Below are 57671 nucleotides of genomic sequence, written 5' to 3' on the forward strand. Positions count from 1 at the left end.
CAGATACGAAGAATAAAATCCCGCCAATGAAATACACATAATTAGCATAAATGCAATGATTAATATGGAGACTTTTCTTTCCATATTGTTATATTTTAAGTACTTATTTAAGGTTTGAATAAAGTTAAGTTAAATTAATTTAACTATCGGTAAAAATTTGATAAATTTATCGATTCATTAATTGTGGAAAAAACAGGAAGTAGAAATAATACTCTTATATTGTTAATGGTCTAATAACAAAAAACGAGGCATCTATATTTTCTATATATAGATGCCTCGCTTTAAGAATAATATATGTTTTATTTTACCAACGTCAATAAATCTTCGTCGGTGATTTCTTTTTTAGCGTCAGCTAAAACTAAGAATCGTTCGTATGTATTAGCCAAAGTATCTTTATCCAAATGATGGCCAAGGCGTTCTAAGTGATGTTTTAATGCATGACGTCCCGAACGTGCAGTCAAGATTATATCCGCTTCTGCTAAACCAACATCTTCTGGACGCATAATTTCGTAAGTCTCACGGTGTTTCAAAAAGCCATCTTGATGAATACCAGATGAGTGCGCAAATGCATTACGTCCCACGATAGCTTTATTTGGCTGTACAGGCATATTCATCATCTCACTTACTTTACGTGATAAATAAGTGAACATTTTGCTGTCGATATTTGAAGTCAAATTGCCAAATTCCTTATTATGCACTTTTAAGATCATAGCAACTTCTTCTAGTGAAGTGTTACCAGCACGTTCGCCGATACCATTTATTGTACATTCTACTTGACGAGCTCCACTTTGTACAGCAGCAATAGAGTTAGCTGTTGCTAGTCCTAGATCATTGTGGCAATGGGCAGAAATGATCGCTTGGTCAATGTTGCTTACATTTTCCTTCAAATATTTGATAATATTACCATATTGATGTGGCAAGCAATAGCCATTTGTATCCGGGATATTGACAACTGTAGCCCCAGCAGCAATAACACCTTCGATCATACGTGCTAAGTATTCTGGATTTGAACGACCAGCGTCTTCTGCATAAAACTCTATATCTTCAACGAATTGTTTTGCATATTTTACAGCTGCAATACCACGCTCTAAAATTGCATCGTGTGTACTATTAAACTTGTATTGAATATGTACGTCAGATACACCTATACCAGTATGAATACGCGGTCTTTTTGCATATTTAAGTGCTTCAGCAGCAACTTTGATGTCATTTTCATTTGCACGTGTCAATGCACAAATGATTACATCGTTTACGGCTTTTGATAATTCAACTACAGATTGAAAATCACCAGGGCTTGACACAGGAAAACCTGCTTCGATGATATCCACGCCTAGACGTTCAAGATCTTTTGCAATTTCAACTTTTTCAATTGTTGTCAATTGACATCCTGGTACTTGTTCACCATCACGTAATGTCGTGTCGAAAATGTATAAGTGATTCGGATCGTGTAACATAGTCTTTTCCTTTATATGATTATTCCTTGGTTATTTCTACTTAATAAATTCTAAAACTTTAGCGCCCATTTCATTTGTGCCCAAAATTTTATCTGCAGGTGTTTCTGCATTTGCAATATCACCAGTTCTCCAGCCCGCTTTCAACGTATCGGCTACAGCAGTTGTAACAGTTTTGGCTTCTTCTTGAAGACCAAATGCAATATCCAACAATAAGGCTGCCGATAGGATAGAAGCTAATGGGTTCGCTTTGTTCTGTCCGGCGATATCGTGTGCAGAACCGTGTATAGGCTCGAAGAATCCCGTGCTGTCGCCGATAGATGCAGAAGCCAACATACCCATCGAACCTGCGATTTGTGACGCTTCATCCGTCAAGATATCACCAAATAAATTAGCAGTCAATACGACATCAAATTTTTTCGGATTTTTCACCAATTGCATTGCTGCATTATCGATAAACATGTGTTCTGTTTCTACATCCGAATATTCTTTTGCTAATTCTTGAACCACTTCTCTCCAAAGACGTGAAGTTTCCAATACGTTGGCTTTATCTACCGAACATAATTTCTTACCACGTGTACGCGCTGCTTCGTAAGCTTTGCGTGCAATACGCTCTACTTCGTAACGGTGGTAGTTCATCAGATCCGAGGCAAATGTGTTGTCTTCGTTGCGTTTTTTCTCACCAAAATAAACATCACCTGTCAATTCGCGGAAGAATAAAATATCTGTTCCACGTAACACTTCAGGTTTTAAACTTGAGGCATCTAATAATTCATCAAATAATAAAATAGGACGTAAGTTTGCATATAAACCCAACTCTTTGCGGATTTTCAATAAACCTTGCTCAGGACGAACCTTTGCAGAAGGGTCATTGTCGTATTTGGCGTGACCTATTGCACCAAATAAAATTGCATCCGAAGCTTTGGCTTTTTCTAAAGTTTCATCTGGTAATGGGTTACCTGTAGCCTCGATTGCCGTATGTCCCATTATCGCTTCATCGAATATAAATTCATGGTTATACTTTGCTGCAATAGCCTCCAATACTTGTTTACCCCAAGTTGTTACTTCTTGTCCGATTCCATCACCTGGAATGATTAGAATATTTTTTTTCATTTTCTTTTCAAAGTAAAAAGTAAAAAATGAAAAGTCAAAAAGCAGTTGGCTTATCGATTTTCAAATCTTACAAAATAACGCTTTCTAAATGTTTATCTTTTACAGTTATATTTTCTATGGCTTTTACTTCGCCCTTCTCTAATACAATTCTATGTTCGATGCAGGATGGCAATTGCGACTCATAATGCCCCACATAAATTAATGTTTTGCCGTATTGCGCTAACTCATCTACTACATCGTTAAAATATTTAGCTTGGTCATTATCCAAACCCTGGCAAGGTTCATCCAATACCAGTAATGGCGGATTTTTGATGATTGTTCTTGCCAATAATGCTAGTCTTTGTTTACCTAGCGGTAATGTGTGGAGATTTTGATTTTTGACATCCGTCAAATCAAAAAACTCCAATAATTCTTCTATTTGTTTTTTCTCTTGAAATTTTACATCAATAAACCATCCGATACTGTCGTAAAATCCAGAGGCAATGGTATGCCAAACCGTAGCGTTTTGGTCAAAATACCAATGCATTTCGGGAGAAATAATCCCTATTTTTTGTTTTATATCCCAAATACTTTCGCCCGAACCTCTTATATTTCCAAATAATGAAAGGTCATGTCCGTAGGCTTGGGGATGATCGCCATTGATAAGACTCAATAAGGTAGATTTTCCTGAACCATTTGGACCTTGCAACAACCATTTCTCACCTACATTTACTTTCCATGACACATTTTTCAACACGACTTTCTCGCCATAACGAATATTAATGTTCTTTAATTCGGCAACTGTATCGTAGTATGTTTCTGGTATTTCACGTAAAAAAGTTGGTAATTCCTTTTTCTGACGTTTTTTGTCTTTAGCAAAGTCATCAGGAGAATCCACAATTTCTATTTTGCCATTCACAATATGTGCAAAACGATTAATAGATTTTGGTAAAAAGGTATCGTTGGTAATCAAAATAAGTTGGACACCTTCTTGTACCAATTCATCCAACCAAGTATTCAATACGGCTCTTGAGTTCTTATCCAAACCTGTATAGGGTTCGTCAATAATCAAAAGTTGCGGTTTCGCCCACAATCCGCGAACCAATTGTAATTTCTTGTGTTCGCCACTTGACAATTCAATCAGTTGAGAAGATTGTACATCTTCAAATCCAAAATCCTGAATGCGTTGTTGGATAAACGAAAAGTCTAAATTTTCTTTCTTAGCGAAGTGTTCTAACTCGGCTTTCACCGTCAAAGTATCGTGACCTTGATGGTGATTATAGCGTTGTTGGTAGTAAAAATTGCGGTCACCTTCCAGATTGGTAAATTGATACCAATTGGATATATAGACAACTTTAGCAGGCAGTGATTTCGATGAATCGAAGTTCAATTTTATGGAATTATCTGCAGGAATTAAACCTGCGATAGCTTTTGCTAAAGTAGTTTTACCAGAACCAGACGTGCCTCCAATAACATAATTTTCCCCTTGCTGGATAGCCCAAGATAGGGAACTCAATACCACATTATTTGGGTATTGAATCGTTAAATTAGCAATATGGACGACTGGTTCTGTCATTTATATTTTATCTATAATAAGAATACGGTCTTGTTTGCTCAAAACTTTTGATTTCATCAGTGTGACTCAATATGAAGTCAATGTCATCGTATCCATTAATCAAGCAAGATTTTTTGTACGGATTGATTTCAAATTGGAACGATTCACCTGTAGCAGCAATTGTCAATGTTTCAGCTTCCAAATCCACCACTAGTTGTGCATTTGCATCAATGAAAACCTGAGCAAATATTTTTTCCAAGAATTCTTCAGATACTGTAATTGGTAACACGCCATTGTTCAACGCATTTCCTTTGAATATATCTGCGAAGAATGAACTTACTACCACTTTGAAGCCATAATCGTCAATCGCCCAGGCAGCATGCTCACGAGATGAGCCACAGCCGAAGTTCTTGCCAGCAACCAACACTTGACCCGAATATTGAGGATTGTTCAATACGAAGTCAGCTTTTGGCTGATTATTGTTATCAAAACGCCAATCGCGGAATAAGTTTTCACCAAAACCTTCACGAGTCGTCGCTTTTAAGAAACGAGCTGGAATGATTTGATCTGTATCGATATTTTCAATCGGTAGTGGAACTACTGTTGAAGTTAGTTTTTCAAATTTTTTCATCTTTCAAAGTGAAAATTTAAAATTAAAAGGTCAAAACCTATCTAATTTGTGTTTAATTGAATTGTTAATCCTGTGTTTTTTAAATTCTAATTTTTACTTTTTAATTCACACGCGCCCTTACTTCTCTCAGCTTCATGGTCATACTTGTGGCTTCTTTATCAGCCCAATTGTTGTAATCTGCAATAGCTTGCAAACGGTCTTCGTCGGAAATATAACCTTCTTCAACCATTTGTTTAGAACTCGCTACTTTTGACCAAACTTTGATCTTTTCTACGTGGCCAGGAAACATACGTTCGTAATGTTCGTCCGAATTGAAAATCTCAATTTGATCAAATCCATGTTCTTCAAAGATATCAATCAAGTCAAAACCAATACGGTTATTCATGCCGGCATCTTTGCGCCACATCAAAAACATATTGTAAAAATTCTGCATGCTTGCAGGAATTTTTGGTGTCCAATTGATGGCTTCGTGGTTATAATCCAAAATCGAAACTTGACCATTTGGCTTCAACAATGATTTTACTTTATCAATAGCTTTGTCCAAAGTCGAAATCCATTGAAACGTCCGAGCAGAAATAATCAAGTCAAACTTTTCTTCCGATTCGAAATCTAAAATATCCATGTGGATAAGTTCAAGATTCTCTACATCAGCAAAAAGCTTTTTGCCCTCAGCAACGAAAGATTCGGTATTGTCTACTCCAATGACATAACCCGTTGGTCCAACCAACTTCGCTATATCTTTGGTAATCGAACCTGTACCACAGCCAATATCCAAAACTCTCAAACCAGGCTTCAATGCTGATTTAAGTGTTCTGTAATCCTGTTCCAATGTACGTTGGTTGAAGATAGATGAGGCATTTTGACCTGTTCTATCAATCACCTTGTTTTCGGTAACAGTGACTGCTTGACAAATTTGACACATTTTGTTAAAGTAAAAAGTTAAAATTCAAAAGGAATTAAATGTAATGTTCAACTGTTGGGAAAGGATCGTAAAAATGGTGCAGTAACTCTTTCCATTCTTGATATTCCTTGGACTCACGGAATCCAATTGTATGATCTTCTAAAGTTTCCCAGTTGACCAATAAAATATATTTATTTGGTGTTTCTAAACACTTTTTTAATTCATGTGATATGTAGCCTTTCATATTACTAATGATTTTCTGTGCTTTTGAAAACGATTTCTCGAATTCATCAGTAAGATCACTTTTAACATTAAGAATAGCTACTTCTAATATCATATGCTTTGAATCAATGCTATTAAATTAATTCTCTTACATCTGTAACTTTACCTTTGATAGCTGCTGCTGCTGCTGTCAAAGGGCTTACCAACATTGTACGTGCGTTAGGACCTTGACGACCTTCGAAGTTACGGTTTGATGTAGATACACAGTATTTACCAGCTGGGATTTTATCTTCGTTCATACCCAAACAAGCCGAACATCCTGGTTCTCGCAATTGGAAACCTGCTGCTTCGAAAACTTTGTCGATGCCTTCCGCTATTGCCTGTGCTTCTACTTGTTTTGAACCCGGTACAATCCAAACTTCTACACCTTCAGCTTTTTGTTTACCAGAAACAAATTCAGCTACTTGACGTAAATCTTCGATACGAGAATTTGTACATGAGCCGATAAAAACGTAATCAACCGGTTTACCCAACACTTGTTCACCATCTGCAAAACCCATGTAGTCTAATGCCTTTTGGTAAGAAGGTTGTTCACTTTCTGGTTGTGCTGCTGTAGTTGGAATAGATTGTTTTACACCGATACCCATTCCTGGATTCGTACCGTAAGTAATCATTGGTTGAATATCAGCTGCATCGAAAGTTAATACCGCATCAAACTCCGCATCTTCATCCGTGTACAATGTTTTCCAGTACGCTAGTGCCTCATCCCATTTCTCACCTTTAGGTGCAAACTCTCTGCCTTTGATGTAATCAAAAGTCGTTTCGTCAGGAGCAATAAGTCCACCACGCGCGCCCATTTCGATACTCATGTTACATACTGTCATACGACCTTCCATGCTCAATGAGCGGATTGCCGAACCAGCGAACTCTACGAAATATCCTGTACCACCTGCTGCGGTAGTTTTAGAGATCACGTAAAGGATAATATCTTTTGCGCCGACACCTTTTTGCAATTCACCATTCACTTCGATTTTCATCGTTTTTGGTTTTGATTGCAATAGACATTGAGTCGCGAAAACTTGTTCTACTTGAGATGTACCGATACCGAAAGCAATAGCACCAAAAGCACCATGTGTCGATGTATGGCTATCACCACAAACCATAGTTTTACCTGGTAATGTGATACCCAATTCTGGGCCGATAACGTGTACTATACCTTGATAAGGATGACCTAAACCATATAACTCGATGCCAAATTCAGAAGTGTTTTTTGTCAACATATCCACTTGGTAGCGTGATAATTCTTCTTTAATCGGAAGGTGTTGGTCTAAAGTAGGAACGTTGTGATCGGCTGTCGCAACAGTTTGGTTAGGACGGAATACAGGAAGACCTCTTTTGCGCAATCCATCAAATGCTTGAGGAGAAGTCACCTCATGAATCAAATGCGTATCGATATACAATATATCTGGAAAACCTTCCGCACGCTTGACGACGTGAGCATCCCAAATTTTTTCTACTAATGTTTTTCCCATTTCTCTTATGATAGTATAAGTAATTTCGAAAGGGATAAAGGCCTTTTATGCGCTTTATCCCTTTGTTGTAATTATCAAAATTACGAAATATTAAACTGTTTTAATCGTCTTCATTGCAGTCATCGCTTTACGTAATTTACGTCCTACGATCTCTACTGGATGATTGCGCAATACTTCATTGATTTGAACCAATTTCGTATTATCTACAGAACCATCTTTACCTTCATTGAAGTTTTTTCCAACGATATCTGTATCAACTGTTTTCATGAAATCAGCTAATAATGGCTTACAAGCTTGGTCGAATAAGTAACATCCGTACTCAGCAGTATCCGAAATAACACGGTTCATTTCAAACAATTTTTTACGCGCGATTGTATTCGCAATAAGTGGAGTTTCGTGTAATGACTCGTAGTACGCAGACTCAGGTTTGATACCTGCCTCAACCATAGTTTCGAAAGCCAATTCCACACCAGCTCTTACAAAAGCAACCATTAATAAGTAGTTGTCAAAGTACTCTTGCTCATTAATTTTAACATCGCCAGCAGGTGTTTTTTCGAAAGCAGTTTCACCAGTTTCAGCTCTCCATTTCAATAAGTTTGCATCACCATTAGCCCAGTCTTCCATCATTGTTTTAGAGAATTCACCAGACATGATATCGTCTTGGTGTTTTTGAAACAATGGACGCATGATATCTTTCAATTCTTCTGACAATTCAAAAGCTTTGATTTTAGCAGGGTTACTCAAACGGTCAAGCATACCTGATACACCACCGTGTTTTAAGGCTTCAGTGATAACCTCAACACCGTATTGAACAAGTTTAGAAGCGTAACCAGCATCGATACCATTTTCAACCATTTTGTCGAAAGAAAGGATAGATCCAGTTTGTAACAAACCACAAAGGATAGTTTGCTCACCCATTAAGTCAGATTTAACCTCTGCTACGAATGACGATTTCAATACACCTGCACGGTGACCACCTGTACCTACACAGTATGCTTTTGCTTCAGCCCATCCTTTACCTTGAGGGTCATTTTCTGGGTGAACAGCGATTAATGTAGGAACACCAAAGCCTCTCAAGTACTCCGCGCGTACTTCAGAACCTGGACATTTAGGTGCAACCATGATAACAGTGATGTCTTTACGGATTTGCATACCTTCTTCTACGATGTTGAACCCGTGCGAATAAGATAATGTAGCACCTTGTTTCATCAATGGCATTACGGCATTGATTACTGCTGTATGTTGTTTATCTGGAGTCAAGTTGATAACTAGATCAGCTGTAGGAATTAACTCATCGTATGTACCTACTGTGAAATTGTTGTCAGTTGCATTTTTCCATGAATCTCTTTTTTGCTCAATAGCTTCTTTACGTAACGCGTAAGAAACGTCCAAACCAGAATCTCTTAAATTTAAACCTTGGTTCAAACCTTGTGCACCCGCACCCACGATTACGATTTTTTTACCTTTTAAAGCATTTACGCCATCAGCGAATTCTGATGAGTCCATAAATTCAGCTACACCTAATTGGTTTAATTGCTCTCTAAGAGGTAATGTGTTAAAATAATTTGCCATTGTCGTACTATTTTAATTAGTCTTTTCTTAAGTTTTATTTATTGTTGTTGATTATTCTTTTTTGTGCAGTCACGTAACCCAAATGCGTATTGTCGTGGCCAGCAGTGGTAATGATAACATCTTCAATACTTTCCAGAAGTGCACCATATGTGCTTGTTTCGAAAGGAACAATATTGTTTAGTTTACCTTCATTGTAGTCCTTTTCAAGCGTTTCAATAGTTGAAATAGCTAAAGCCTTCAACTCATCTACCTCTTCTTGTGTTACAAAGTAAGTCGGCTTTGTGCCTTTAGCGTATGCAGAAACATACTTCACACTCGAAGCATCAGCCAAAATTCCTGTACGTACATAACACAATACGGGCGTAGTGACCACAATATGCCCAAAATTCCAAATAATGTTATTGTTGAATCCTGCCGGAATTTCGTTTAGCTCCTCTAATGAAAGACTTTCTATATCCTTAATGAAAGCTTTGCGCGCATCTATAATAAATTTGAATATTTCTTTCATCTTATTACATCGTAAAGACTTGGTCTTGTTGGTCTAAGAATTCGTTTTCTACGATTTCTGGTGAAGGTTCTTCTCTTTCGAATTGTTTTAATTTTGAGTGGAAACCCGCACTTGCTTTAATGATGGCAATACGCGCACCACGTACGAATTCGATTAAGCCGTATTTAGTCAATTCTGCAGTCAATCGGTCTATTTCTTCGCGGTGACCTGCTGTTTCGAATACGATGTAATCTGGACGAATCACAACGACTGTAGCACCGTATTCACGCAATAAGCGCTCTACGTAAACTTTTTCGTTCACGACTTCCGTTGGTACTTTGTACAAGGCTTGTTCTTGCCAAATCAATTCATCATTTGTGTTGAAATATGCTTTCAAAACTTCAACTTGTTTTTCAATTTGACGACACAGTTTACGAACCACATCTTCTGATTCGGTAATCAAAATCGTGAAACGGTGAATACCATCAACCTCAGAAGGAGAGGTATTCAAACTTTCGATGTTGATTTTACGTCTTGAAAAAATATTAGAAATACGACCTATCATACCGATAGCGTTTTCTGTATATAGTGTAATGGTAAATTCTTGCTTTTCCATTTTTATTTTAATCTTATCTCTGATACTGAAGTGCCTTGCGCTACCATTGGGAATACGTTGTTTTCTTTACCAACCATTACTTCCAATAAATAACCTCCATCGTGATCCAACATTGTTTTCAATGCTGACTCTAAGTCTTTACGGTCTGAAATCTTGTTTCCGTCTAAATAGTATGACTTCGCTAAAGCTACAAAATCAGGACTTGTGATGTTTACGAAAGAATAGCGTCTGTCGTGGAACAATTGTTGCCATTGACGTACCATCCCTAAGAACTCATTATTCAAAATCAAGATTTTTACTTTAGCACCAAATTGCATAATAGTACCCAATTCTTGTAAGGTCATTTGGAAACCACCATCACCGATGATTGCCACGACGTCACGATGAGGTGCTCCATACCAAGCCCCAATAGCAGCTGGTAAGCCAAATCCCATAGTACCAAGACCACCAGAAGTAACATTTGATTTTGAAGAATTGAACTTCGCATAGCGACAAGCTACCATTTGGTGCTGACCTACGTCAGTCACGATTACAGCGTCACCATTAGTCAATTCATTCAATACGCGAATTACTTCACCCATCGTCATGATGTCACTAGTAGGATTCAATTCGTTGTATATAACTTCTTTGATTTCTTCTTTTTCTAAATCTCTAAATTGTTGTAACCAAGCGGAATGATCATTTCCCGAAAGCAAAGCCGTCAATAATGGCAATGTTTCTTTACAATCACCCCAAACAGGAACTGTTGCTTTTACATTTTTATCAATTTCAGCAGGATCAATATCTAAGTGAATAACTTTGGCTTGCTTGGCGTATTTGTCCAAACGACCTGTTACACGGTCATCAAAACGCATACCTACAGCAATAAGGACATCACATTCGTTGGTCATTACGTTCGGTGCATAGTTACCGTGCATACCCAACATACCTACGTGTTGCGGATGGTCAGTTTCTAAAGCGCTCAATCCCATTACAGTTGTAGCAGCAGGAAAACCGCCTTTTTCGATGAATTCTTTGAATTCTTGTTCTGCTTTACCTAAGATTACACCTTGACCAAAGATTACAAATGGTTTTTTTGCGGAGTTAATTAATGCAGCTGCCTCTTCTACGTATTCCTGACGAACGATTGGTTTTGGACGATAACTACGTATGTGATTACAAACTTCATAACCCAAATAATCGAACAACTGCATTTGCGCATTCTTCGTTATATCAATCAATACAGGTCCAGGACGGCCAGTACGCGCGATATAAAATGCTTTAGCTAAAACCGAAGGAATTTCTGTCGCATCAGTAACCTGATAATTCCACTTTGTCACTGGACTAGTAATATTAATTACATCAGTTTCTTGGAATGCATCAGTACCTAATAAGGACGCAAATACTTGACCTGTAATACAGACTATGGGATTGCTATCAATCATAGCATCTGCTAGACCTGTTACCAAGTTTGTTGCGCCAGGACCAGATGTTGCGAAAGCGACACCAACACGGCCTGAAGTACGTGCAAACCCTTGAGCAGCGTGAATACCGCCTTGCTCGTGACGGACTAGAATATGCTTTAATTTATCATTATAATCATATAATGCGTCATAAATTGGCATAATCGCACCGCCAGGATAGCCGAATACCGTATCTACTCCTTCATGAATCAAAGCTTCCAATACCGCTTGCGAACCAGATATCTGTGTGTTGGCTGCAATGGTTTGGGTTGTCTTTGTTTCTGTTTTCTCCAGTGTACTCATTTTGTTGTTAGTATTAAGATATTAGTATTGAGTATTTAGACTGATTTGTCTAATAATCCTAATTATTTTTTCATGTTATATAAATTTAGTAAAGAATATATCGTGGTCTAAAATCTAACTACTAAATACTCTTTACTAAATACTTTTTATAAATCCGTCACACAACCTTGTGAAGCATCAGCTACTGTTTTCGCATATTTGTACAATACGCCTTTCGTAACTTTCAATGCTGGTTGTGTCCATTTAGCACGACGTTCAGCGATTACGCTATCTTTCACTTTAAGTGTTATTGTATTGTTCACGGCGTCGATTTCGATAATATCGTTATCTTCTACCAAACCAATCAATCCACCTTTGTACGCTTCTGGTGTAATGTGACCTACTACAAAGCCGTGTGTACCACCTGAGAAACGGCCATCAGTAATTAAAGCTACCGATTTACCTAGACCTGCACCAATTATTAGTGACGTAGGCTTCAACATTTCAGGCATACCAGGAGCACCGATTGGACCTTCATTTTTAATTACTACAACATCACCTTTTTGAATGCGTCCAGAAGCAATACCTGCTACCAAATCATGCTCACCATCGAATACACGAGCAGGGCCAACAAATTTCTCACCTTCTTTACCTGAAATCTTTGCTACAGAACCTTTTTCTGCTAAGTTTCCATAAAGAATTTGCAAGTGACCTGTTGCTTTTATAGGTTCACTCAATGGTTTGATGATAGGTTGGTTGTAATCAATAATAGATTTTACATCAGCCAAGTTTTCTGCAACAGTTTTACCTGTAACTGTGATACAATCACCATGCAACAAACCGTTATCTAATAAATAACGCAATACAGCTGGTGTACCACCATATTGTTGTAAGTCTTGCATCAAGTATTTTCCTGATGGTTTGAAATCTGCCAATACTGGCGTTTCATCCGACATGCGTTGGAAATCATCCTGTGTAATTTCTACACCAATAGCTTTACCTATTGCAATAAAGTGCAATACGGCATTAGTACTTCCTCCTAAAATGATGATTGAACGAATAGCATTTTCAAATGCTTTGCGTGTCATTATATCCGAAGGCTTAATATCTTTTTCTAATAATATACGGATGTATTTACCTGCATCTAGACATTCAGCTTGTTTCTCTGCCGAAATGGCTGGATTTGAAGAAGAATAAGGTAAACTCATGCCCAAAGATTCAATAGCTGAAGCCATAGTGTTAGCTGTATACATACCACCACAAGCACCCGCACCTGGACACGTATGTTTGATGACACCTTGGAAATCTTCTTCCGACATGTTACCACAAATCTTTTGTCCTAACGCTTCGAATGCAGAAACAATATTTAATTCTTCACCTTTATAATGACCCGGAGCAATAGTTCCACCATAGACCATAATTGCAGGACGGTCTAAGCGTGCCATCGCCATAATAGCACCCGGCATATTTTTGTCACAACCTGGGATAGCGATTAATCCGTCATAGTATTGACCACCACAAATAGTTTCGATACTGTCCGCGATGACATCACGAGAAACCAATGAATAACGCATACCATCTGTACCATTACTCATACCATCACTCACACCAATAGTTCCAAAAGTAAGTCCAACCAGTCCATTATCCCATGTGCCTTTTTTGACGACTTGAGCTAAGTCATTCAGGTGCATGTTACATGTATTACCATCGTAACCCATACTGGCAATTCCGACTTGTGCTTTGTCCATATCCGCATCTGTCAAACCAATACCATAAAGCATAGCTTTGGCAGCTGGTTGTGTCTCGTCTTGCGTGAATATGCGGCTGTACTTATTTAATCCCTTTTCGTTATCAGATGATGACTTCATAATTCTCTTGCTCTAATACTAAGTTTTTATATTTTCGTTGGATAGTAGCACCAATGCTATGTTCCCATTCTTCTTTGTAAATAATATGATCTACTTGTTTTATCCCGATAATTTCAGCTGCAGTGCCACTTAAGAAGGCACTGTCTGCTGTGTATATATCTTGGATGGTTAGTTTCTTTTCGATAATATCGAACCCCAACTCTTTACAAATCCCAATTACCGTTTGTCTCGTGATCCCTGGGAATACATTGTCTAAAGGCGGCGTATATATCTTATAATCTTTTTCTATAAATAAATTCTCACTTGAAGCTTGTGCGACATATCCATCTTGATCTAATAATAAGGCCTCATCATACCCTTGGCGAATAGCATCGGTAGAGGCTAAGATAGAATTGATATATTGTCCAGAAATCTTTGCGTCAATATGAAAAGATTTTGGATTTGGACGCTCGTAGCTTGAAATGTTGACGCGTAATAAATGTTGTCCCAAATATGGCCCCCATTCCCAAGCTGCCAACATAATATTTGCATCTTCTGAAGATGTTAAATGCATATTAGAGCCTGTGAATACTAAAGGTCTTATGTAGGCAGAGCGCAGATTATTGATCTCCAACAATTCATAACACTTTTCAATTAACGTTCTATTATTCCACTTATAGGGTAATCCTATTGCTTCGCAAGATTTACGCAATCTTTCTAAGTGTGCTTCAGCTTTAAAAATACGCGTGCCATTATGCGTACTGTAAGCTCTAAGACCTTCAAAAGCAGCATAACCATAATGCAATGACTGTCCAAATAAATCTATACCTGCAGAATTTGCAAGTACGAATTGACCATTTAGAAATATTTTAGTGTTTTGATTATAGTATTGCATAATGTTAATTATAAAGTGTCCTTACCCTCCCCAAGCAATGGTGCACTTTCTCGAATAAGATGCTTCGTCAAGTTAAGACGAAATAAAATTCTTTACAATAGCCAAATATATTATTTTGAAAAAGTTTTTTATTTCGATTTTTGGTATATTTGTTATATATATTCTACTAATTTAATTTTGAACAAAATAAAATTTTCCAATAGGTGAACCCAAATTAAAATTGGTTCATTATGTGCTTTGGTGAGAACTTTAGAATTTCTTCAAAATTCTTCCTGAAATTGGTTTTTGTGCATAAAAAGTATAAAAAAAATAGCCCTTAAAACTTGAAGTCTTAAGGGCTATTTAAGCAATATTGTAAATCGTTATCCTTGCACAATTCCTTCTGCCAAAACGATGATATTGTTGTCCTTTACTTCGACTACACCGCCTTTAATAATAATGACTTCTTCGCCAGCATTACCTTTGATAATGACTTTGCCATCTTCTAACGTAGAGACAATAGCAGCGTGATCTTTCAAAATTTGGAAAGAACCAGCAGACCCAGGTACTGTAACTGCCGTTACATCACCTTCGTAAGCTATTTTGTCTGGAGTTATTACTTGTAATTTCATTTTGCTATATAGTATTGAGTATGGAGTATTGAGTATGGAGTAGAGAAAATCTCATTACCCTATACTCAGTACTCAATACTTATAATTAAACTGCTTCTGCTAATAATTTCTTACCTTTTTCGATAGCTTCTTCGATAGAACCTACTAAGTTGAAAGCTGCTTCTGGGTATTCGTCAGTCTCACCGTCGATAATCATGTTAAAACCTTTGATTGTATCTTTGATGTCTACTAATACACCTTTCAAACCTGTAAATTGCTCCGCTACGTGGAATGGTTGAGATAAGAAACGTTGTACACGACGTGCGCGGTGTACTGTCAATTTATCTTCTTCGGATAACTCATCCATACCTAAGATAGCGATGATATCCTGAAGTTCTTTGTAGCGTTGTAAAATTTCTTTCACACGTTGAGCTGTATCGTAATGCTCAGCTCCTAATACTGCTGGAGATAAGATGCGTGAAGTAGAATCCAAAGGATCCACCGCAGGGTAAATACCTAACTCAGCAATTTTACGTGACAATACTGTAGTTGCGTCCAAGTGAGCGAAAGTCGTCGCAGGAGCAGGGTCAGTTAAGTCATCGGCAGGTACATATACCGCTTGTACTGAAGTGATCGATCCGTTTTTAGTTGAAGTAATACGCTCTTGCATCAAACCCATCTCTGTAGCTAATGTAGGTTGGTAACCTACCGCTGATGGCATACGACCTAATAACGCTGATACTTCAGAACCTGCTTGTGTGAAACGGAAGATGTTATCAATAAAGAATAATACATCTTTACCTTGTCCATCACCTTCACCATCGCGGAAATATTCGGCAACAGTCAAACCTGATAAGGCTACACGTGCACGTGCACCTGGAGGCTCATTCATTTGACCGAATACGAAAGTACATTTAGAATCTTTCATCAATTCTTCATCTACAGTATCCAAAGGCCATTCGCCTTTTTCCATGCCTTCCATGAAGTGCTCACCGTATTTGATAATGCCTGATTCCAACATCTCACGTAATAAGTCATTACCTTCACGTGTACGCTCACCTACACCAGCAAATACGGAAAGACCACCGTGACCTTTAGCGATATTGTTGATTAACTCTTGAATTAATACAGTTTTACCTACACCAGCACCACCGAATAATCCAATTTTACCACCTTTAGAATAAGGCTCTAATAAGTCAATTACTTTGATACCTGTGAAAAGTACTTCAGATTCAGTAGATAAATCTTCGAATTTTGGAGGTGTGTTGTGGATAGAACGTCCGTTAGTTTTGTCCAATGCACGAATACCATCAATAGGATCTCCAACTACGTTGAATACACGTCCTTTGATCTCTTCGCCTACAGGCATTTTGATAGGAGCGCCAGTGTCAACCACTTTCATACCACGAACTAAACCTTCTGTTGCATCCATCGCAATCGTACGAACACGTTCTTCACCTAAGTGTTGTTGAACTTCTAAAACGATACGTTGTCCATTTTCTTTTTCAATGTACAATGCATCGTAAATCTTAGGAAGATTTTCATTGTCGGCAAAGTTGACGTCAACCACTGGGCCGATAATCTGCGCTATTTTACCAATATTGGGCATATTATAGGGACTAAAAATTTATTAATCAATTTATTAACAATCTGATTTGTCAGACTGTATTTTGGAATGCAAAAATAATGTATATCTTATTAAAAGCAAAGGGATTGTTAAGAATAATTTAAAATTTATAAATACGTTTGATATATTTAAAATTTGGTGGCTCAATTAAATAATATTTTGCCGCTATTTTATAGCAAACAAGTTACTTAATAATGTGTAATATGTTGCTTCAAACATCTAAATTAGTTTGTTAAATTATTCATCTACAACATTAGCCTTTATTTATGAAGAGAACCATCTTTGGATTCCTTTTGCTCTGTCCGATTATTGGATTCAGTCAATTGAAATATCCTTCTTACACTGACATTCAGTCTACAGTTAAGTCGTTTCAAACCAAAGGTTTGGTTTCGCAAACTGTGATTGGGAGAAGTTATGGGAATGAAAACATCGCGGTCATCAAGTTACAGTTGGATGAAAAGCCCCGTCCTACTTTATTAATTGTGGCAGGAATAGATGGTAAGCATCCTGCAGGAACGGTAGGAGCTTTGCAATTATCTAAAAGTCTTTTGGCTTTGCCAAAAGATTCCCTACAAACCTTATTGAAGGACAAATCTGTCTGGATTGTACCATTAGTAAATCCAGATGCGTACAAGCGAAATTCTGAATCATCCAATTGGTATTCGGGGAACAGTCGTAAAGTGGATAACGATAGAGATGGTCGTATTGATGAAGACCCAGCTAAGGATTTGAATGGCGATGGTGTAATTGCGCAGATGCGCGTGGAATCTCCAATCGGGAATTTTGTAGTTCATAAAGAATATTCTAATGTTCTCGCAGCTGCAGATAAATCCAAAGCGGAGAAAGGAAAATATAATTTATTTCCAGAAGGTGCAGATCAAGACTTTGATGGTCGATATGGCGAAGATGGAGAAGGCGGCGTGAATATAGATCGCAATTTCACGTTCAATTATCAAGCATTTTTACCTGAAGGTGGTGATTATGCTGCATCAGAGCCAGAGACGAGGGCTTTAGTGGATTTTATATTTGCAAACCCACAAATAGCAAGTGTGCTACATATAGGTTTGTCAAATAATTTATCTGAACCTGAAAAATTTGATTCACGCCAAGCGTATGAACGTATTGTGAAATCTTGGAGTTCAAATGATGTTGAAGTTTCTAAATACATTTCATCTATATATAAGGAAGAAACAAAGTCATTGGGCGAAGCGACTAAATTTGCGAATAGCCCAGGTAATTTTTCCAACACGGCATATTATCATTTGGGAAAATTTAGTTTTGCAACACCGATGTGGTGGCCATCTGTTACAGATTCTGCGAAAAATGTAATCAAATCTACAGATGCCAACGAAACCTTTTATAAATGGGTAAATCAAAATAATGTACAAGGCGCTATACTTCCGTGGACAAAAGTTAATCATCCAGATTTCCCGAATCAGCAAGTGGAAGTTGGAGGTGTGGTCGATATTTTTCGGAACAATCCTCCTGTAGAGCTTCTGGAGTCATCCGTTAAAGCACATACAAATTTTGTCGTGAAGCTTTTGGAGAATATGGCTAAGTTAACATTCGATGCTCCAAAGGTCACTTCTTTAGGAAATGATGTTTTCAGAGTTGAATTGTCTGTGATGAATGTAGGTAATATGCCTACCTATCCAGAAATAGGAGATCGTATTCGTTTTGTGTCTAGATTTAAGACTGTTTGTGATTTGCAAAATGGTCAACAATTTTTGAGTGGAAAGCGACTACAACTATACCCTTCACTACCTGCTGGAGGTGCTCAAACATTTACATGGTTGATAAAAGGTAAAGGTACGGTGAAAATACAAGCAGGATGTCCAACTTCTGGTGAAGAATTAATCGAAGTAAAACTTTAACGTGTAGCCTAATGAAAATTAAATATATTATTCTATCTCTGTGTTTTAGCCTAGTAGGTCATTATGGTTCGGCACAGAATAAATCTCCAGAAATAGATGTGCCAGGACTTCGCGCGGTTGGTTCGCCTGCAAATCCTAAAGTGCCGATGAATTGGAATCGTTATCACGACAATAAGCAAATCGAGCAATTCTGTAAAGATTTGCAAAAGGCGTATCCTGATTTGGTGAAATACGAATCTATTGGTAAATCGTTTGAAGGTCGTGATATATATGTATTAACGATTTCTGCTTTAAAAGAAGGGGTAACAGATCGTAAGCCGGGACTTTGGATTGATGGGAATATTCATGCAAATGAATTGCAGGGCTCTGAAATAGCGATGTATACGGCTTGGTATCTTGCAGAAAACTACCATCAAGTTCCTTTTATAAAAGAAGTGCTTCGTGATAAAGTGTTTTATATCGCACCTACAATAAATCCAGATTCGCGCGATTATTTCATTTATGAACCGAATACGATGCATTCCTCACGTACCGGTCGTCGTCCTTTTGATAATGATGGAGATGGTCTTATTGCGGAAGATTTGTACGATGATTTGGATGGTGATGGTCACATCGTCATGATGCGTCGCAAATCAAAAACGGGACGTTATAAAGTAGATCACGATAATCCAAATCGCATGGTATTGGCAAAAGCAGGAGAAGTGGGGGAGTATGAAATGTTGGGTTTTGAAGGTATAGATAATGATGGAGATGGGTTAGTAAATGAAGATATTACAGGTACATATGATCCAAATAGAGATTGGGGGTGGAATTGGCAACCGAACTACGTGCAGAGTGGAGCTTTATATTACCCAGGCACATTGCCAGAAACGATGGCAGTGAAGGATTTCTTTTTCAAGCATACTAATATTGCGGGAGCGCAATCGTATCACAACTACGGTGGAATGATCTTACGCGGTCCAGGTGCAGCAGAGGACGAACGATTCTACTCACGTAAGGATGTGCAGGTCTATGACGCTTTGGGAAAAACAGGTGAGAAAATGCTGCCTGGTTACAATTATATTGTGATTCACAAAGATTTGTATACTGTTTTTGGTGGGGAAATAGACTTTTTTGCTTTAGGTAGAGGTATTTATACATTCTCAAATGAGTTGATGACAACATTCAAATTGTTTAATAACAAGGATGAGGTTTCTAACCGTCAAAATTCAGAATATTTTGAATTCGATAAATTGCTTCTGTTTGGTGATGCTTATGTGCCTTGGAAGGAATTTGATCACCCACAATTTGGCAAAATAGAAATTGGCGGTGCGAAGAAAAATTACACCCGTAATCATCCAGGTTTCTTATTGCTAGAAGATGCGCATCGCAATGCTGCATTTACCATTTATCATGGATATCATACACCTAAGTTGGAATTTAATGATATAGAAGTGAAATCTTTGGGGAATAATCTTTTTGAAGTCAAAGCCTCTGTGTGGAATAGTCGTATTATTCCGACCCATTCAGATCATGATGTGCGCAATAAAATCAATAGACCTAACTATATCAGTATAAGTGGTGTAGAGGTAATTGCTGGCATGCGTATTATCAACAATGATTTTAATGTTACAGAAGACCAAAAATTCAAACCCGAACGAATAGAAATCCCTGCTATTGATGGGATGTCCGAAGTCAAAGTCAAATGGATTGTAAAAGGAAATCCGAATAAAGCTAAAATCACTGTAGATAGTGAAAAAGGAGGTGTGATAGAAAAAGAGGTGAAAAGCTAACAAAAAATCGGGCTGCATCTGCAGCCCGATTTTTTGTTATTCTTCATACCATCCTGGTAAGAAATTTAGGAAGGTAATAATCTTTTCTTTATACACAGATTTATCAACCTTATAATAGTACGCTCCTTTCTTAGAATTCTCTTTGTCCTTCTCATCTAATTTTATTAGTAGTTTTGATCCCAATAGTTTCCTTGTAAAGTTTCTTTTATCTAATTGATTTTGATAGACCGCTTCGTACAATAATGTAATTTGTGGAATAGTGAATTTGTCTGATAGAAGTTCGAAAAGAATCGGATATAAAGCAGCTTTTTTCTTCAGTTTATTGTGTGCTTCGTGCACCATTTCATTGTGATCAAAAATTAATGGCGGGCATTTGTCCAATTTAAACCATCTTGCTTTGTAATCCGTACTAAGGATTTCTGTATTTATTAAAGCAAAATAACACAAACTCACGACATGCTCCATCGGTTCGCGATTGGGATTGCCAAACACTGCAAATTGTTCCATATAAATATGGTCTAGTCCTGTAAGCGATTTTAAGACACGTTGGGCTGCATCACCAGGCGACTCGTTTTCTTCAACAAATCCGCCCATCAAGCTCCATTTTCCTTTTTCAGGTTCAAAATCACGCTGGATAAGTAATATTTCTAATTCCTCTTTATTGAATCCGAAAATAATACAATCGACGGCTAGAAGTATTTTTTTATTCTTTTTGTAGAAGTCTAAAGTCATGTGTTTAAGATAAATATTTCTATAAAAATTAAAAAAAAAATTTTAAACTTCAAAAATAAGTGTTAATTTGACACTAATTATTAAGACATCTGTCTTATTGATGACAATTATAAACTGAAAAATCAAGTTAAAAATGAGTAATCCTTGTGTTATAGGAGTAGATTTCGGGAGTGATTCCGTTCGTGCAATTTTAGTAGATGCGACTAATGGCAAAGAGTTGGCGTCTAGAGTTAGTTATTATCCCAGATGGAAAAAAGGACTATACAGTAATCCGTCCACCAATCAGTTTAGACAACACCCTCTCGATTATTTAGAAACTTTAACAGAAGTTATTACAGGCTGTGTGGCTGCTGTAGGTGAAGAGATTGCAAGTCGTGTAGTAGGAATTTCAGTGGACACGACAGGTTCTACACCTGTTGCTGTGAATAGAGAAGGTACACCATTAGCCTTGACGGAAGAGTTTGCGGACAATCCAAATGCAATGTTTGTACTTTGGAAAGATCATACTGCTATACGGGAGGCAAGTGAAATAAATCAACACGCTAAAAATTATAAAACAGATTACCTTAAATATGTAGGTGGAGTATATTCCTCAGAATGGTTTTGGGCGAAAATATTACATGTGCTGCGTGAAGACCAAAAGGTGCAACGTGCAGCTTATACTTGGGTGGAACATTGCGATTGGATTCCATTTGAGTTGGTAGGTGGTAAAGATGTTACATTGCTGAAAAGAGGCGTTTGTGCTGCAGGCCATAAAGGATTATGGGCAGAAGAGTTTAATGGCTATCCGCCAAATGAATTTTTTACTGCATTGGATCCATTATTAAAAGATCAGGTGCAACGATTGGGTGCGCAAACTTATACTTCGGATCAAGCAGTAGGTAATCTTTCTGCTGAATGGGCAGAAAAATTAGGGTTAAGTACAAATGTGGTAATTGGTGTTGGTGCATTTGACTGTCATATGGGCGCAGTAGGAGGAGAAATTGAACCTTATTATTTGAGTAAAATAGTAGGGACTTCGACTTGCGATATCTTAGTGACACCAGAAAAATTAGACTTTACTTTAAAAGGAATTTGTGGACAAGTAAATGGTTCCGTAATACCTAATATGGTAGGATTAGAAGCTGGGCAATCTGCATTTGGGGATGCATATGCTTGGTTTAAAAACATCTTAATGTGGCCCTTACAAAACATCTATGAAATAGAAGAGTCGAAACTGCAAGAGATAGAATCGACTCTTCTTTCAAAATTGAGTGAGCAAGCTGCTGTAATCAAACCGGATGTAAAACATCCTTTGTCTGTTGATTGGCTCAATGGTCGTCGTACGCCATTTGCTAACCAAAATTTGAAAGCTTCTCTATTGGATCTTAATCTTGCTTCGGATACAGTTTTAGTATTTCGTGCCATTGTAGAGTCTACATGTTTTGGAGCACGCAAAATAGCGGAATGTTTTATCGAACAGGGAGTGCCTGTAAAAGGTATCATTGCGATGGGAGGTATACCAAAAAAATCTCCTTTTATTATGCAGATGATGGCTGATATTTTGAAAATGCCGATTAAAGTACATAAGTCAGATCAAACTTGTGCTTTAGGCGCGGCAATGTTTGCTGCAGTTGTAGGCAATGTGTATTCAAATGTAGAAGAAGCTATGCAAAACATGGGACATGGATTTGAAAAAACATATGTACCAAACGAAGAAGTGGTAACAATTTACCAAGAGCGATATGAAAGGTATTTAGCGGCAGGAAATGTTTTAGAAAATAATTTATACGATGTACAATAATATTAAAGAGGAAGCATACGAAGCGAACATGAACTTAACCAAATTAGGTTTGGTGAAGTTTACGTTTGGGAATGTAAGTGTTTTTGATCGTGAGAAAGGTGTATTTGCGATCAAACCCAGTGGTGTTCCTTATGAAATTTTAAAAGCAGAAGATATAGTCATTGTGGACTTAGATGCACAAGTAGTGGAGGGTAAATTACGCCCATCATCCGATACGAAGACCCATGCAGTATTGTATAAAGAATGGCCAGAATTGGGTGCCGTTGTTCACACACATTCTGTATATGGTACAGCTTGGGCACAAGCAAATAGAAGTATCCCAATTTATGGTACTACTCATGCTGATCATTTAACAAAGGATATTCCATGTGCTCCACCAATGGCAGACGAAATGATCGAAGGCAATTACGAATACCAAACAGGGTATCAGATCGTCAATCATTTTAGAGAAGCTGGACTAAACCACGAAGAAATACAAATGATTTTAGTGGGTAACCATGCGCCATTTACATGGGGAAAAGACGGACAACAAGCTGTTTATAATGCTGCTGTATTAGAATATGCTGCTGAATTGGCCTATTTGTCTGAGGGAATCAATCCGCAAATTGAGCGTCTGAAAGCTTCGCTGATTAAGAAACATTACGAACGTAAGCATGGAAATAACGCTTACTACGGACAATAATAAACTATCAAAAACCTAAATATAAACATGATATCATTAAAAACTTTAGAAGTTTGGTTCATCACAGGGAGTCAAGATCTATACGGGGAGGAAACATTACGTCAAGCTGCAGATCATTCCAAAGAAATAGCAACATATTTCGATCAGCACGAAGGAATTCCTGTAAGTATCGTATTTAAACCTATCGTAAGAAATACAGAAGAAATTTATAAAACAATATTAGAAGCAAATAATACACAAAATTGTATTGGTTTGATTACTTGGATGCATACGTTTTCACCTGCGAAAATGTGGATTCGTGGTTTGCAAATTTTGAATAAACCGTTATTGCATTTACATACTCAATATAATCGTGATATTCCTTGGGATTCAATTGATATGGATTTTATGAATCTGAATCAAAGTGCACATGGAGATCGTGAATTTGGTTTTATTGTTTCTAGAATGCGTCTTGCGCGTAAAGTTGTGACAGGACATTGGCAAGATCCAGAAGTCATAGATCGTATTAACGTATGGGCGCGTGCTGCGGCCGCTTGGGCGGATTGGCAAGGTGCTAAGTTTGTACGATTTGGTGATAATATGCGCTATGTTGCAGTGACAGAGGGTGATAAAGTAGAAGCAGAATTAAAATTTGGATTTTCGGTAAATACACATGGAATTGGGGATTTAGTAAAAGAAATTGATACTATTTCTGATGATGCGGTTCAAGCTTTATTGAAGGAGTATGAGCAGCAATACATTATGTCGGAAGATGTGCTCGAGGGCGGTAAATTTCGATCCAATGTATATGATGCCGCAAAAATTGAATTGGGATTGCGTTCTTTCTTAGAGAAAGGAAATTATAAAGGTTTTACCGATACTTTCGAGGATTTATATGGCTTGCCGCAATTACCAGGATTGGCAGTACAACGCTTAATGGCTGATGGCTATGCTTTTGCTGGGGAAGGTGACTGGAAAACTCCAGCTATGGTACGTGCATGTAAGGTAATGGCAACTGGATACGAAGGTGCGAATGCATTCATGGAAGATTATACATATCATTTTGATCCTGCAAATGCGATGGTATTGGGGTCGCATATGTTAGAAGTAGATGCTTCATTAGCGGCTAGTAAACCAAAATTAGAGGTTCATCCATTGGGTATTGGTGGTAAAGCAGATCCAGCACGTTTGGTATTTGATGCTAAAGGAGGACCAGCATTCAATGCTTCATTGGTCGACATGGGCGATCGTTTCCGTTTGGTCGTAAATACTGTTCAGGGTGTAGACGTGACTAATGAATTACCAAAATTGCCTGTTGCACGTGTACTTTGGAAACCTGAGCCAGATATGAAGACAGGATGTTCGGCTTGGATATATGCAGGAGGTGCTCACCATACGGTTTATAGCCAAAATCTTACAAAAGAGTATATGGAAGATTTCGCGCGAATCGCTAAATTAGAATTAATCGTTATTGACCAATCTACCCAACTCGACCAATTTGAGAAAGAGCTGAGAAATAGCGAATTGTATTATAAACTAACCAACTAAATCTGCAATAATAAACCTATGGAAAAGTTTGCAACAATTGACTACGTCATTTTTTTAATTTATTTCATCGTAGTCGCCGGATATGGCTTTTGGGTATACGTGAAGCAAAAGAAAGAATCGGCAAGTAGTAAAGATTATTTTTTGGCTGAAGGCTCATTAACGTGGTGGGCTATTGGAGCCAGTCTTATCGCATCGAATATTTCTGCTGAGCAGTTTATCGGGATGAGTGGTAATGGATTCGAAGTAGGTATCGCAGTAGCTGCCTACGAATGGATTGCCGCTATCGCCCTTATTATTGTTGCAGTATGGTTTATTCCTGTGTATTTAAAGAATAAGATATTTACGATGCCTCAATTTCTGAAGCAACGTTATAATGAAACAACCAGTCTTATCATGGCGATATTTTGGTTGTTTTTATACGTTTTCGTAAACCTAACTTCAATCCTTTATTTAGGTGCATTAGCTATTAGCAATTTGGGTGGTGGTGATTATTTTCACATTATCATGCTTGCACTCGCTGTATTCTCTATCATCATTACACTGGGTGGAATGAAAGTAATTGGATACACGGACGTGATTCAAGTAGTAGTGTTGATAGTAGGTGGATTTGCTACAACCTATGTTGCCCTTATCTTGGTATCTGAGCATTTTGGTATGGGTAAAGATTTCATTGCTGGATTCAAGCAATTGATGGTCGATTCTCCGAAGCATTTTAATCTGATAGTCGATAAACCTACCGCAGACAGCACACAAGAAGAGGTTAATAAATATTTGATGCTTCCGGGTATTGGAATGTATTTAGCCGGTATTTGGATTGTAAACTTAAACTATTGGGGATGTAATCAATATATCACACAGCGCGCTTTGGGTGCAGATTTAAAAACTGCACGTACAGGTATTTTATTTGCTGGTTTCTTAAAATTATTGATGCCTATTATCGTTATGTTGCCAGGTATTGCAGCATATGTATTATACAAAAACGGCGCTTTGCAGGAAGAAATGGCTCCAGGTGGTAATTTTCAAGCGGATAATGCTTACTCAGCGATTTTAGGTTTCTTACCTAATGGTATGAAAGGTCTTTCGTTAGCAGCTTTAACAGCTGCGATTGTCGCATCTTTAGCGGGTAAAGCAAATAGTATTGCTACCATCTTTACCATGGATATTTACAATAAATATATCAATAAAGAAGCTTCAGAAACAAGACTTATTAATGTTGGAAAAATCACAATTATTGTTTCCATCATTATTTCAGTATTCTTTACTTGGGATGACTTATTAGGAATTGGTGGTGCTGGTGGATTTACATTCATCCAGAAATATACAGGGTTTATATCTCCAGGTGTATTTGCAATGTTCTTGTTGGGTATGTTCTGGAAAAGGACAACAGGTACAGCTGCTATTGTAGGTTTAATTACAGGATTCTTATTATCAATCGTGTTTAACAATTTTGCGCCAGCATGGTTTGGTCCAGAAACATTCCTTTACACAGCTTACATTAATAAGTTTGGTGAATACGAAATTCCATTCCAAATCTGTATGGGACTTGCCTTTATGTTTACAATGATTGCCATGATAATAGTAAGTTTATTTGGACCAAAAGACAATCCAAAAGGATTAGAGTTGGATTCAAAAATGTTTAAAGTTGAGCCTTCTGTAATGATTATGATCGTATTGACAATATTGATTGTTGGTGCATTATATGTGAAATTCTGGTAATTTTAATTATATAAAAAACCAATCTTATGAAATCAAAATATTTAAGTTTCCTATTTGCAGGAATATTATTAGCAAGCTCTTGTCAGAATGGCAAAACTAATCAGACAACATCAGAGCAGGGTGAAATTGATAGTACAGTCTTTTATACGAATTTCGATAATAAGGATGTATTGCAATATGTGATTGGGAATGATAAGGTGAAGGTAAGTGTGACAAATTTTGGCGCACGAATAGTATCACTTATCGTTAACGATAAAGCAGGTAATCCGGTGGATGTGTTGTTGGGATATGATACTGCTGATGAATTTATTAAGAATACTGATAATTTCTATGGTGCAGTCGTTGGTCGTTTTGGTAATCGTATAGGTAATGCGACTTTTACCCTTAATGGTCAGAAATATGAGTTGGAAAAAAATGATGGTGATAACTCGTTACATGGGGGGACAAATGGTGTATACAACAAAGTTTGGGATGTTAAGTCCCATTCAGGTGAATCCATTACTCTAGAGTATCTATCTCCAGATGGCGAAGCTGGTTATCCTGGAAATGTGACTATGCAAGTTACTTATAAAGTAAACGCTAATGGAGGTTTAGAAATAGACTATTCTGGTGTGACGGATAAAGAAACTATTTTGAATTTAACCAGTCATGGTTATTTCAACTTGAATGGCGAAGGTGATACTACTATCTTGGATCATGAGCTTTGGATTGATGCTAATAAAATCACAGAGGTGAATAAATCATTAATTCCAACAGGTAAAAGCATTAATATTTTGGGAACTGCTTTTGATTTCACAAAACCAAAATTAATTGGCAAAGACATCAATAGGTCAACAGATCAACTTAAATACGGCCAAGGATATGATCACAATTTTGAATTAAATAAAAAAGATGGCTTCGCTGAGGTTGCAAGTTTGTATGCGCCAAATACAGGCATTGAAATGAAGATTTTGACTACTGAGCCAGGATTGCAATTTTATAGTGGAAATTTCATGTCAGATGAGGACCCTAAAGGCAAAGGTGGAAAAGCGTATCCATTCCGTGCAGCGTTATGTTTGGAAACACAACATTTTCCTGATGCGCCGAATCATGATAATTTTCCATCTACAACCCTTCGACCTGGCGAAAAGTATACTTCCAAAACGGAGTATAGATTTTCGACAAGGTAACTCCATGCAATTTATAGTTTGATTATGAAATACTTTATTAGCTGTGTTCTTTTATTGTTGATAGTTTCGCAACCAATTTGTGCGCGCGCTAACAGTAAACCTGTTCAGATTTTAAGTCCAAATAAGGATATTGAAGTTTCTGTATGGTCAACTCCTGAAGGCGAGATTAAATACAAAATTATGCGTAAAGGTAAGCTTGTGTTGGAACCTTCTCAATTGGGATTGAGAACGAAACAGCAAGATTTTTCCAAATCGTTGAAATTTAAAAGTGCGTCGGCTAATAAAGTAATTTCTAAATCGTATACTGCCATACAGGGCAAAAGAAAGAATAATACATACAAAGCCAATGAGCAGGTGTTGACTTGGCAAAATCCTGAAAATAAAACAATTCAGATCTGTTTTCAATTATCCGATGACGGATTAGTGTTTAGGTATGTTTTGCCAAATTATTCCAGCCAGACAGATTACATCGTAGAAGAAAAAACAAGTTTTAAATTTTTAGCATCCGCTAAAGGTTGGTTACAGCCTATGGCTATAGCCAAGACAGGTTGGGAACAAACAAATCCATCCTACGAAGAACATTACCAAAAAGAAATTCCTGTTGGTACCCAAGAAAGTACAAAGACGGGTTGGGTATATCCTGCATTATTTGAATCTGAGAATAATTGGGTGTTAATTACCGAATCTGGTTTAGAAAGTAATCATTCTGCCAGCAGATTGCATTTCGAATCGCCTAATGGAGAATATCGCATTGCGATGCCTGATCCTAGAGAGACTATCAAAGACAATAATCTCTACAGCAAAATTGAAAATAATTTTGAATCGCCATGGCGAGTAATCGCTGTGGGTGACCTTAATAATATAGTGGATTCTGACATAGCAAATGCTGTGGTACAGAAACCAAATACGACCATTCCATCTTGGGTAAAGCCAGGTAAATCATCTTGGAGTTGGATAAATACGAAGGATGATTTCATCGTTTACGATGAGCAAAAGAAATATATCGATTTTGCTGCCGACATGAAGTGGCAGTATTGCTTGATTGATGTCAATTGGGATACTAAGATTGGTTATGAAAAAATGACAGAGCTGTGTAAATATGCACAAAGTAAAAATGTAAACTTACTGTTGTGGTATAATTCAGCTGGCGATTGGAATACAGTTGGGTATACCCCCAAAAATCAACTGCTAACAAGAGAATCACGACGTGCAGAGTTCAAAAGACTTCAAGATATGGGTGTCAAAGGCGTAAAAATTGATTTCTTTGGTGGGGATGGACAATCAGTCATTGCATATTATATTGATATATTAGAAGACGCCGCAGACTTTGAGTTGCTGGTAAATTTTCATGGGGCGACATTACCACGTAGTTGGTCCTCGATTTATCCTCATTTGATGACAGTAGAAGCTGTTCGTGGTTTTGAAATGGTTACTTTCATGCAAGAGGATGCAGACAGACAAGCTGAAATTTCGAGCATATTGCCATTTACACGTAATGTGTATGATCCAATGGATTTCACACCTATGAATCTGTCCAAAATTAATAGCCAAGTACTGAGAAGAACAACAGCTTCGTTTGAATTGGCAACTAGCATTTTGTTTTTGTCAGGAATACAGCATTATGCAGAGTCACCTGAAGGAATGAAAGCTGTGCCCGAAGTCGTTAAAAATCTTTTGAGAAATCTACCTGATCAATGGGAAGATAGCAGATTTATTAGCGGCTATCCTGGAAAGGATGTTGTGATTGCACGAAAAAGTAAAGACACATGGTATGTTGCAGGAATCAATGGGGAGAATGCTGCAAAAAATATTCAATTGGATTTGACTCCGTTTTCAGGAAAGAAAATATTGAAAATAGCGGATGGAAAGGAACAGAATTCATTCCTTATAGAGGATAATCTATCAAATAAAAAATTAACAATTCCACTTCAACCTAATGGTGGTTTTGTGCTAATGATACAATAGCCTAATTATAAACATCTATTATGAAAAAGAACTTTTTAAGCAAAGCACTCCAATCGGGTGCAGTGCTCAGCATGCTATTTATGTTACAGACCAGTCAAGCCCAGGTTGCTTCGAATACTGTAAAATTAAATACATCAGACAAAAAGATAACCATTAACAAACACATTTACGGACATTTTGCCGAGCATTTAGGTCGCTGTATTTATGGCGGGTTTTATGTTGGCGAAGAAAACAAAACTATTTCACATACAGCTGGTGTTCGTAACGATATTGTTGAAGCATTAAAGAAATTAAAAATTCCAAATTTACGTTGGCCGGGAGGATGTTTTGCGGATACGTACCACTGGAAAGATGGGATTGGTCCTAAAGATAAGCGACCTACAATCGTCAATACATGGTGGGGAGGAGTAACCGAAAATAACAGTTTTGGCACACATGATTTCTTAAATATGTGTGAGCTGTTGGAAACGGAGCCATATCTAGCAGGCAATGTAGGTAGCGGTGAGGTACAAGAATTGGCCGATTGGGTGCAATATGTCAATCATAATGGTACAAGCCCAATGGCTGATTTACGCCGTAAAAACGGAAGAGAGAATCCTTGGAAAGTAAAATATTGGGGTGTAGGTAACGAAGCATGGGGATGCGGCGGTAATATGACACCTGAATATTATTCGGATATATACCGCAAGTATGCCACATTTATGTCGGACTGGACGAATACAGGCGGATTGTACCGCATCGCTTCGGGCGCAAATGGTGGGGATTACAATTGGACGGAAGTGCTGATGAAAAAAATCCCGCATAATATGGTAGATGGATTGGCTTTGCATCATTATTCGAATGTAGAATGGAATAAAAAAGGTCCTGCAACGGGTTTTACAGACGAGCAATATTTCAAAACAATGAAGTCTGCTTGGCATATGGAAGAGTTGGTAACAAAACACTCAGCTATCATGGACAAGTACGATCCAAGAAAAAGAGTGGCATTAGTTGTTGACGAATGGGGTGGTTGGTATGAAGTAGAACCCGGTACGAATCCAGGCTTCTTGTATCAACAAAATACGATGCGTGATGCGATGATTGCGGGCGTGACATTAAATGTATTTAACAATCATGCTGAGCGTGTTCGTATGGCAAACTTAGCACAAACAGTGAATGTGTTGCAAGCTGTTATTTTGACCGAAGGTGACAAAATGATTTTGACACCTACGTACCACGTAATGGAAATGTACAAAGTTCATCAAGATGCAACTCTAATTCCACTTTCACTGCAAAGCAAAGACTACACTTTTGGAATTGAAAAAATTCCAGCAATTCATGCTTCTGCATCGACTAAAGACGGAGAGACACATATTTCATTAGTAAATATTGATCCAACGACAAAGCATGAAGTTGTCATTGACTTAGATAAAAATTATAAGGATGTGAAAGGAAGAATATTGACTTCCAAATCGTTGACAGACCACAATACATTCCAAGTTCCAGATAAAATTAAACCTACGGTTTTCAATGGTGCTAAAGTGTCAAATAATCAATTAAAAGTCGAATTACCAGCCTATTCTGTATTGGTTCTTAATTTGAAATAATATGTATACAAAAGGAAAAGTTATAAAAAGCTTTTCTACCAATTAGTAAACAAATGAAACTTAAACAATATATAGTATTAGCAGCTCTGGCAATCCAGAGTTTACAATTTAGTAACGCGCAACAGAAATCGTTAGTTGTAGATATCAATAAATCGACAGCTAAAATCAACCCAAATATGTGGGGTGTATTTTTTGAAGATATCAATATGGGCGCCGATGGCGGGATCTATGCTGAATTAATTAAAAATAGATCATTTGAATTCTTCAGACCGATGATGGGTTGGAAAAATTTGGGACCTGTAAAAGAGGGTAACTACCTTATTCTAAACCGCCAAATGAATAGCGAAGCGAATCCACGTTATTTACGCGTAGCTAAAAATAGTTCAAATAATAATCCTATTGGCTTGCGAAATGAAGGTTTTCGCGGAATGGGCGTGAAACAAAATAACACATATGAATTTTCTTTGTGGTATCGTCAACCGGCTCCAGGGATTTCCATTCGAGTAGAATTAGTCGATAGCAATGGGGAAGTAATTGGTAAAACTTCATTGAAGCCTTCTCAAGCAAATAATCAATGGCAATATCAGGAAGTTAGCTTTACGTCTAGTAAAACAGATCCAAAAGCCAACCTTCAAATTTGGTTTGATGGCGAAGGAACAATCGATGTGGATATGATTTCATTGTTCCCAACAGATACGTGGAAAGGTCGTAAAAAAGGTCTTCGTGCAGATATGGTTCAAACATTAGCTGACTTGAAGCCTGGATTTATTCGTTTTCCTGGAGGATGTATTGTAGAAGGGTTTGATCTTTCGCAACGCTTTCAATGGAAAAAAACTGTAGGTCCTATCGAGAGCAGACAACTAATCGTAAATCGTTGGAATACTGAATTTGCACATCGTTTGACACCAGATTATTTCCAAACTTTCGGACTTGGTTTTTATGAGTATTTCTTGTTAGCTGAAGACTTGGGCGCAGAGCCTTTACCAATTTTGAATTGTGGTATGGCTTGTCAATTCAACACGGGTGAGGTAGTTCCTTTGGATCAGTTGGATGAATATGTACAAGATGCATTAGATCTGATAGAATTTGCAAATGGTTCGGTGAATACACAATGGGGTAAGTTACGTGCCGACATGGGACATCCAGCACCATTTAATCTGAAGATGTTAGGTGTAGGTAATGAAAACTGGGGTCCGCAATATGTGGAAAGGTTAAAAGTATTTCAAGATGCATTGAAAAAGTATCATCCAGAAATTGAAATCATAGCGAGCTCAGGTACAGATCCAGAAGGCGAACGTTTTGAATATTTGGACAAAGAATTGCGTGCCATGAAAATCGATATCATCGATGAGCATTTCTACAGAAGTCCAGAGTGGTTCTTGTCGAATGTGACACGATATGATAACTATGACAGCAACGGACCGAAAATTTTCGCTGGCGAATACGCTTCACATAGTAAAAACAATAAAAAACCAGAGTATCGTAATAACTGGGAAGCCGCATTATCCGAAGCCGCATTTTTGACTGGTGTGGAGCGTAATGCAGATGTCGTTCAGTTAGCATCTTATGCACCATTGTTTGCGCATATTGACGGTTGGCAATGGACACCAGATTTAATTTGGGTGGATAATCTTAATGTGTTTGTGACGCCTAGCTACCACGTGCAAAAAATGTATAGTACCAACAAAGGAACTGATGTAGTACCATTTTTACGCGATGGAAATAATATAACTGGTCAGGATAATATATATGGATCGGCTGTGGTCGATAAAAATACAAATGAGTTAGTTCTAAAAATCATAAATGTTGGAGAGTCTACAGAGCAACTAAATATAGATTTGAAAGGGATTAAAAAATCACAAGGTAAAGCGGAAGTTACGGTTTTACAACATGACGATCCTTTAGCGCATAATGAAGTAGGAAAAGCACCTTCTCTATCTCCTGTAACATCAGAAGTGAATTTCAAAGGCAAAAAGTTAGCCTATACTTTGAAAAGTAAATCAATCAACCTAATCAAAATAAAATTATAAGTATGAAAAGATTTGTGTGCAGAAATAAAATCATTGCTGTTGCGATTGCTCTATTGATTTCTTCAAATAGCAAAGCGCAGGATAATAACCAAGGAATTTCTTTGTTTAGCTTATCAGATGTAAGACTCAAGGATGACTTATTTCTGCACGCGCAGAATCTTAATAAGCGTTATGTCCTTGAATTGGATGCGGACCGACTATTGGCTCCGTATTTAAAAGAGGCAGGTCTAACGCCCAAAAAACCTAACTATACAAACTGGGAAAATTCTGGGCTTGATGGTCATATAGGAGGTCATTATGTGTCCGCGTTGGCGTTATTGTATGCGGCTTCAGGCGATCAGGCAGCTTACGACAAATTAGATTATGTACTCAAAGAACTTAAGAGATGTCAAGATAACTTGGGTACGGGATATATAGGTGGTGTGCCAAGAAGTCAAGAATTCTGGACAGATGTGAAGCAAGGGAAAATTAGAGCGGGAGGCTTTGACCTCAATGGTCGTTGGGTTCCTTTATACAATATTCACAAAATATACGCTGGACTCCGAGACGCATACGCACTAGCAGGACGTGAAGACGCCAAGGACATGCTGATTAAGCTTACCAATTGGGGAGTTGATTTAATCAGTGGGCTGACAAACGCGGAGATTCAGGATATGCTACGTAGCGAGCATGGTGGTTTGAATGAGGTTTTTGCAGATGCTGCAGTAATTGCTAATGATCCGCGCTTCATGAAATTAGCGGAGAAATTCACCCATCTTCAGATATTAAATCCACTTATCGCGCAAAAAGATGAATTAACAGGAAAACATGCTAACACCCAAATTCCTAAAATAATTGGTGCTAAACGTATTGCTGATCTTGAAGGCAGAAAAGATTGGGATGAAGGTGCACGATTCTTCTGGGAAACTGTTGTCAACAAACGTTCTGTTGCGATTGGCGGTAATAGTGCTAGTGAACATTTTCACCCCTCAACGGACTTTTCCAACATGATGACCAACATTGAAGGGCCTGAGACCTGCAATACCTACAATATGATGAAGCTGAGTACGCAGTTTTTCCAATCGGATGGCCAAAGTAAGTTTGTAGATTATTACGAACGCGCGATGTATAATCATATTTTATCATCGCAACATCCGGAGCATGGCGGTTTGGTTTATTTCACATCGATGCGTCCTTCACATTATCGTGTGTATTCGCAGCCGCACACAAGTTTTTGGTGTTGTGTAGGCTCAGGTATAGAAAACCATTCCAAATACGGGGAGTTAATTTATGCCCACCGTGATAATGAATTGTTTGTGAATCTTTTTGTTGGTTCAGAATTAGATTGGAAAGAAAAAGGTGTACAATTAATTCAGCAAACTATTTTTCCTCAAGAAGGTAAAACAACTTTGTCTCTTAAAACAAAGAAATCCCAAAAATTAGCTTTAAAAGTACGTTATCCAAGCTGGGTAAAGCAAGATGGATTAGTTGTAAAAGTTAATGGCAAGACATTTAAGTCTACGAAAGATGAGTTTGGGTATATTTCTATCGATCGAAAGTGGAAGAATAACGATAAAATCGAAATCGAATTCCCAATTGAAATAAATGTAGAACAAATTCCTGATCAGTCGCCGTATTATGCTTACCGCTATGGACCAGTTGTGCTAGCCGCAAAAACTAATGTAGAAAATATGACTGGATTATTGGCTGATGATAGCCGTGGAGGTCATATTGCTAAAGGAGATCAGGTTTCCCTAACAGAAATTCCGCATTTGGTGTCTAATTCCGCAGCCTTAGAAGAAAAAGTAGAAATGGTTTCGCCTCGGGATTTACGTTTCAAATTAAATAGTCTGCAAGTAAAGAATACCGAGACACAAATGGAGCTTATGCCATTTTACAAACTGCATGACAGCCGATATATTATTTATTGGCCGAAGGTAAATTCTAGCAATGAACTTGCAGAGAGACTCGTTAAATATGAACGTGATAATTACCAGAGACGTCTGAACGCAATTACCGTTGATCAAATTCAATGTGGACAACAGCAATCTGAATCAGATCACGGTATCCAATACGATCAATCGACTATTGGATCTGATAATGGTGTACAATGGCGTAATGCATCAGGTTGGTTTTCATACCAAATGACAAATAAAAATAATCGTGCAAAATATTTGTGGATTTCGGACTTGGAAGGGAATACTAAAGATTTTGCTGTGCTTTTGGATGGTCAACCTTTAAAAGTTGCTGACAAAAGAGAAAATGGACGATACTATTTACTTCCGCAGACAAACGATAAAATGAAGGTGACACTGCAAGGAAAAGACAATCTTACTGTACCTAAGATTAGAGAAATTAGATTATTAGCTGAAATACTAGAATAACCTAAACACGATACAATTACCAATATGAGACTTAATAAAATAATTATACCACTTTTAATGCTTTGCAGCACATGCTTATTTGGTCAAGACCAGAATAAGGATACGCAATATGCAGGCTATCTTTTTGCGTATTTCGAAGGTAAATCGGATCCCATGAAACGCGAATATTTAAGATTTGCGACTAGCTCCGATGGTATTAAGTGGAAAGCAATGCACAATAATTTCCCTGTTATAGCATCAGATACGATTTCTAGTACTGGAGGTATTCGTGATCCACATTTGCTACGCGGACACGATAAAGGATTTTATATGGTAGCTACAGATATGAAAACATTCAAAGATGGCTGGGATACGAATCCCGGTATCATCATGATGTATTCTGATGACTTAGCAGAATGGAAACATAAAATCATCAACTTAGAGCAATCGTATCCTAAGAAGTTCAAAAACGTAAAATGGGTGTGGGCACCGCAAACTTTTTACGACACTAAAAAAGGCAAGTATTTGGTGTATTTTACCGTGCGCTACCACCACAATGAAAAATTGGATTTTTACGCTGCTTATGCAAATAAAGATTTTACAGGATTTGAGTCTGAACCAAAATTGCTTTTTAGCCCTAAATTTGGTGGAATAGATGGCGATATAATTTTTGACAAAGGAACGTACCATTTCTTCTATAAAGGAAATACGAAAGACGAAAATGGAAAAGAGTTTAAAAACGGTATTAAAGTCGCTACATCAAAATCATTATGGGGGCCTTGGAAAGAAAATGAGGGCTATTTAGATAGTTATGCAGGCACCAATACGAAAGTGGAGGGTTCAAGTATTTTTAAACTAAATAATTCGGATGAATATTTATTGATGTACGATGTGTATTCTGATGGAAGATATGAGTTTCAACGCAGCAAAGATTTAGCAACATTTACCGAAAAACCAGAATCTTTCACTAAAAATTTTGATCCACGTCACGGCAGTATTATTTCAATCACAAAAGATGAAGCACGCGCATTGGATCGTAAATGGGGTGGTGTATTACCAGAGCTGGTTCAACCTACACAAAAAGGAGATCGATATGTATTTCAGCCCAAAGGAAATCCAATTATCCAGCATCATTTCACGGCAGATCCTGCAGCATTAGTGAAAGATGATACATTATGGTTATACACTGGACATGATTTCGAAGGAGGTCAGCGCGGTTACGTGATGAAAGATTGGTTAGTTTATTCGACGACCGATATGAAAACCTTTACAGAATATCCTGTTCCCTTGCATGTCGATGAATTTAAATGGGCAACAAGTAAAGCTGCATTTGCGGGTCATGTCACAGAGCGCAATGGCAAATACTATTGGTATGTGAGTACTAATCATACAGGTATTGGTGTTGCCGTATCAGATCGTCCTGAAGGTCCATTTAAAGACGCATTGGGAAAACCATTATTAACGAACAAGGATTGTTTTGCTTCGACGCATTCTTGGGCGTGTATTGATCCAGCGGTCTATATTGATGATGATGGCACAGCTTGGATTTTTTGGGGAAATAGAGAATGCTATTATGCGAAGCTCAAAGACAATATGATTGAAATCGACGGAGAAATTAAGCAAGTTAATTTTGATGGTTTTTCATTTACCGAAGCTCCTTGGATTCACAAGCACAAAGGAAAATATTACCTGACATATGCAACTGAATTTCCAGAAAAGATTGCTTATGCGATGGCGGACAATATCCAAGGACCTTATGAGTACAAAGGTATTTTGAATGAAATCGCAGGTAATAGTAACACAAACCACCAATCCATTGTTGAATTCAAAGGCCAATGGTACTTTATTTACCACAATGGGGGCATTAATACAGATGGAGGCAGTTACAGCAGATCGGTATGCATCGATCGGATGGAATATAATGAAGATGGCACAATCAAAAAGATAGTTATGACCACCGAAGGTCTTCAATAAGAGAATATTTATTAAAAGCTAGAACTAATATTATGATGTTAATCAACTTAAAACTAAACCAAAAAGTTATAGGACTTATCCTGCTTATACAGTTCATAGGGGTGTGGACGTTTGCACAAGGGTATAAGTCTGGTCCGACAGACAAAGATTATGTCGGCTATTTATTCACATATTTCAAAGGTAATGCCGTAGAAAATGAAGTGGTATGTTATGCTATAAGCACAGATGGCTATAATTTTAAAACGCTAAATAGCAACCAGCCTGTTATCAATTCTTCTGACATTAGTTTAACAGGAGGTGTACGTGATCCACATATTCTTCGTGGGCACGATGACAAAACGTTCTATATGGTATTGACGGATATGACCTCTTCCAAAGGTTGGGATTCTAATCGTGCGATGGTATTATTGAAATCAAATGATTTACTTACTTGGACGCATTCCAACATTCATATCCAAAAGAGATTTAAAGGACAAGAAGATCTTAAACGTGTATGGGCGCCACAAACTATTTACGATGAGTCCGTAGGTAAATACATGGTTTATTGGTCTATGAAGCACGGCGACGGTCCAGATATTATTTATTATTCTTATGCTAATGCTGATTTCACGGATCTAGAAACTGAGCCAAAGCCGTTATTCCTTCCGAAAAATGGCAAATCATGTATCGATGGAGATATCATTAATAAGAATGGATTGTTCTACATGTTTTACAAAACTGAAGGACATGGAAATGGTCTGCGTCTTGCAATTACAGATTCTTTGACTTCTGGAAAATGGATTGAACAACCAGGATACAAACAACAAACGCGTGATGCGGTGGAAGGATCAAGTATCTTCAAATTAAACCATTCAGACAAGTATATTTTGATGTATGATGTTTACCACAAAGGACGTTATGATTTTTGTGAAAGTACTGATTTAGATAGATTTCAATTGATTGATCAAAAGATTTCTATGGATTTCCATCCAAGACATGGGTCTATTATTCCGCTCTCGAGATCAGAATTAATTGCCTTGACAAATAAATGGGGTAAACCCGAAGGAATTGAAATTCCGGCGGCTAAAAATCCAGTGCTTGAAGGCTATTATGCTGATCCAGATATTATCTATTCACAAAAGCACAAAAAATACTTTATGTACCCTACAAGTGATGGATTTGATGGTTGGGCCGGTTATTATTTCAAGACTTTTTCGTCAGAAAATTTGAGAGATTGGAAAGATGAAGGTGTAATTTTGGATTTGAAGAAAGATGTTTCTTGGGCAGATCGTCATGCTTGGGCACCTACGATTACGGAGAAAAAAGTTGGAAAAAATTATAAGTATTTCTACTATTTCACAGCTGCGCAGAAAATCGGTGTAGCTGTGTCGGATGAACCAACTGGACCTTTCAAAGATTCAGGGAAACCACTAATAGACTTCAAACCAGAAGGTATCAATAGAGGTCAAGAAATTGATCCTGCGGTGTTCAATGATCCAAAATCAGGGAAAAGCTATCTGTATTGGGGTAATGGGTATTTAGCAGTTGCAGAGTTAGAAAAGAATATGCTAAATATCAAGAAAAATACGATGAAAATTATCACGCCAAATGGAACTTTCCGCGAAGGTGTATTTGTGATTTATCGTAATAATAAATACTATTATTTCTGGTCTGAAGATGATACACGTAGTGAAAACTACAGTGTGCGATATGGTTATTCAAATTCGCCTACTGGACCAATAACTATTCCACCGAATAATAAAATCCTTCAAAAAGACCCTTCTCGTGGTATTTACGGAACAGGTCATAATTCGGTTATTCAAGTGCCAGGAAAAGACGAATGGTATATTGTTTACCACCGTTTTAGCATTCCCAACGGTATCAAAATGGGTGATGCAGCAGGATTCCACAGAGAAGTTTGTATTGATCCATTGCAATTCGATGCAGAGGGCAATATTTTACCAATAAATCCTAGTTTATAATGAAGCTGATTGTCAATTTATTATATACACTGTTTTTGTTTTGCGGCTTTGTAAATATTTCAATTGCAAAGCCAGGTTTTGGCGTTCCTGTGAATATAAATCAAGACTGGTATTTCAAATTATCCGACATCAAGGATGGTCAACAAATCAAACAGTTTGATAGGTCTTTTCAACGATTAGATCTACCGCATGACTGGACAGTGAAACAAACGTTGAATCCTTCATTAGCCTCTGCTACGGGATATTTACCTGGCGGAATCGGATGGTATTATAAAGTTGTGAATATTCCAAAGGAAGATTCAGGCAAAAAAATGTTTGTGTATTTCGAGGGTGTATACAATCGCAGTGATGTGTATATCAATGGACAACCTCTAGGACACAGACCAAATGGCTATGTTTCGTTCATGTATGATCTTACACCACATATCAACTATGGAGAGGACAATGTAATTGCAGTTCGTGTAGATCATAGTCAAGATGCGGATTCCAGATGGTATACCGGTTCTGGAATATATCGCGATGTGTATTTGGTGAAATCCGAACCTTTGCATATTGATTTGTGGGGCGTATATTGTTATCCTGAAATGAATAAAGATGCAGGTACTCTACAAATTGAATTGAATTTGGTGAATCAGTTGAACCAATCTAAAAATGTACGAGTTCAGTATGAATTGGTCGACCCTCACGGCAAAGTTGTAGCTAAAAATAATAACTCTTATTCTCTGAAGGCAAACGACAAATTAGCATTCAAATCGCAATTGAAAGTAAATAAACCAGAACTCTGGTCTTTGGAATCTCCTGTTTTGTATCAGTTGAAAACTAAAATATTTGACAAAGACAAACTGATAGACAGTTCTACAGTTAAAACAGGATTTCGCAAATTTACTTTTGATCCAAACAAAGGCTTTGCCTTGAATGACAAATGGATGAAAATGAAAGGCATCTGTTTCCACCACGATTCAGGTGTATTGGGGGCAGAAGTATACCGTGAAGTTTGGAAAAGAAGATTGCTAAATCTAAAAGAAATTGGCGTTAATGCAGTCAGAACAAGTCATAATCCTCAAGCTAGTATCGTTTATGAACTTTGTGATGAATTAGGGTTGTTAGTCTTAAATGAAGCATATGACGAATGGGAATTTCCGAAACGTAAATGGCTTGAAGGTTGGAATGTTGGAACACCTGGTTTTCAAGGGATGTATGACTTCTTCGAAAAATGGGGTGAAGAGGATTTAGCAAGCATTGTTCGTAGAGATCGTAATCATTTGTCGATTTTTGCATGGAGTATTGGCAATGAAGTGGATTATCCAAACGATCCTTATTCGCATCCAATTTTGAATGGTGATAAAAATCAAGGCTTTACACAAGCAATTTATGGCGGTTATAAAAAGGATGCGCCAGACGCAATGCGACTTGGTGTGATTGCCAAAAAATTAGCTGCGGTAGTTAAAAAATATGATTTGAGTAGACCTGTGACAGCAGGTTTGGCAGGTGTAGCCATGTCAAATGAAACAGAATATCCAGGTGCATTGGATATTGCAGGATACAATTACACAGAAAGCAAATATCACGAGGATCACAAAAAATACCCTAATCGTATTATTTACGGTAGCGAAAACAGACACGATTTAGAAGCTTGGAAAGCTGTAGCAGATAATGAATTTATTTTCGGACAGTTTTTGTGGACGGGTATTGATTACTTGGGCGAATCAGGACGTTGGCCTTCGCGTGGTTTTTATTCGGGATTGATGGATTTAGGTGGATATATCAAGCCTAGAGGGTATTTCAGACAATCTCTATGGTCGGACAAGCCCATGGTTTATATCGGAACATATCCATTATCAGGTGGAAATTGGGACAATAATACGTCAGTATTGGAGGTCAACGAGCGCAGAAGAAATGAACAACCATCTATTGATGCTTGGCCTATATGGAATTATCAAGCGAATCAATTGATACGCGTAGTAGCATATACCAATGCAAGTCAAGCTTATTTGGAATTGAACGGCAAGCAAGTCGGAGAAAAAAAATCGGATAAGGGTAATTTTGGTGTTTTCTTTTGGGATATACCCTATGCAGATGGCAAATTAGAAGCAGTAGGTTTGGATGCAAATGGCAAAGAAATTACTCGTCATTTTATTCAAACAAGTAACCGTCCACACGCAATTACCGTTAAAGAAGAGCAAATCACTATTTCTCAAAATGGAGAAGTCGGACAAATAGAAGTTCAAATTGTGGATGAACATGGTGTACCAGTATTGTTGTCAGAGGATGAGATTACATTTGAATCTTCGCGCAATATTAGATTATTGGGAATGGAAGGCGGAAATAACTCAGATATGACGAGCTATACGGATAATAGACACCGTGTTTTTAGAGGGCGTATGATTATTTATTTTAAAGCTATTAATAGGAGTGAGCAAGAAGGAAAAATAGTTTTAAAATCCGATTGGCTTAAATCTAAAGAGATAAAAGTCACTTTTAATTAGTATATCATGTTTATAGTATAGTTATCAAATTGAAGAATGGTTGTAATTAATTTTACAACCATTTTTTTTTGTTGAGTGGTTACCTGGTTAAAATTCAATTGCTTTTAGCTAATATCAACCCATTTGTGATTTGAGATAATCCTTAATTTTAAATTTCTAAATCCTTATTACGTATACTAAGTTCATGATGAAGCCTATTAAAGTGTTTTCTACTATTATTCCTGTACTTGTTATCGTCTGCTTTTCTAGTTTGGTCAAAGCACAAAACGGGGATCAAATTTTAGATGGTATCGGTGAAACGGGAATGGTTTCTCGTTATATTTTCAATGGTGATCTTAAAGATTGGTCACGCAACAATTTGCATGGCATATACCAAGGCGGACAGCCAAAATTTGTATCGGATCCTAAATTTAACACAGTCTTGTCTTTTGAAAGTAAGAATTCAGCATTCCTTTCACTGCCCAGTGATGCTTTATTGAATATTGAATCTTTAAGTATTTCGGCTTGGTTATTTTCTAAATCAGCGACAAAGACACAAACTGTTTTTGATTTTGGAAATCATAAAAAGGCTTTATTCTATGCCTCTCAGCAAGAAGGAAAGTTGAACGTAAATTTCGCAGGTATAACTCTTGAAGGGACTTCGCTTCCTACTAATAAATGGAGTCATTTGGTTGTGGTATTGGATGCATCGGCGAAGACCATAAGTTTATATGTTGATAATAAGCTTTCAGCACAAAAAACAGGGGTCACTATTGATTTTCCAAAACTGTTTGGATCTGGTTCTGTTGAAGGTTCAACATTGTTGATAGGTAATTCTGTGGTTAAGAAAGATGCCCCACTTCAAGCACTATTGCATGATTTTAGAATATATCGTGTACCATTGAGTAAAAGACAAATTGCTGGAATATACAACAATGTCGTAAAGGGTGTAGGTCAATATCAAAGCCGTGCGAATAAGGTCGAGGACAATTTACCAGAATTCCCACTCACGCAATCTCAATTATACAATAGTTATTTGGTAAAGATTTCTGATGTGCAGGTGGTAACAGTTGTCGGTGAATTGCCAAGATTACCAAGCTTTATACAAGGAGAATATAAGGATAATGTGGTAGGACCAAAGGTGCGTGTCATTTGGCCTGCGCCAATTGATAATGCCGAAGTGTTGCAGGCTGGACAATACAGCATTACAGGTAAAATACCTGGATCATCTCTGATTCCAAAGGCAGTAGTAACAGTTAAAGGAAGATCAAAAAGCAAAGCTCCAACAGTACAATTAGCTGTTTTTCCTTTGGAACAAGTTTCATTGAATACGGACGCAAACAACAAGCAGACTAAGTTTCTCGAAAATAGAGATAAATTCTTAGGAACTTTAGCCAATACAGATCCTAATTCCTTTCTGTATATGTTCCGAAATGCTTTCGGTCAGCCACAACCTGCTGGCGCTAAGCCATTAGGTGTGTGGGATAGTCAAGACACCAAACTGCGTGGTCACGCTACAGGTCATTACCTTACGGCATTGGTACAGGCTTATGCAAGTACGGCGCATGATAAAAAATTGCATGAAAATTTTGCACAAAAAATGTCCTATATGCTGGATGTTTTATATGAATTGGCACAATTATCTGGAACGCCAAATGAAAAGGGTACTTCTGTGATTGATCCGTTAAAAGTTCCTGTTGGAGCCAATAGAGAAAGTTATGATTCGGATTTGAGTGTTGAAGGAATTCGTACAGATTATTGGAATTGGGGTAAAGGATTTATAAGTGCTTACCCTCCAGATCAATTTATCATGTTGGAAAATGGTGCAAAATATGGAGGACAAAAAAATCAAGTTTGGGCTCCGTACTATACTTTACATAAGATCTTGGCTGGGCTTTTGGATGTGTATCAAGTAAGCGGAAATAAAAAAGCTCTGGATATCGCTATTGGCATGACTGATTGGGTGCATGTACGGTTGAATGCATTGCCAAAAGAAACATTAATCAGCATGTGGAATACGTATATCGCTGGTGAGTTCGGAGGAATGAACGAAACTTTAGCCCAATTAGCCGCGATCACCAAAGACAGTAAATACCTTAAAACGGCACAGCTCTTTGATAATATAGACTTATTCTTTGGGAATGCGGATCATGCACATGGACTTGCGAAGAATGTGGATTCTTTCCGTGGATTGCATTCTAATCAGCATATTCCGCAGATTGTAGGAAGTATCGAAATGTACCGCGTATCGAATCTAGAAGAATATTACAAAGTTGCTGACAATTTCTGGTACAAAGCCGTAAATGATTATATGTACAGTATTGGTGGTGTGGCTGGAGCGCGCAATCCAGCAAATGCCGAATGTTTCACCAAGGAACCTTCAACTTTGTATGAGAATGGATTCTCGGCGGGTGGTCAAAATGAAACTTGTGCGACCTACAATATGTTGAAACTAACTTCCAACTTATTCCTATTTGATCAGAAAGCGGAATATATGGATTATTACGAACGAGCTTTATATAATCATATTTTAGCTTCGGTGGATGAACATACACCAGCAAATACATATCATGTTCCCCTTCGTCCCGGTTCTATAAAACAATTTGGAAACCCAAATATGACAGGCTTCACATGTTGTAACGGAACAGCCATAGAAAGTAATACAAAATTACAAAGCGCTATTTATCATAGAAGTACGGATAATCAGTCGCTTTACGTGAATTTGTTTATCCCTTCTTCATTGGATTGGAAGGAGCGAAATGTCATTATCGAACAATTTACTAATTTTCCGAAAGAAGATCACACCAGATTAGTTGTAAAAGGTGAGGGTAATTTTGCGATTCACGTACGTGTACCGCAATGGGCAAAAAAAGGTTTTGCAATGAAGATAAATGATAAACTACAAAAGGTTAAAGCAGAAGCAGGTTCTTATTTAGTATTGCAAAGAAATTGGAAAAATGGCGATGCAATCGAATTGCAAATGCCGTTTGATTTCCATTTGGATCCTGTAATGGATCAACAAAATATAGCTAGTTTGTTCTATGGACCGATTCTATTAGCCGCACAAGAGACTGAAGCGAGATTAGATTGGAGAAAGGTAACGCTAGATGCTAAAGATTTGGCTAAGAGTATTAAAGGTGATCCAAAAACTTTAGAATTCAACATTGACGGAATACAATTCAGACCGTTCTATGATACGTATGGAAGACATTCGGTGTATCTAGATGTGACATTGAAATAAATCAAAGGAAGTTATTAACCGTATCTATATATTTTATCCCTCTAACGTATATCTAGAGGGTTTTTTTTATGAAAGATGAGCGGCGCGGTAATCTTCAATATCTTCGAATGATTGCATGAGTTTTGGACCTAATGTTCGATAACCATCATCTGTAATGACATAATTATCTTCAATACGAATACCGCCAAAATCCCTGTATTGCGCGAGCTTATCGTAATTAATGAATTCGGAAAGTTTTCGTTCTGCCGCCCACATATCGATAAGCGTAGGGATGAAGTAGATTCCGGGTTCGACAGTAAGGACGTTACCAGTTTCAAGCTTCTTTGCTAATCGCAAAGATTTCCAACCAAAAGTTGTTGTGTCTTTGGGTTCATCCTCTGTGTAGCCGACGTATTGCTCTCCCAAATCTTCCATGTCGTGCACATCTAGCCCCATCATATGGCCTGTTCCACACTGAAAGAAAAGCGTAAAGGCATTTGCTTGCACAGCATCTTCGATATTACCTTTCACGATTCCTAGATCTTTAAGCCCCTCCATTAATGATGTCACAGAACGTAAGTGCACTTCTTTAAATTTAATTTGAGGTGATAATATTCTGCTTGCAGAAGCAATTGCTTCGTGTACTATTGTATAAATATCACGTTGTACCGAAGAAAACTTACTTGCAACAGGGTAGGTGCGTGTCAAATCTGCGGCATAACTTTTGTCTGTTTCACATCCCGAATCGTTCAAAATCATATCTCCCTCTGCAAGAGTATGGTGGCTATGCAGATTGTGCAATATTTCACCATGTTTTGTGACAATAGGTGGATAGGCAAATGTGCAACCTTGATCCTCCGCATAATGACGCATGGCATTAATGATTTCGTATTCTTTCATACCTGCTTTGGTAATGCGCATACCTAATTTATGCATTTCGACTGTCGTAGTCAACGCTTTTTCGATCTCGTGAATTTCTTGTTCTTCTTTGACTGCACGTTGCTGTACAACAGCTTTTATGAAAGCTTCAGAAGGTTGTAAATTGGGGATTTGTGTTTGTGTTAATTCAGCAAGCAAGATCTTGTTATAACCCTGGTAAGGTGGTAAGTAATGAATCGTACGATTTTGCGCAATAGCTTTTTGACAGAATGTGTGAACTTCTTTACTGGGTAGGATTTTTTCAACACCAGATTTAGTAGCTTTTTCATGCAAAGTTTCTAATCGTCCAGTCCATACTATATCATCTATACTTGCCTCATCGCCAAATATTAATGTTTCATTTGCATCCAAATCTATAGCAGCAAAAATACCGGCAGCCTTTATTCCAAAATAATACAAAAAACTGCTATCCTGTCTGAATGGATAGCAGTTGTGCTCGAAATTAATAGGATTCTCCTTGTTGGTTAAGAAAAGGAGAATCCCTTTTGTATTGATATTATGTATTAATTGTTGTCTTCGTCGAATATAAGTAGCTGTTGAAAACATAGTTTATTTCTTTTTTAAAGTGACTGTTTTCTTATCCTTAGGAATTAAGTATCTACCATTGGAATTTTGAGTAAAACCTTCCACTTGATAGCCACTTTCCCCGTTCAAAGATAGTATTATGTTGTTTATTTCTACATTTTTGACTGTATTATTGAATGCTAATGTCACTTCTTTTGTTTTTTCATCATAAGTGAATTTGTTTATCTCGCCGACTTCTGTGGTTACCCATAAATTCTCTTCCGCTAAGAAAACTCTCGATTGTGAGGCGGTCGTGACTTCTACAGCGATATGATCTTTTTGCTGTGTCAAATTTCCTGAAAATGCTAACCAGCCAAATTCTGGATGTTTGATGATATAGGTGCCTGAATTCACAGCATAACCATAAAAACCGCTTCCATAATCCCCCGAAATACCATCATTGGCTAATGTAGAAGGATAAGAGTGGAAAGCAGCGGGACCAAAACCATCCTCCGTCACGTTGGCTAAAGCGCCCATCATACCTGCATGTCCAACACGTAATAAGTAAAAATCACTTGGATTATTACGGTATTCATGTAGGACAGGAATAGAATTGAGTGCTGAGCCATAGTGATGCAATTGACGTTCGATACGCGATAACTTGCCACCATACACGAAATCCCAGTACCGTCTAGCACTACCATTGTATCCCCAATGAGGTACTGTAGGCATGTAAGCTAGGATCGCATTTAGTGTCACTAAAGCTTTGTCATTGAAGCCAAAATATTTAGACCACAAATACACTTCTTCTTGTCCAGTGGAGTCCCAAGGCATTTCACTACCAAATGGATAATTTAATTTGCGCCAATGCTCAGCTCTTTTGCGCATGGTGGATTCCAAATGAGTAGCTTCGGCTGTTAAGCCTTCTTTTTTCAAATCTTGGAGTATAAATAAGAAAACACTTCCTTCCATTTGCCCAAATTGTGCATAGTATGGCGCTTTTTCTACCATAGCAATAGCTGTTTGGTAAGCGCGTCTTAAGTAATTGGACCAGCCTTCTTCGGTGACAAGATTATTGTAATTTCTACTCAATTTATACAATACCCAATGCGCTGCAGCCACGTGTGGATAATTGTACGATCTTCCAATATTATCGGCTTCTTTTTTAGGCCAAGCAGACCATGTTTTGTAATTAATATCTTCACTATACGTTCCTGCTGGCATAGAATCGGGCTCGTAATAGAATAAACTTTTTACGACACCGTATTTGTTTTTTCCTTCTTTGTGCTGAATTCTTCCAAACATAGTTTCATTTACGAAGCGTTTTAACTTGTTAATTTCTTCGGGATGCGGTTGCAATAATTGCTTCATAATGGCGGCTAACCAACTTGCTGCTCCAGCTTCGTCACTTAGTCCTGCATACCAAGCGCGTTTTTCTTGTGTGATATGCGATTTAGTCTCATAATCGTATGAAATTACAGAAGGTGATCGTCCAAACAAGTCATTTGCATTTTCGTACCATTGTGTAGTAGTCAAAAAATGACCAAGATCTTTTACCACATCTTTTTCCGCTTTAATGACTTTATAATGAACAGTTTGTAAGCTACCATCTGCGTAAGTAATATCTACGCGAGCGCGACCCCATTTTTTACCTTTTACTGTATAATTAGCCCATTTATTAGCTGTGTTCTGTTCTTTGCGTATCTCTAATGCATCAGCAGGATAAGACTGTATGTTTTTAATTGCTTTGGTGGATTTAAGAAATAGTTTGGCGGTATTGTTGAGCGGAACAACATATCCTGAAGCACCAACTGCTACTGGTCTCTGTTGACGGATCAATTCATTTTCAATCTGTTTAATACTAGGTGCCAATACAAAACGAACTGCAAAAGATTTGCTTTGTCCCGGCTTTAACACGGTCGAAGTTGGTGTATTCCATTGTTCTACGCCTTTCCATTCTGTCTCCGCGTAGGCTTTGCTATGGATTACCCACTCGTGAAAACCTTCGAAGGTAATACTACGAGGTGTAGGATCAGCGTTGAGTGGATTGTACGCTTCGAATCCTGCATTTTCATAAGGCAATACCAACAAACTAGGTCCGTTACCATGTAATCTATTGACTTGCAAATAACCAGCATCTTTTCCTATGTACGGATCAAAGAATACATTGTCCATGTGTGCTGTATCCAAATTTTTCCAATCCAAATTATTGTTGAAAATCATCGGAATACCCAATGCGCCGATTTCATATTTGGTTTTTGTCGTGTTTTTAATTTCGAATTTCAACACCAAATCTCCTTGGATATTTTGCCAATAACGATTCACTTCCAGTGGAATATCACCTAATGCAACAGACATATTAGCAGCTGCAAGGGATTTTTTATCTATGATAGGTTTTACATCAATTCTTTTGGTTGAGGACGAATAATTTTTCCATTCCGAACTTCCGACAGGCTTAATGCTAATATTTAAATCACCCAAGTGAAAAAACTTATCCCTATCTCTCTTTTCCAATAACTCATCTGGAGTATAATCGAATTTGCTGTCTGTTTTCAATTTCAGACTCGCTACAGTTTGTGATGAATTAAGTATGGACAAATTGAACTGAGTAAGCTGAAAATCTTTCGATCCTTTATCAATTCCTAAAGTTGCAGGTTGCTTTTTTACTTCTTCCCAAAAAGGATTTTGTGTATATCCCTTTTGCGGAGCTAAAAAAACATATATGGAAAGAGTTAAACAAAATATGAATGTTTTTTTCATCAGTTTTCGGTTACAAATTTTCTAGCATAAGCTAGATTCTTGATGGTTGAATAGCACTGCAATATTTTCAATTTGCATGCAGTACAAATATGTTGATATATTAAATTTTTAATACCTGAATATTATCCATTTATACTTAAATTTTACCATATATGGTTTTTTAGTTGTGAATGTAAGAATAGAATGCCTATTTTTAATTCTACATCTAACCAAAATTGTGAACCATGAAAGCGCTGCATTATAATTTGAACATCCCGAATGATCGAACTATAGTTGTTCAGGATGAAATTTTGGATTCATTTTACCCACATTTTCATAGGCATCCGGAGTATCAACTGGTTTGGGTTGCAGAAGGTAGTGGAGAATTAATCGTTGATGATAATATGCACAAATTTGAGAGCGGAGAAGTTTTCCTAATTGGTGCGAATCAACCGCATGTTTTCAAAGGATCTAAATTACCATTACACGTACGTACGATATCCGTATTTTTTAATTTGAAAGGTGCACTAGAATATATTTTTAACCTTCCAGAATTAAAAACTTTACATACTTTTCTAACAAATTTTAATCAAGGATTTCGTGTTCCCAAAGAATATTTGAATGCTGTTTGTGAACGTATAGAAATTTTGAAGGATTCTGATGGTGCGGATCGAGTAATCAATTTTATTCACCTGTTGAAATTATTAAATACAATTTCGAAAAATGTTCTTCCTTTATCAGGAGCAATTATTAAAGAAATAAATGATGTCACATCGATTCGTATAGTGAGTGTTTGTAATTATATCAAGCAGAATTTCCGTCAGGATTTACACCTTAATGCTATTGCTGAAAAAGCAAATTTGACACCACAAGCTTTTTGCCGATATTTTAAAAAATGTACGGGCAAGACTTTTGTTTTCTACCTCAATGAACTACGTGTGAGCGAAGCGTGTAGATTGTTGGTCAGTGAGCGGTACGATTGTGTTTCGATGGTAGCTTATAATAGTGGGTTCAATAGCATCACCAATTTTAATCGTGTATTCAGATCCATCACAGGATTACCACCCAAAGAATACGTAGCGCGATACAATAAATCTATGAATCAATAAATGAGTGATATAAGTTAATTATTGGTTATTATATGTCAATTGGTGGTTAGTGTTTGCATAGGTTAATAAATACTTTTGAAAGTAAGTTATTAATTAAAAAATAGATATGGCAAATTTGACCTGGGAAGGTATTTATCCCGCAGTTTTAACACCTTTTGATGAAAATTATTCAATGGACTTTGACATGTTCGCGAAGAACACGGAGGCGCAGATAGCTGCTGGTGTACACGGTATTATTTTGGCGGGTTCTCTAGGTGAAGCAAGTGTCCTATCTCAAGAGGAAAAGTATTTATTGCTTGAGAAGACATTAGAAATTGTAGGGGGTAGAATTCCTGTTATTCTTAATCTTACAGAAAACACGACGAAAGATGCCGTTGAATTTGCACAGCGTGCTGAGCAGATAGGTGCGGACGGTTTAATGGTGTTACCGCCGATGCGCTACAGACCAGACGATAGAGAGGTCGTAGCATATTTCAAAGCTATTGCGCAAAGTACTTCGTTACCTATTCTGGTATATAATAATCCTGTCGATTATGCAACCTACATCACATTAGATATGATGGCAGAATTGCTTGAAGAGCCAACCATTCAAGCTGTAAAAGAATCTACGCGTGATTTGGCGAATGTGACTAGATTGAAAAATAGATTTGGGGATCGCCTGAAAGTTTTAGGAGGAGTAGATACAATTTGTTTGGAATCGTTGATGGTTGGAGCTGATGGTTTGGTGGCTGGTCTTGTGGATGCATTCCCTTACGAAACTATGGCACTTTACAATTTGGTAAAAGCAGGAGAATACAATAAAGCTGTTGAAATTTATCGTTGGTTTATGCCCTTGTTAGAATTGGATATTCATCCAAAATTAATTCAATATATCAAACTAGCAGCTACGTATGAAGGTCTCTCTACGCCATATACACGCGCACCTCGTTTACCGTTAATAGGTGAAGAAAAAGAAAGAATTGAAAAACTTATAGAAGATGCTATAGCGGTAAGACCGCAATTAACTGCGTATAATTATGCTACAATCTAACCTAACAGAACTTGATGCTTTAGTAGCTAATGCTGTAGATGGCTATAAATATCTACAGCATTTGTCTCGAAAAGATCGAGCTGAATTAATGTATTCTATAGCTGCAGCGATAGAAGCTTTGGGTGATGAACTTATTCAAACGGCGCATAAAGAAACCAATCTGCCTTTGGCAAGATTGAACGGGGAGAAAGCCCGAGCAATCCTGCAATGGCGACTTTATGCAGATGTAACTGCTTCGGGTACGTTATTGGATGTGCGTATAGACAATGGTGAAGGAAAAAATGATATTCGAAAATACAATGTGGGATTAGGACCTGTTGTTGTTTTTGGTGCGTCAAATTTTCCTTTTGCTTTTTCTACGGCTGGTGGAGACACCGCAAGTGCGATTGGTGCAGGTTGTTCTGTTATTTACAAAGAACATTCAGCGCATCCTCGTACCTCGCGCATTATGGCGAAAGCCATATATGACGGTTTAAAAGAATTTGGTGCTCCTAATACTGTGTTTGGTTATACTTCAGGTGGTTCGCATGAAGTGGGACAGGGTTTAGTCGCTCATCCCACTGTAAAAGCTGTAGCTTTCACGGGGTCTTTCCAAGGTGGTATGGCTTTATTCAAAATCGGAGCAAATAGACCAGAGCCTATTCCTGTCTTCGCAGAGATGGGAAGTTTAAATCCAGTAATAGCATTGCCACAATATCTACAATCGAACACAGCGACCTTCGCAAGAGAATACATTGCTTCCTTGACTATGGGATGTGGTCAATTTTGCACCAATCCAGGACTTCTATTCGTATTGAAGAATAAGGATTCTGAAAATTTAAAACATGCTTTAAAAGAAGAATTAGCTTCAGCGACAGTGAGTCATATGCTGCATGCGGGGATTCGTAAATCGTATGATGCCGCCATTACACTGTTGAATGCTACACATGAAGCAGATATTGTTGGGCAGTCTATTTTAGATGCTGAATTTCCGTCAGCGGTAATGTATACAGTTTCAGCAACTGATTTTGTAAAGCACAGACATTTGCAAGAAGAAGTTTTTGGTCCATGTGGCATCCTCGTGGAATGTGATTCTATCCAAGAAATGGAAGAAACTATCTCCCCATTGGGTGGTCAATTAACAATCACTTTTGCTGCAACAAAAGAAGATGTCTTGGGATATTCAACTTTAGTTGATTTGGTAAAAGATAAATGTGGCAGATTGCTGTTTAACGGAATGCCAACAGGTGTGGAAGTGGTGTACGGGATGCAGCATGGAGGGGTGTTTCCTTCTAGCACAGATAGCCGATTTACGTCCGTAGGTCCAGACGCGATGAAAAGGTTTTTGAGACCTTTAAGTTTCCAAAATTGGCCTGATGTACTGTTGCCAGCCGAGCTTCAAAATGCTAATCCAACAAACATTGAAAGAATCGTAAATAACAAACGCATTTTACCTTAATTTATGAAGAAGACTTTTTTTTGTATCGATTCACACACGTGTGGTTGTCCAGTTCGCTTAGTTGCGGGTGGTGGTCCTTTTTTAAATGGAAATAGTATGATGGAGCGTAGGCTACATTTTATGCAAGAATACGATTGGATACGACTTGGGCTGATGTTCGAACCGCGTGGGCATGATATGATGAGTGGGAGTATTTTATACCCACCTATTGATGATCAAAATGATGTTGGCGTACTGTATATCGAAACAAGTGGTTGTCTACCGATGTGTGGACATGGGACGATTGGGACGGTAACTATAGCTATTGAAGAAGGCTTAGTAAAGCCCAAAGTACCGGGCAAATTACGTTTAGAAACACCAGCTGGGCTTGTTTTAGTGGATTATAAGCAAGAAGGTGAAAAAGTGACTTCCGTAAAATTGACCAATGTGAAATCTTTCCTTTACAAAGAGGCTTTGCTTGTGAATTGCCCTGATCTGGGAGATATTTATGTGGATGTAGCCTATGGCGGAAATTTTTATGGCATCATCGATCCACAGCCAAATTTTAGAGATATTTCTGATTTTACAGCCGCTCAATTGATTCATTATGGCAAGATTATTCGTCGCTTGTTGAATGAGAAATATGAATTTATTCATCCAGAGGACCCAAATATTCACGGTTTGAGTCATATACAGTGGACAGGCAAGCCAACAAAAAGTAATTCTTCGGGTCGCAATGCCGTCCTTGTTGGCGAAAATGCATTGGATCGTTCACCTTGCGGAACAGGAACATCTGCGCGTATGGCACAGTGGTTTGCCAAAGGCAAATTGAAAGCAGGTGAAGAATTTATACATGAAAGTTACATCGGTTCACAATTTACAGGAAAAGTAGAAGCCGTGACAGAGGTGAATGGACAGTCGGCAATTATTCCTTCGGTAGAAGGATGGGCTAGAATCACAGGCTATAATACCATTTTTATTGATGATCAAGATCCTTACAAAGAAGGTTTTCAAGTTATATAACAGCAATTAGATTTTTTTAGAATGAATAAAGGTACCGTAGTCATTGTTGGAGCCGGAATTGCAGGATTGTCGACTGCATATTATTTAAGCAATGACGGATGGAATGTGCAGATTATTGAACAAAATACGCTAGATAACAATTGTTCGTATGGCAATGCGGGGATGATCGTACCAAGCCATTTTACGCCTATGGCTTCACCTGGCATGATTTCTCAGGGTATTCGTTGGATGTTTGATAAGAAAAGTCCTTTTTATGTTCGTCCTTCATTAAGTTGGAGTTTGATGGATTGGGGGCTAAAGTTCATGAAATACACTAACAAAAATCATGTGGACACCCATGCGGAGCCTTTGCGTGATTTGAATGTATATAGCAGCAAACTTTATGATAATTTAAGTCAAGATGCTGCTTTTGATTTTGAATTAAATCAAAATGGAATTATGATGCTTTACAAAACCAAAGCGGTAGAGCATGAAGAAATAGAATTGGCAAAACGTGCGCAAGATTTGGGATTGGATGTAGAAATCAAATCAGCGTCGGAAATGCAAGTTTTGGAATCGGATGTGAAATTCGATGTTTTGGGCGGGATACTCTACAAATGTGATGGAAAGCTAAATCCGATGAAACTCATGCAACAGCTTATTGCTTATTTGAAAGGCAGAGGAGCGATCTTTCACGAGCAAACAAGCGTAAGAGGCTACAATATTTCGGGCAAAAAAATAAAAGAAATCATAACAGATAAAGGGAATTTTCAAGCTGATGAATTTGTATTATCGCCGGGGGCATATTTGATGGAGTTAACCAATAAACTACAGTTAAAGCTACCGTTGATGCCGGGGAAAGGCTATTCTTTTATGTATACGCCGCCAAGTGATATGAAATTAGAACATGCAGCGCTATTATTAGAAGCACGTGTCGCGGTCACACCTATGAATGGAAAGATACGATTTGGAGGAACTATGGAATTAGGTTCTCCAAACAATAAAATATACCAAAATCGGGTAGAAGGAATTGTGAATTCTATCCCAAGATATTTAACTAATCTGGATGTAGAATATCCAAAGCAAGACATTTGGTATGGCTATCGACCTTGCACGCCTGATGGACTTCCATATTTGGGAAGATCAGCCAAATATGAAAACTTAGCAATTGCTGCTGGGGCTGGTATGATGGGATTAAGTTTGGGGCCAGCAATGGGAAAAGCCATTAGTGATATTTTTTCCAACAGAAAGTTTGAAACGAATATTACCTTATTTAGCCCAGATCGGTTTGGGTAATTCAAATAAGAGCATACGCCATTCATATGAAACCTACCAAAATAACTGCTTTAATTCTTACCCTGATTTTCACGAACAATGTTGTAATGGCACAGGACTTATATCAACATACGACACCCATTGAACCTTTAGTGGTACAGTATGGACACGATCAGCAAGCAATCAATTATTTTTATGGCCCCATGCCCAAAGTTTGGGGTAGTCAACCAGCTGTGGAAGCTCCTGAGCAAGTTGAGCGGTTAATCGCATTGGACAAGGAGTATCTTCAAAAACTAAAAGACTTTCCTTACGATAAATTAAACACTAATGGTCAAGTCGATTTTATTTTGTTGAATCGTAAGGTGAAGTTTGATATGGAAGCTTTGCAAGAGCAATTGAAAACTTATGAACGATTGAAAGATTATATTCCTTTCGATCAAATAATCTATGATTTCGAAAGGTTAAGAAGGCGCGGAACGACGGTGAATGGGGAAGAAATTGCTGAAAATTTGCAAAAAGCAATACAACAAATCAAAGAGGCTACAGAAAAGCTTAATCGTGTAAATTCTATTTCATACTTTGATGTTAATTTCTTGAAAGAGGTTATTGGATCATTGAAGTTGCGATTGACTAGTGCCTTTGATTTCTATAACGAGTACGAACCTATGTTTACTTGGTGGGTGCCTGTACCATACAAACAATTATCGGAGGAATTGACTACGTATAGTAAATTGATTGTTGAGAAAAGCGATTGGAAAGTATTTGAGGATGGTAGTAATATTGGGGGGACGCCAATTGGAAAAGCCGCTTTTAATAAGCAACTCAAGGATGAGATGATTGCTCATAGCACCGATGATTTGTTGCGATTAGCAGATCAAGAATTCACATGGTGTGAAGCAGAATTGCTGAAAGCCTCGCAAGAAATGGGTTTCGGAAAAGACTGGAAAACGGCACAAGAGAAAGTTAAAAACACCTATGTCCCAGAAGGTAGACAGCCAGAGCTTATTCTTAAATTATATAACGATGCACAGGATTTTATCCGTAAACATGATTTGATGGATATTCCACCGCTAGCGGATGAAACGTGGGGTATGATAATGATGACCGCAGAACGTCAGTTGGTCAATCCTTTCTTTACTGGCGGTCGCGAAATCAGTATTTCGTATCCCACCAATACGATGACGCAGGAACAGAAGTTGATGAGTATGCGTGGAAACAATCCTTATTTCTCACGTGGAACAGTTCAACATGAATTAAATCCAGGTCATCATTTACAATATTTCATGAATAGAAGGTATAAGCCTTATCGTGAAAAAGCATTTAATACACCTTTTTGGACAGAAGGTTGGACATTATATTGGGAATTGATGATGTACGATAAGGGTTTTGCAAAAACTCCAGAAGAACGAATTGGTATGCTATTTTGGCGCATGCATCGTTGTGCGCGTATTACCTTTAGTATCAAATTTCATTTGGGAGAATGGACGCCACAACAATGTATTGATTATTTGGTAGACCGAGTTGGTTTTGAGCGTGCGAATGCGCATGGCGAAATTAAACGTTCTTTTGAAGGTTCATATGGTCCGCTTTACCAATTAGCTTATTTAGTAGGTGGTTTGCAGATGATGGATATTAAAAAAGAAATGGTGGATTCGGGCAAAATGACGTATAAGCAATTTCATGATCGAGTGATTAAAGAAAATTATATGCCTATGGAAATGCTAAGAGCTATTTTGACAGATCAAAAATTAGATCCCAATCACGAGACATCTTGGAAATTTTACCAATTTAAAAATTAAACAGGAGGGGAAGTAGAGAGCGATCATGAGGAATAATGTAAATATGTTGAAAGTTATCTGACTATAATCAACATTCCTATTTATAACCCTATAAAATCAAAAACATGATTAGAAAAATTTTAGTTGCTGTAGTGTTGATAGCAAATACAGGTTTTCTTTTAGCACAAGGAACTGTAGAAGATTACACAAGGGCTAAGAAATTTCGTACAGCCACTGCGGATGCGGTATATCATATTCCGTCAATCATCAAATGGAATGCTAAAGGTGATGCGTTTTTCTATGAACAACGAACTTTAGCAGGTAAGGGATTTATTTGG

General features: G+C 37.7%; 40 protein-coding genes (1 of these 40 running past the window's edge). 22 read left to right on the forward strand and 18 right to left on the reverse strand.

From position 1 onward, the window contains the following. Positions 1–299: 299 nt before the first annotated feature. The 15 genes from GOQ16_RS00005 to atpD all read right to left on the reverse strand — a co-directional run bounded on the left by GOQ16_RS00005 (position 300) and on the right by atpD (position 16724). On the reverse strand, positions 300–1454 hold the full coding sequence (locus GOQ16_RS00005) for a 2-isopropylmalate synthase (RefSeq protein ID WP_160066695.1): 1155 nt from the start codon (positions 1452–1454) through the stop codon (positions 300–302). 36 nt (positions 1455–1490) lie between these two features. Then, positions 1491–2564, reverse strand: coding sequence for a 3-isopropylmalate dehydrogenase (gene leuB, locus GOQ16_RS00010; protein ID WP_160066697.1), 1074 nt, complete (start codon positions 2562–2564; stop codon positions 1491–1493). A gap of 67 nt (positions 2565–2631) precedes the next feature. Next, on the reverse strand, positions 2632–4119 hold the full coding sequence (locus tag GOQ16_RS00015) for an ATP-binding cassette domain-containing protein (RefSeq protein WP_160066699.1): 1488 nt from the start codon (positions 4117–4119) through the stop codon (positions 2632–2634). A 7-nt stretch (positions 4120–4126) separates the two neighbouring features. Continuing rightward, positions 4127–4729 (reverse strand): 3-isopropylmalate dehydratase small subunit, encoded by a 603-nt coding sequence (leuD, locus tag GOQ16_RS00020; protein ID WP_160066701.1) that lies wholly within the window; start codon positions 4727–4729, stop codon positions 4127–4129. A 100-nt stretch (positions 4730–4829) separates the two neighbouring features. Further along, complete coding sequence (locus tag GOQ16_RS00025; RefSeq protein ID WP_160066703.1) at positions 4830–5651, reverse strand: methyltransferase domain-containing protein; 822 nt, start codon at positions 5649–5651, stop codon at positions 4830–4832. Positions 5652–5685: 34 nt separating this feature from the next. Beyond that, positions 5686–5967 (reverse strand): antibiotic biosynthesis monooxygenase family protein, encoded by a 282-nt coding sequence (locus GOQ16_RS00030; protein WP_149913799.1) that lies wholly within the window; start codon positions 5965–5967, stop codon positions 5686–5688. A 19-nt stretch (positions 5968–5986) separates the two neighbouring features. Continuing rightward, positions 5987–7384, reverse strand: a complete 1398-nt coding sequence (gene leuC, locus GOQ16_RS00035; RefSeq protein WP_160066705.1) for a 3-isopropylmalate dehydratase large subunit — start codon at positions 7382–7384, stop codon at positions 5987–5989. A 90-nt stretch (positions 7385–7474) separates the two neighbouring features. After that, complete coding sequence (gene ilvC, locus GOQ16_RS00040; RefSeq protein ID WP_160066707.1) at positions 7475–8956, reverse strand: ketol-acid reductoisomerase; 1482 nt, start codon at positions 8954–8956, stop codon at positions 7475–7477. 34 nt (positions 8957–8990) lie between these two features. Further along, positions 8991–9464 (reverse strand): DinB family protein, encoded by a 474-nt coding sequence (locus GOQ16_RS00045; RefSeq protein WP_160066709.1) that lies wholly within the window; start codon positions 9462–9464, stop codon positions 8991–8993. Positions 9465–9468: 4 nt separating this feature from the next. Beyond that, positions 9469–10059 carry an acetolactate synthase small subunit gene (gene ilvN, locus GOQ16_RS00050; RefSeq protein ID WP_149913803.1) on the reverse strand — a complete coding sequence of 197 codons (591 nt, stop codon included), beginning with the start codon at positions 10057–10059 and terminating at the stop codon, positions 9469–9471. A 2-nt stretch (positions 10060–10061) separates the two neighbouring features. Next, positions 10062–11804 carry a biosynthetic-type acetolactate synthase large subunit gene (gene ilvB, locus GOQ16_RS00055; protein WP_160066711.1) on the reverse strand — a complete coding sequence of 581 codons (1743 nt, stop codon included), beginning with the start codon at positions 11802–11804 and terminating at the stop codon, positions 10062–10064. 146 nt (positions 11805–11950) lie between these two features. Beyond that, complete coding sequence (gene ilvD / locus GOQ16_RS00060; protein WP_160066713.1) at positions 11951–13651, reverse strand: dihydroxy-acid dehydratase; 1701 nt, start codon at positions 13649–13651, stop codon at positions 11951–11953. Beyond that, positions 13635–14525, reverse strand: coding sequence for a branched-chain amino acid transaminase (locus tag GOQ16_RS00065; protein WP_160066715.1), 891 nt, complete (start codon positions 14523–14525; stop codon positions 13635–13637). The genes ilvD and GOQ16_RS00065 overlap by 17 nt, the downstream gene beginning before the upstream one ends. A 362-nt stretch (positions 14526–14887) precedes the next feature. Further along, positions 14888–15136 (reverse strand): ATP synthase F1 subunit epsilon, encoded by a 249-nt coding sequence (gene atpC / locus GOQ16_RS00070; RefSeq protein WP_149913807.1) that lies wholly within the window; start codon positions 15134–15136, stop codon positions 14888–14890. Between the two features lie 85 nt (positions 15137–15221). After that, a complete protein-coding gene (gene atpD, locus GOQ16_RS00075; RefSeq protein ID WP_160066717.1) occupies positions 15222–16724 on the reverse strand; it encodes a F0F1 ATP synthase subunit beta in 1503 nt (500 codons plus the stop codon). A gap of 284 nt (positions 16725–17008) precedes the next feature. Here atpD and GOQ16_RS00080 point away from each other — a divergent pair, with 284 nt between their 5' ends. Together GOQ16_RS00080 and GOQ16_RS00085 are read left to right on the forward strand one after the other, a co-directional pair. Then, positions 17009–18616 (forward strand): M14 family metallopeptidase, encoded by a 1608-nt coding sequence (locus GOQ16_RS00080; protein WP_160066719.1) that lies wholly within the window; start codon positions 17009–17011, stop codon positions 18614–18616. An 11-nt stretch (positions 18617–18627) separates the two neighbouring features. After that, positions 18628–20388 carry a M14 family metallopeptidase gene (locus GOQ16_RS00085; RefSeq protein ID WP_160066721.1) on the forward strand — a complete coding sequence of 587 codons (1761 nt, stop codon included), beginning with the start codon at positions 18628–18630 and terminating at the stop codon, positions 20386–20388. A 36-nt stretch (positions 20389–20424) separates the two neighbouring features. Here the strand turns inward: GOQ16_RS00085 and GOQ16_RS00090 are convergent, their stop codons facing one another. Continuing rightward, positions 20425–21120, reverse strand: a complete 696-nt coding sequence (locus GOQ16_RS00090) for an NUDIX hydrolase (protein WP_160066723.1) — start codon at positions 21118–21120, stop codon at positions 20425–20427. Between the two features lie 133 nt (positions 21121–21253). On the opposite strand from GOQ16_RS00090, the gene GOQ16_RS00095 reads away from it, so the two are divergent. The 13 genes from GOQ16_RS00095 (at position 21254) to GOQ16_RS00155 (ending at position 45561) form a co-directional block, all read left to right on the forward strand. Continuing rightward, complete coding sequence (locus GOQ16_RS00095) at positions 21254–22903, forward strand: ribulokinase (RefSeq protein ID WP_160066725.1); 1650 nt, start codon at positions 21254–21256, stop codon at positions 22901–22903. Continuing rightward, positions 22893–23585 carry an L-ribulose-5-phosphate 4-epimerase gene (locus GOQ16_RS00100; protein WP_160066727.1) on the forward strand — a complete coding sequence of 231 codons (693 nt, stop codon included), beginning with the start codon at positions 22893–22895 and terminating at the stop codon, positions 23583–23585. Before GOQ16_RS00095 ends, GOQ16_RS00100 begins: the two co-directional genes overlap by 11 nt. Before the next feature lie 27 nt (positions 23586–23612). Then, positions 23613–25112: an L-arabinose isomerase gene (araA, locus tag GOQ16_RS00105; RefSeq protein WP_160066729.1), complete on the forward strand. Its 1500-nt coding sequence runs from the start codon at positions 23613–23615 to the stop codon at positions 25110–25112. An 18-nt stretch (positions 25113–25130) separates the two neighbouring features. Then, complete coding sequence (locus GOQ16_RS00110) at positions 25131–26828, forward strand: sodium:solute symporter family transporter (protein WP_149913815.1); 1698 nt, start codon at positions 25131–25133, stop codon at positions 26826–26828. Between the two features lie 26 nt (positions 26829–26854). Beyond that, on the forward strand, positions 26855–27997 hold the full coding sequence (locus tag GOQ16_RS00115; RefSeq protein ID WP_160066731.1) for an aldose epimerase family protein: 1143 nt from the start codon (positions 26855–26857) through the stop codon (positions 27995–27997). Between the two features lie 24 nt (positions 27998–28021). Further along, positions 28022–29962 carry a glycoside hydrolase family 97 protein gene (locus GOQ16_RS00120; RefSeq protein ID WP_160066733.1) on the forward strand — a complete coding sequence of 647 codons (1941 nt, stop codon included), beginning with the start codon at positions 28022–28024 and terminating at the stop codon, positions 29960–29962. A 20-nt stretch (positions 29963–29982) separates the two neighbouring features. Beyond that, entirely contained in the window at positions 29983–31548 is a 1566-nt protein-coding gene (locus tag GOQ16_RS00125) for an alpha-N-arabinofuranosidase (RefSeq protein ID WP_204987390.1), read from the forward strand. 53 nt (positions 31549–31601) lie between these two features. After that, positions 31602–33578 carry an alpha-L-arabinofuranosidase family protein gene (locus GOQ16_RS00130; protein WP_160066735.1) on the forward strand — a complete coding sequence of 659 codons (1977 nt, stop codon included), beginning with the start codon at positions 31602–31604 and terminating at the stop codon, positions 33576–33578. A 2-nt stretch (positions 33579–33580) separates the two neighbouring features. Then, positions 33581–35941 (forward strand): glycoside hydrolase family 127 protein, encoded by a 2361-nt coding sequence (locus GOQ16_RS00135; protein WP_160066737.1) that lies wholly within the window; start codon positions 33581–33583, stop codon positions 35939–35941. Positions 35942–35965: 24 nt separating this feature from the next. Next, positions 35966–37894, forward strand: coding sequence for a family 43 glycosylhydrolase (locus GOQ16_RS00140; protein ID WP_160066739.1), 1929 nt, complete (start codon positions 35966–35968; stop codon positions 37892–37894). A 32-nt stretch (positions 37895–37926) separates the two neighbouring features. Further along, positions 37927–39855, forward strand: a complete 1929-nt coding sequence (locus tag GOQ16_RS00145) for a glycoside hydrolase family 43 protein (protein WP_204987391.1) — start codon at positions 37927–37929, stop codon at positions 39853–39855. Beyond that, complete coding sequence (locus GOQ16_RS00150; protein ID WP_160066741.1) at positions 39855–42341, forward strand: glycoside hydrolase family 2 TIM barrel-domain containing protein; 2487 nt, start codon at positions 39855–39857, stop codon at positions 42339–42341. Before GOQ16_RS00145 ends, GOQ16_RS00150 begins: the two co-directional genes overlap by 1 nt. A 184-nt stretch (positions 42342–42525) precedes the next feature. Beyond that, positions 42526–45561, forward strand: a complete 3036-nt coding sequence (locus tag GOQ16_RS00155; protein ID WP_204987392.1) for a beta-L-arabinofuranosidase domain-containing protein — start codon at positions 42526–42528, stop codon at positions 45559–45561. A 66-nt stretch (positions 45562–45627) separates the two neighbouring features. On the opposite strand, the gene GOQ16_RS00160 is transcribed toward GOQ16_RS00155, so the two are convergent. Both GOQ16_RS00160 and GOQ16_RS00165 read right to left on the reverse strand, forming a co-directional pair. After that, positions 45628–47025 carry an aminopeptidase P family protein gene (locus tag GOQ16_RS00160; protein ID WP_160066743.1) on the reverse strand — a complete coding sequence of 466 codons (1398 nt, stop codon included), beginning with the start codon at positions 47023–47025 and terminating at the stop codon, positions 45628–45630. A gap of 3 nt (positions 47026–47028) precedes the next feature. Beyond that, on the reverse strand, positions 47029–49743 hold the full coding sequence (locus tag GOQ16_RS00165) for a DUF5695 domain-containing protein (protein WP_204987393.1): 2715 nt from the start codon (positions 49741–49743) through the stop codon (positions 47029–47031). 224 nt (positions 49744–49967) lie between these two features. On the opposite strand from GOQ16_RS00165, the gene GOQ16_RS00170 reads away from it, so the two are divergent. The 7 genes from GOQ16_RS00170 to GOQ16_RS00200 form a co-directional block, all read left to right on the forward strand. Next, the gene (locus tag GOQ16_RS00170) at positions 49968–50831 is read left to right on the forward strand and encodes an AraC family transcriptional regulator (protein WP_160066745.1); all 864 of its coding nucleotides are present in this window, start codon (positions 49968–49970) and stop codon (positions 50829–50831) included. A 106-nt stretch (positions 50832–50937) separates the two neighbouring features. Then, the gene (locus GOQ16_RS00175) at positions 50938–51861 is read left to right on the forward strand and encodes a dihydrodipicolinate synthase family protein (protein ID WP_160066747.1); all 924 of its coding nucleotides are present in this window, start codon (positions 50938–50940) and stop codon (positions 51859–51861) included. Next, positions 51848–53299 carry an aldehyde dehydrogenase (NADP(+)) gene (locus GOQ16_RS00180; protein WP_204987394.1) on the forward strand — a complete coding sequence of 484 codons (1452 nt, stop codon included), beginning with the start codon at positions 51848–51850 and terminating at the stop codon, positions 53297–53299. The genes GOQ16_RS00175 and GOQ16_RS00180 overlap by 14 nt, the downstream gene beginning before the upstream one ends. Positions 53300–53302: 3 nt before the next feature. After that, positions 53303–54301: a 4-hydroxyproline epimerase gene (locus GOQ16_RS00185; protein WP_160066749.1), complete on the forward strand. Its 999-nt coding sequence runs from the start codon at positions 53303–53305 to the stop codon at positions 54299–54301. A 21-nt stretch (positions 54302–54322) separates the two neighbouring features. Beyond that, positions 54323–55576, forward strand: a complete 1254-nt coding sequence (locus GOQ16_RS00190; protein WP_160066751.1) for an NAD(P)/FAD-dependent oxidoreductase — start codon at positions 54323–54325, stop codon at positions 55574–55576. 26 nt (positions 55577–55602) lie between these two features. Beyond that, positions 55603–57354: a DUF885 family protein gene (locus GOQ16_RS00195; protein ID WP_160066753.1), complete on the forward strand. Its 1752-nt coding sequence runs from the start codon at positions 55603–55605 to the stop codon at positions 57352–57354. A 104-nt stretch (positions 57355–57458) separates the two neighbouring features. Beyond that, positions 57459–57671 carry the beginning of a S9 family peptidase gene (locus GOQ16_RS00200; RefSeq protein WP_160066755.1) on the forward strand. Its footprint extends 2025 nt past the window's final position, so the window shows 213 of its 2238 coding nt (coding positions 1–213); its start codon is at positions 57459–57461; the stop codon falls past the right edge of the window.

Origin of the sequence: Sphingobacterium bovisgrunnientis, from assembly GCF_009829085.1 — a bacterium.
Lineage (GTDB): Bacteria > Bacteroidota > Bacteroidia > Sphingobacteriales > Sphingobacteriaceae > Sphingobacterium > Sphingobacterium bovisgrunnientis.

What these genes read in the sequence shown, in the direction of transcription:
- leuD (WP_160066701.1), bottom strand. Translation starts at nt 4,729, where the DNA reads ATGAAAAAATTTGAAAAACTAACTTCAACAGTAGTTCCACTACCGATT.
- GOQ16_RS00150 (WP_160066741.1), top strand. Translation starts at nt 39,855, where the DNA reads ATGAAGCTGATTGTCAATTTATTATATACACTGTTTTTGTTTTGCGGC.
- GOQ16_RS00080 (WP_160066719.1), top strand. Translation starts at nt 17,009, where the DNA reads ATGAAGAGAACCATCTTTGGATTCCTTTTGCTCTGTCCGATTATTGGA.
- GOQ16_RS00120 (WP_160066733.1), top strand. Translation starts at nt 28,022, where the DNA reads ATGAAATACTTTATTAGCTGTGTTCTTTTATTGTTGATAGTTTCGCAA.
- leuB (WP_160066697.1), bottom strand. Translation starts at nt 2,564, where the DNA reads ATGAAAAAAAATATTCTAATCATTCCAGGTGATGGAATCGGACAAGAA.
- GOQ16_RS00190 (WP_160066751.1), top strand. Translation starts at nt 54,323, where the DNA reads ATGAATAAAGGTACCGTAGTCATTGTTGGAGCCGGAATTGCAGGATTG.
- atpD (WP_160066717.1), bottom strand. Translation starts at nt 16,724, where the DNA reads ATGCCCAATATTGGTAAAATAGCGCAGATTATCGGCCCAGTGGTTGAC.
- GOQ16_RS00045 (WP_160066709.1), bottom strand. Translation starts at nt 9,464, where the DNA reads ATGAAAGAAATATTCAAATTTATTATAGATGCGCGCAAAGCTTTCATT.
- GOQ16_RS00015 (WP_160066699.1), bottom strand. Translation starts at nt 4,119, where the DNA reads ATGACAGAACCAGTCGTCCATATTGCTAATTTAACGATTCAATACCCA.
- GOQ16_RS00095 (WP_160066725.1), top strand. Translation starts at nt 21,254, where the DNA reads ATGAGTAATCCTTGTGTTATAGGAGTAGATTTCGGGAGTGATTCCGTT.
- GOQ16_RS00160 (WP_160066743.1), bottom strand. Translation starts at nt 47,025, where the DNA reads ATGTTTTCAACAGCTACTTATATTCGACGAAGACAACAATTAATACAT.
- GOQ16_RS00140 (WP_160066739.1), top strand. Translation starts at nt 35,966, where the DNA reads ATGAGACTTAATAAAATAATTATACCACTTTTAATGCTTTGCAGCACA.
- GOQ16_RS00115 (WP_160066731.1), top strand. Translation starts at nt 26,855, where the DNA reads ATGAAATCAAAATATTTAAGTTTCCTATTTGCAGGAATATTATTAGCA.
- GOQ16_RS00135 (WP_160066737.1), top strand. Translation starts at nt 33,581, where the DNA reads ATGAAAAGATTTGTGTGCAGAAATAAAATCATTGCTGTTGCGATTGCT.
- ilvN (WP_149913803.1), bottom strand. Translation starts at nt 10,059, where the DNA reads ATGGAAAAGCAAGAATTTACCATTACACTATATACAGAAAACGCTATC.
- GOQ16_RS00175 (WP_160066747.1), top strand. Translation starts at nt 50,938, where the DNA reads ATGGCAAATTTGACCTGGGAAGGTATTTATCCCGCAGTTTTAACACCT.
- leuC (WP_160066705.1), bottom strand. Translation starts at nt 7,384, where the DNA reads ATGGGAAAAACATTAGTAGAAAAAATTTGGGATGCTCACGTCGTCAAG.
- GOQ16_RS00155 (WP_204987392.1), top strand. Translation starts at nt 42,526, where the DNA reads ATGATGAAGCCTATTAAAGTGTTTTCTACTATTATTCCTGTACTTGTT.
- GOQ16_RS00130 (WP_160066735.1), top strand. Translation starts at nt 31,602, where the DNA reads ATGAAACTTAAACAATATATAGTATTAGCAGCTCTGGCAATCCAGAGT.
- GOQ16_RS00085 (WP_160066721.1), top strand. Translation starts at nt 18,628, where the DNA reads ATGAAAATTAAATATATTATTCTATCTCTGTGTTTTAGCCTAGTAGGT.
- GOQ16_RS00090 (WP_160066723.1), bottom strand. Translation starts at nt 21,120, where the DNA reads ATGACTTTAGACTTCTACAAAAAGAATAAAAAAATACTTCTAGCCGTC.
- GOQ16_RS00005 (WP_160066695.1), bottom strand. Translation starts at nt 1,454, where the DNA reads ATGTTACACGATCCGAATCACTTATACATTTTCGACACGACATTACGT.
- ilvB (WP_160066711.1), bottom strand. Translation starts at nt 11,804, where the DNA reads ATGAGTACACTGGAGAAAACAGAAACAAAGACAACCCAAACCATTGCA.
- GOQ16_RS00125 (WP_204987390.1), top strand. Translation starts at nt 29,983, where the DNA reads ATGAAAAAGAACTTTTTAAGCAAAGCACTCCAATCGGGTGCAGTGCTC.
- ilvC (WP_160066707.1), bottom strand. Translation starts at nt 8,956, where the DNA reads ATGGCAAATTATTTTAACACATTACCTCTTAGAGAGCAATTAAACCAA.
- GOQ16_RS00110 (WP_149913815.1), top strand. Translation starts at nt 25,131, where the DNA reads ATGGAAAAGTTTGCAACAATTGACTACGTCATTTTTTTAATTTATTTC.
- GOQ16_RS00025 (WP_160066703.1), bottom strand. Translation starts at nt 5,651, where the DNA reads ATGTGTCAAATTTGTCAAGCAGTCACTGTTACCGAAAACAAGGTGATT.
- GOQ16_RS00100 (WP_160066727.1), top strand. Translation starts at nt 22,893, where the DNA reads ATGTACAATAATATTAAAGAGGAAGCATACGAAGCGAACATGAACTTA.
- GOQ16_RS00165 (WP_204987393.1), bottom strand. Translation starts at nt 49,743, where the DNA reads ATGAAAAAAACATTCATATTTTGTTTAACTCTTTCCATATATGTTTTT.
- atpC (WP_149913807.1), bottom strand. Translation starts at nt 15,136, where the DNA reads ATGAAATTACAAGTAATAACTCCAGACAAAATAGCTTACGAAGGTGAT.
- ilvD (WP_160066713.1), bottom strand. Translation starts at nt 13,651, where the DNA reads ATGAAGTCATCATCTGATAACGAAAAGGGATTAAATAAGTACAGCCGC.
- GOQ16_RS00180 (WP_204987394.1), top strand. Translation starts at nt 51,848, where the DNA reads ATGCTACAATCTAACCTAACAGAACTTGATGCTTTAGTAGCTAATGCT.
- GOQ16_RS00030 (WP_149913799.1), bottom strand. Translation starts at nt 5,967, where the DNA reads ATGATATTAGAAGTAGCTATTCTTAATGTTAAAAGTGATCTTACTGAT.
- GOQ16_RS00195 (WP_160066753.1), top strand. Translation starts at nt 55,603, where the DNA reads ATGAAACCTACCAAAATAACTGCTTTAATTCTTACCCTGATTTTCACG.
- GOQ16_RS00145 (WP_204987391.1), top strand. Translation starts at nt 37,927, where the DNA reads ATGATGTTAATCAACTTAAAACTAAACCAAAAAGTTATAGGACTTATC.
- GOQ16_RS00065 (WP_160066715.1), bottom strand. Translation starts at nt 14,525, where the DNA reads ATGCAATACTATAATCAAAACACTAAAATATTTCTAAATGGTCAATTC.
- araA (WP_160066729.1), top strand. Translation starts at nt 23,613, where the DNA reads ATGATATCATTAAAAACTTTAGAAGTTTGGTTCATCACAGGGAGTCAA.
- GOQ16_RS00185 (WP_160066749.1), top strand. Translation starts at nt 53,303, where the DNA reads ATGAAGAAGACTTTTTTTTGTATCGATTCACACACGTGTGGTTGTCCA.
- GOQ16_RS00170 (WP_160066745.1), top strand. Translation starts at nt 49,968, where the DNA reads ATGAAAGCGCTGCATTATAATTTGAACATCCCGAATGATCGAACTATA.